This window comes from Nocardia sp. JMUB6875 (assembly GCF_041154655.1).
GTDB lineage: Bacteria > Actinomycetota > Actinomycetes > Mycobacteriales > Mycobacteriaceae > Nocardia.
The window spans coordinates 1-42,365 of sequence record NZ_BAAFGR010000059.1 but is presented as its reverse complement, the minus strand read 5'-3'; the positions used below and the strand labels follow the sequence as shown (position 1 = coordinate 42,365).

Here is a 42,365-nt window from a genome sequence, read left to right as displayed (position 1 = left end):
CCACCTCCACTACGTCGACGACCTGACCACCTGGAAACCCCTCCTCGACGCCAACGGCGTCGACCGCGTCTCCACCGCCAGAAAGGGCGCCCTCCTCCTCCGCGCCCGAGACCCCAACGCCGCCAAGGCCCTCTGGTCCGGCATCAACCGCATCATCAGCGGCTCCGCCGAAGGCCCGCCCGACCTCCCCGAAGTGGCCTGCGTCGAGAACCCCAGACCCAAGTCCACCCCGGCCTGGGACGCCTACGACGCCTGGAACGCCTCCGACAAATACCTCTGCACCCTGCACTACGACCGCTACGTAGCCCGGGTGGCGAGCAACCAGCTCATCGACGCCCAGCAGAAGGCGGCGGCACAGTACGCACTGCTGGCCAACAGCCAGTACCTCTGATCCGCGGCTCACGCGAACCGCCTCCCTTTCGTCATCAGCGCCGCCCGGCCACGCGGGCTGATCCGCCACCGACCGCGCGGTTGACTCGGCAGGATCAGTCCCCGAAATTCGAGCTGGGCGAGCGCATTTCGAGTCCGCCAACTCGTCAGACTCGACAACTGCCTGATCTGCGCAGCGGTCAGCCTGTTGTCAGGATGCAGCGCCGCCAGCACGGCGACCTCGGCAGGATTCATGACCCACTCACCTCCCGACTCGCGATCGGTGTCTCCCGGCCGCGTGCCCCGGCGGATGCGGGACCTCCAGAAACCCACCCCCAACGAGCGGAAGCCGAAGGGATCCAGCCCTTCCCGAGTGACTGTCCGCATAGAACCCCCACACGGCCCAACAGATGACTGCGGCGCAGAGGCCGAAAATAGACAGCAGCGCCCATGTATCCCAATGCATTACGACATCCCCTTCGAATGCGTATAGCTGATCTTGGTCTGTTTTCCGGCGGCTGCGCGCTTTCGCCAACACCAAGTAGACACCTAGAAGGGCTGAGAAATTGAGTACACGGTGAACTGTCCACGAACTAGACTGAGGTGTCCACGGTGAGCGGTATCGGCCATGGACACAGCGATTTTGGACAAAGTCATCGTGAACACTTATCCAGATAGCGAGACTAACAAAATGGCCGGATTGGCTGCTTCTCGCGTTGCATTCGGTACATACATTCGCGAACTGCGTACCCGGAGTGGCAAGAAGCCACTGGCGGCCGGGGTGGAAATCGACAAGTCGCGACAGACCGTCGTGCGGATGGAGAACGGGTACCCGACGAACGCGAGCACGAACGACATCGAGCGACTGCTCGGCTTCTACGGAGCATCAGCCGAGGACAGGCAGGAGGCGCTGCGGCTGTGGCAGGACATGCGAGCCGAGGAGAAAATCGCTCAGCAGCAAGGTGATTCACGGGGCTACTGGCAGCCCTATGCCGATCAGGTCGCCGCCCACCTGCCGCGCTATCTGCGGCTGGAGGCAGCCGCCAACCGGGTGACCACCTACCAGTCGGTCCTGGTGCACGGGCTCTTGCAAACCCCGGACTACCGCCGCGCCATCGCCCGCATCGAAGAGCCCGACCTGTCGATAGTCGACACCGAACGGCGGGTCGAACTCGCGGTTCGCCGCCAAGAAAGACTCAACGACCCCAACTTTCGCCTCGAGCTGCTCATATCCGAGTCGGTGCTCCGCCACCAACCGGGCGGTCCGGCGGTCATGGCCGGGCAGTTGAGACGGCTGGCCGAAGCCAGTGAGCACGACAACATCAGCATCAGACTCATCACCTTCGACGCGGGCTCTCATCGCGGCCTGACGGTCCAGCCGTTCACCCTCATACAGTTCCCGCCCCTGAGCCGCGACGTCACCGACGCCCCGGTGGTCTACCTCGAAAGCGGATCGGCCGGCGTCTATCACTCCAAGCCCGAACTGGTCGGTGAATATCAAGAGGTGATCTCCAGCGTCAGAGCGGTAGCGTTGAGCGAAAGCGACACGCTCGACGTCATTTTGAAGATCGCGAAGGAGTACGAGGCGTGAAAAGTCAGCCGCGTGCCTGGTTCAAGTCGACTCGATCCAAGGCCTCCGAAACTTGTGTCGAGGTCTGCTTCGACTCCGACCGGGTCGGCGTACGCGACTCGAAGAACGTGGGTGGCCCCGAGCTCTTCTTCGAAGGGTCTCAGTGGGATACCTTCCTGCACAGCCGCATCTGGCAGCACTGACATCACCCCCAGACCGCGTCGTCGATCTACTGTTCTGCGCTGGCGGCGACGCGGCACATCCTTGATCAGCCAAGACTTGTGAGAAGTCCCCCACTGGTCTGCCACGCTGCACCCACACCCCCGACCGCCCAGTACACTCTGCACACCAGAACCAAGGTCACTTGCAAATCCGGTACGGGGGGTTGTTCGACATGCGTCATGACTTAGGTCGACTACGGTCGGCCCGCATCGGAGTGCGCGCGGCAGCGGCGACAGCGCTGGCGATTTCGGTGCTGGTGAGCGCCGGGTGCGGGTCGGAATCGCATGCGGCTGAGAAGCAATCAGCCGACCTCGACAAGCTTGACACTGGTAATTACGCGACCAAGCCCCAGGACCAGAGCATCTCGGACCCGGCGAAACGCGGACGGGTCCTCGAGGGACTGCGACTCGGAAACGTTCTGCCCATCGCCTCGGAGATCGATCCGACGCTCACCCACAATGGGTCGGCCAAAAACCTCTTCACCGAAGCGAACTCGTTCGGCGACCTCATCAAGGTCGACCACTTCTCCGATGACGCGCGCGGGTTCATTGTGGGCTTCGCGACCAGCGGACGCCCTTCGGAAGATGTCAACCTCGGATACACGCTGACGGACGCCGTCATGATCTTCGACAGCGACGCCGATGCCACGGCCGCCGCGGATGCTTTGTCCCGTAGCGGACTCGCGCTGAAGGATGGCACAGCGGTCGATCCTCTGCAGTCGACCCAGCATCCCGCCGCCCGGGTTATCTGGGCTCCGACTGAACAACGGCTTGCTTCGTGGTATCCAACCGGGAAGTTCGTCATCTTCACCATGATCGATCAGGTCGAGAACAAGTCCGTCGAAGAGGCGTTCGGTGTTGCGCCCGAGCCGGCCCCGTTGGCGTTGGCAGACAAAGCCATCGATGTCACTACCGATCGTCTGAAGAACTTCCAGCCGACCGCACCCGACCAGCTCAGCAGCCTGCCCAACGACTCCAATGGCATGCTTCGGCTCACCTTGCCGCGTCCGGCGGGTGATCCGACCGCGAATGCGTTGACCGGGGTTCTCGACCAACACGGCGCACTCCACACCGTCGCGGACACGGCGAAGTACCAGGCGCTCTTCGAGAAGACAGGTGTCGAGGCCTTTAGCTACGGCGCGGGCATCCTGGTGAAGACGAGGGATGCGGCATCGGCGCAAACGTTTCTCGACACCGCTTTCGCCTCTCGGTTCAAGCATCGAATCGACCCACCTGCAGGCCTACCGGCCGCCCAGTGCCTGAAGTACCACGGCCCCAACGATTATGTAGCCCCCTTCACCTGCAATGTTGCTTATGGACAGTACGTCGCGACAGTGTGGTCACAGCAACAGCAGGATGCGTATCAACGGATATCCGCGCAATACGCAATTCTGGCCAACAACAAGTAGGGGGGAAAATGAAGAATCTGGGTACTCATCAGGCCACTGGCAGAACCTCTTTCGGTGCGCTCACCGTCCTTCTGGTTGCGACCCTGCTCGCCGGATGTGGCAGTGAGGTAGCTGGAACGCCTGCTGCGCAAGAGATCGATGTGCGGAAGCTCGCAGTCGGCAACTATCCAACCGATCCGCTGGATGTCCGTTTTACCTACCAGCACAATGCAAACGACGGCCGATCTATCGCAATGGCTCGGTTGGCAGACAATGTCGTAATCGGACCGGACGTCGACTCGAAGTTCAGCCACAGTGCCCTGGAACAGACGATCTACCCATTGACCCTGCCCCAGGGGGACCTGTCCCGCGTGTTGGCCGGAGCTGTCCGACCTGTGTTGGAAAGCAACGGCATGATGTTCGGTTTCTCGGCCGCCGCGAGCACCCGCGAACTACCGAAGTCACACGAGCGCGATCAGTCGAACAATTTCAACCCATTTGGCGGTGCTCTCGGCGATCCGGACGCCACTGCCTTCAACGTAACTGTGTTGCAATTTCCCGATCAGCAACGCGCACAGACGGCTGCCGATCAAATGGAGTCGGCCGATTTTTCAGTCGCGGCAGATCAGAACGTTCATGTCACACTGACCAAGCAGCCAGACGCGAAGGCTCATTGGCGGCCCGGGGTTCCGTCGATGGCAGCCACCTTGGCACACGGACAATACGTCGTGAATGTCTACGTCGCACAGCCTAAACCAGATATGGACGAGCTGCGCGCATTCGCTGAGCAGGTCTTCGCGGCGCAATTGCCGCTGCTCGACCAAGCCCCAGGGTTGTCGCCACACGAAATCTTCCGTCTGGACTACGATCCCGACGCCATGCTGCGCAGGACTCTGCACCCGACCGTTGCTTTTGAGGCCAACCCCGTCTACGAGGCGGTCCACACGGCACGAGGTCATCTCCACTACCTAAAGGATCAGAAGACCTGGAAACGAATGCTGGACGATAGCGGTGTCGATCGCATTTCCAACGCGAGTCGCGGTGGCCTATTGTTCCGAGCCCGCGATGCCGAGGCTGCCGCCAAGTTGTGGTCCGGAATCAAAGCCACCACAAACGGATCCGTTGAGGGTCCCGCTGACGTACCCGATGTTTCGTGCACCCTCAGCAAGGAGGACATCGGCGACGCATGGTGGGCATATCGAGGCTCAGGATCCCCCGCCTACATCTGCACCCTGCACTACGACCGTTACGTCGCTCGTGTGGCATCCATGCAACTGGGCGACGCTCAGCAGATGGCCGCTGCGCAATACACCCTGCTGGCCAATAGTCAGTACCTGTAAGGAATCAGGATGAATATCGGACCGGGCACCATTATCCGCGGCTACCGCATCGAGCGCATCCTCGGGGCTGGCGGCATGGGCACCGTGTATCTGGCCAAGCATCCGGAGTTGCCACGCTGGGACGCGCTGAAAGTGCTGAGCCCGCAGTTCAGCCGGGATGCCGAGTACCGGGCGCGATTCGAGAGAGAAGCGAATCTCGCTGCTGCTCTGGACCATCCGAACATCGTCTCGATCTACAACCGTGGCGAGGACAACGGTCAACTCTGGATTGCGATGCAGTATGTGAACGGCATCGATGCGGCTGCGGCTGCCGAACGGGAGCCGCAGTCGATCACTCCATGGCGTGCACTGCACATCGTCACCGAGGTGGGCAGGGGTCTCGACCACGCGCATCGCAGAGGACTGCTGCACAGAGACGTCAAGCCTGCGAACTTCCTACTGTCCATGGGAGACAACGGCGAAGAGCGAGTTCTCCTCACCGACTTCGGCGTCGCGAAGTCGACCGAGGACACCAACGAACTGACACAGGCCGGTGGGTTCGTCGCGACCATCGCCTACGCTTCACCCGAGCAACTGAGCGGACAGCGGCTCGACCATCGCGCCGACATCTACAGCCTCGCGTGCTCATTCGTCCGCCTGCTGACAGGCCAGAACCCCTATCCGGGAACACAACCGGCGGTGGTGATGATGGGTCACCTCAACGAGCCGCCGCCACGAGTCACCGCGATTGACCCCACACTTCCCGCGGCACTGGACGAAGTGATCGCCGTGGCAATGGCAAAGAACCCGACGGACCGGTTCGATACCTGCCACGAATTCACAACCGCCTTGAAATCCGCCTTGGAGTACGGCGTTTCAGGCCTATCGATGAACACCGTGCCGCACAACCGACCCCCTGCGGTCTCAGCGCCGTCGCCCGCAGCACCCGACACGACTGCGAAACCTAAGGCACGCAAGCGCACGTTGCTCGTCGGCGGTGTGGCGGCAACGGTGATCGCCCTGGCCGCCGGGGTCGGTGTCTGGGTGACACAGCACGGATCATCGGCCTCTGCAACCCAGGGCGCGCTTGCCGACGCTCGCGCGCAGAATCCCACCTTCAAAGGCAAAACCATTGCGGTGGTGGATATCTCCGGCAAGAGCGGCCACACCGCCGACATGGATATTCAGTTGAAGCCGGGACCTCAATCGAAGTTCCTCGAGGACCTCGGCTTCACCTACAACGCCAACTGCCTTCGCAAGGGCGACGAGCCGAATCCGCGTCCGATCGCACCGGGATACCAAACGCAATACGACGCGCTTTCACCCATCGCTGCAGGTTATCTACTCGCGGTCCGCAGCGACACTGATGCGGGCGGCGGCGGCCTGGTCAACCTTCCGTCATCCGTTTCGGGGTCCAAGGCTTCTGTAATCGTTCTCGACGACCCCGATGCCGTCGCAGCCATCCGTCAGTGGTCGGACAACTCAGAGCAGATCCTGCTCGACAAGCTGGTGCCGGTCCTTCGCAAGAGCGTCCGTTAGATCCAGGTCGATTACGGCCCACACGCCTTGTCGCAGCCCGGCGGCAAGGTATCCCAACTCATCTGGGCGTCCTCCGCGGACAAGGTAGGCCCGGCGACCAAGGTATTCAAGATCTGCGAGGGGGCCAGGCGGGGCTTGGACTCCAGCCCGAGAATCCCTGCGGTCTTGGCGTCCGGGATGCCGTACAGCACCCCGTTGTCAGCGAGATAGAAGAGGCTTCCGAGCTCGGGGCTACCCGGCTTGTTATCGGTGGCCTGGATGAACTCTCCGGTGGCGGGAGACACATAGACCCGGTCGACCCGATCACCGCGAGAACCGTCGGCCGTCGCCAACGTGACGGGTGCCTGAGAGTCGCTCAGCGGGTAACGCGTGCCCACCAGCAGCTGGACTTTGGCCCAGTCCGAGGGGGCTTCGGTCGCGTCCGCTTGGTCTCTGCCGAATCCGTTCTTCTTCGCCCACGTAATGCAGGCGACCGGGTTCTCCGAAGCGGAGATGACCTTCGGCGAGACGGTCGGGAAGTCGTCCACCGGCAGGCCGGGGGCGATCTTGTCGGTGCCGTGCTTCTGTGGGATGCCCGCGATCGCGTCCGGCGTCACCGGCACGAAAGCGTCGGCATTCTTCTGCGAGAAGGTGATGAACTGGGCGGTGAACATGGACACGCGCTGAATGGCGTTGTCCAACACCACATACAGATCTGACTTGCCCGAACCATCCAGTGCCGGCACCTGAATGATGCTGCCGATCTTCACATTGCTCAGCTTGCCCTGGGCGAATTCGCCCGCACGCGGGATCGTGGGAGCGACCAGCGGCGGGACGCTGACGGCCGCGCTGACCAGGTCGGACGAAATCGGTCGCGCGGTGGAGAGATCGAGCACCTGCGCGAGCGCGCCCTTGGTCACCTCGTCGTTCTGCGGGTTGATCTCGGCGCTCTTGCCGTCGTAGATCAGGTACGTGTGATCCTTGTTCTGGCTGTCCGTCTTCTTCGCCAGCACAGCGGTGCCGGATTCCGCCGCCTTGATGTGGTCATTGAGTTGCAAGCTTCCGGCGATGACGGTGGTCTCGGCCCCGGTCGAGGAGGCGGACCCACCGGATGCGGACAGCGGCACCTTGTCGCACAGGGTCCACTGAGATGAGCCGCCCTGTCCGCTGGCGGGCAAAGCGGCTGGTACACCGGGAATTCCACGGATCGGACCACGTGGGATCGTATTGAGCTTGCTGTCCTTCACCGATTTCGGCGACTCGGTGGTGTTGGAGAGCAGGCGCGCCGACGCGAGATTCAGCGTCGGGTACAGAGTCAGCTTGGTCTTGTCGTTCTTGTCCCGGACCACGGTATAGAGCGCGCCGCTGTCCTTGCCCATCACGATGTTGGCATCGCCGACGGAGCCCTGAGGACGAATGAAGGCCATAATCGCGGCGCCCGCTACCACCAGCACCGCGAGGACCGCTCCGACCATCAGGGAGCGGAACTGGGACCGCATCGGGTCGTGCAGCATGCGCACATCACGGCGCACCAGCGCGTGATCGAGTCGACGCAGCAGGAAGCGGTACCCATTGACCTGGGCACGGGTGGTCAATTGGGCTGGCACTAACCAAATCCTCCGTCGAACCGGAACCTACGGGCACAAAGATTACTGGGCTTCAGCCGACGACAGCGCACCCAACCTTCGTGGAAGGGTGCGCTGTCGCGAGTGGCGCGTCCTCGTCAGGCGAAGGACTGGCCGACCTTGGCGTCGGCCGCGAGAGCGTTCGAGAGGGCGTGCTCGACCGCGGCAGTCACAGCGTCCAGGGTCTGCAGGCACTTGTCGGCGTACGCGCTGTCCCAGTCGCGCTTCGCGGCGATGACAGCTTCCAGCGCGCCGTTCTCCGCGCCGCTGTTGGGATTAGACCAGGCGGTCTTCAGGCGCTCGACCGCTTGGCCGAGGTCGCTGGTGGTGTCGACGGCGGCAGTGCCGTCACCGGCAACAGCGACCAGGTCCCGGTGGTACTGGCGGAGGTGTTCCGCGAGGCGGGTCATTCCCTCTTTGTCGTAAAGCATGTCTTTATCCTTTGCAGATGTTGGAAAGTGAGAGTCCGGGCTAACCGCTGCTAGCCGAGGTTCGTGAGAGCGGCGTTGAACTTGTCCTGGTTCGTGATGTCCACGTTGGAGAACACGTCCGTACCCGAGCCGACCTTCTCCTGGAATTCATCCATGGCGTGGTTCAGCTTCTGAGCCTCGGCGTCCCAGGCCACCGCGGCGGAGTTGAACGCGCCGGCCGCCTCACCCTGGAAGCTACCCTTCGAGTTGTCGACTTCATCGGTGATCTTCTTCAGGATGTCCTTGATCGAAGCGACCACGTCCGCCATGTGGCTTTGCGCCGCCTTGGCAATTTCCGCATCATTTGCAACCATCGTCTGTACCTTGCCTTTTCTTCGGGATTGGATAGGCGATGCGTTGCGCACCACCGGTTTCGGGCAGATCAGCTGTATCGGGTCACGCGTGATCCACTACAGCCACCTCCCCCCGGGCAGCGAGTCGATCAGAGCCGAGATCGACTGCGCGATACGGTGATCACTGCCCGGTGTCAGCGTGGACCAGAGTTGCTGGTCCGGGGCGACCCCCGGTGCGGCCACGATGCGGCCCCGTGCGGTGTCGTAGACAGCGACGGCTCCGGGCGATCGGTCTGTGAGGCCGTCGGCGTAGGCGTAGGCCACGATTTCGGCGTAGGCGTGGGTGGAGGACAGGGCGAGACCGTAGGTGGTGGCGTCGGTGTCGGGGACGCCGAGGTGGTAGACGGTGCTCGCGTAGTCCTCGGAAGTCGTTGCGGTGTCGAGGCGTTCGGCCAGATCCGCGGATTCCGCGCTGAAGGCCGCGAGGTCGGCGGGCGGGCAGGGGCCGAGCGCGCCGAGCAGGGGGCGGGTCAGGGAGGCGGCGGAGCCGTCGGACCACAGGGGCTGGATGTCGAGGGTGTCGCCGCGGCGGATGGCCACCGCGTGGTCCTCGGCGCGGCGGGCCACGCAGACGCGGATGGGGCCGTCGGCGGTGTGGACCCGCATGGCCAGTTCGCGCTCGGGCTGGGCGAGGACGAAAAGCGCTGTGGCGGTGTCGGTGTCGACGTCACCGTGGGCGTCGACGATGCGGCGGGCGCGTAGGTCGGCGCGGGCCTGCTCCTGGGCCTGCTCCCATTCCTGGTACGACTCCTGCCGTGGGCCGATGGACAGCACCAGGGGTAGGGTCTGCACGCCGAGATGCCCGGCGAGCGCGATAACGCCGTCGTTCGTCAGGGTCGTCATGCACCAGCCCCTTGACGTTCGCCGGAATCGGCTGCTGCGGTGCCACTTTCGGAGCCGGTGCCGCCGGCGTTGAAGGCGATGTCGACCGGAGGCCGCTGCGCGGCCGGGTCCAGACCACCGAGCACCGCGGGCGCGACCTGCATGCCGGAGGTGAGGCCCAGTTCGTTGTCGCCTGCGGGCGCGCCCACCAGCCCGGCGCGCGGGGTGTGGTCTTCCTCGTCGGTCTGGCCTGTGGCACCCATGGCGGTGGGAGCCATACCGGTTCCGGTCGTCTGCACGGTGACCGGCTGGGTCGTAACACGTTGCGTCGTAGTCTCTTTGGCTTCGATCGCATTGGAGCGCAGCTGGGTCACAGGCATCGGCGGCAGGTTCAGCGAGCCGAGCGACAACGTCGGCAGCGAACCCGGTGTGAGCGCGGGCGTTTCGACCTCGACCGGTGTTGCCGGTTGCTCCGCGGGCTGCGCCGGAGTGGTGACCTGCGGCGGCGCCTCGTGCTCCCACGGCTTGGCCAGCGATTCGGTGGCCGCCTCGTAGGTCCGCATCACCCGTGCCGCAGCGGCTTTCGCGGCGTCGGCATCGGTGTCGACCTTGGTGAGCCCCGCCAGCAGCGGCGCTCCGAAGGCGAGGCCGAGCTGACCCATCAGCTGCTGCATATCGCGCAGCTTCTCGACCTCGTCCACATCGGGCATAGTCAGCTTGGCGAGTTCGTATGCGGCCGCGTGCGTTTCGGCCTGCGTGGCATTGCCCGCGGCGGCCGCGGCGGAGGCGCCGAGCCAGTCGCGCAACGCCTTGATGCGTTCGATGAAGGGACCGCTGTGCTTGGATTCCCAAGCACTGTCCAGGATTACGAGAATCCGCTCGTACTCCAGGGCGGCCGCCGCGAAACCCGTGCTCAATCGCGCCCACGCGAGACCCGCCTCGGCGGCGGGCACCGCACCGGCGCCCGTCACCAGGTCACGCGCCAGCTCTTCGGGCGGCTTGGATTCCCAAACCGTCTCGGTGAAGCCGGGTTTCGTCGGTTCCAGCATCGAGGATGCGCCTCCGCTCAGGCGAACCCGAGGACGGACTGGTCCTCGACCTGGCCGAAGGCGTCGAACTGGCTGCGCAGTGTGGCGGCCAGATTCCGCAGCTCGGTGACACCGTCGGTGCCCGACGCCACGAACGACGCCGCCACGGTGTTCAGCGTCTGCGCGGCGCGCAGCGACACCTCATCGGCGCCGGCGGGCGCGAAATCCAGCTTGGCCTGCTCGGCGCCGAGCCCGCCCGCCAGCCGGTCGGCCAGCGCCTCGAGCTGGGCCGCGGCGTCGCGTGCGGTCGAGGCGTCGAACTTCAAACCGTCGAATGCGTTGGTGCTCATGCCAATCCTCCTGTTACCCCTGGCTGTGCTTCTACAGTGTGAGCGCCTTGTCCGGCGGCTCTTCGATAGCTTCGATAGCGCCGACCACCGGCAACACCACACCCTCGATGAGCCCGACCACCTCGTCGCCATGCGCCGCGGTAACCAAACCCGAACGGTCCGAAGTGGATTCCTCATCCGCCGCCCCGGCCCGTCCCGCCGCGCCACCGGCACCCGCCATGGTTGGCGAGGTAGTGGCGGTGGTCCGGCCATTGGCCTCGGTGGTCGTCTTCGGCACACCGGACCCGGAAGTGACCTCCCCGGTTGGAATTCGGCTGGTACCCACCGTGGATGCCGGACTCGTGGTGGTAGGCGTCCCGCCACCACCGAACAGCGTGGCCAGCGGACTGCCGCCCCCACCGGTGTCGGTCTTGGTGGTGTCCGGGTTATCGGTCTTCTTGTCGTCGGTCTTGACCGTGGTGTCGGTCGGCGTGTTCTTGTTGGTGTTGGTCTTGTTGGTATCGGTATTGGTGTTCGTATTGCTGTTGCTCAGCGCCGAACTGATCTCCTGCGCCCCGGTGGAAACCACCGACGCACCCTTCTCGACCACCTTTTCGGCGACCGTCGGCGCGACGCTGGCGATGGGCTGCAGCGCGGTGCCGACCATGTTGAACAGCGACTCGATGTTGGACGCGACGGGCGCGCCCGCGATCATGATCTTCGTTCCGGCAGCGACGATGTCGGCCGTCGGGCCGGCCAGGGCGACCTGGGTATCGGCCACGATGGCCATACCCTCGGCAATCGTTTCGGTCGCGGTCTCGATCAACCATGGGAGACCGGCGGGAGTGGCCAGCAGCGCGATGCTTCCGGTCACCTGCAGGATGAATTTATTGATGAGAGCCACCATTTGGGCGTTGCCCGCGGCGACGACTCCCTGCGCGACGCCCAGGATTGCGCGCTGGTTCGCACCCTGCAGGGCCACCTCGCCGGTCTGCGATTCGACCGTCTCGCTCTTGAGCTTCGCGGCGGTCGCGGCATCGCCGGTGAAGCTGTTCATGACCGTGGCGGTGGCGGCCTTGCTTTGCGACGCAGAAGAAGTCAGCGCACTGACCATCGAGGTCAGGATGGTCAGCGGATTGAAGCCGCTGTTCAGAACTCCGCTTCCGAACGATTGCAGCATGCTGACGACCGGCTGAATCAACGTGGTCACATCGATCGTCGGCAGCGTCGGCAGCTGGATCCCCGACAGATCAGGCAAGGTGATGGACGGCAACTGCGGCAGCTGCGGCAGTCCCAGGTTGCTCACGACATCCGCGACCGGCGTATCGAGATAGGCACCAATGGGACTGCTGCGCAGCTCGTCGAGCACCGTCGGGTTGGACGGATTGGTCACAGCACCGTCGAGAGGAAGTTGGCCGCGGAGGTGACCTCATTGCTGCCGAACGCGCCGACCGCCGCGTACGCCGTGGTCGCCGTGTCCGCGTGCACCGCCGCGATCTCCGCCGAGGACATCAGGAAGTTCCCCTGCGCGACAGCGAAAGCCGCGAGGAACTGCTGCCCGATGAGCCCGAACGTCGGCACGGCCTGCGCGAGCGCGGTACCCACATCAGCCGCGGCCGCCCCCGCGACCTGAGCGGCGATGCCGGCCTTCTCGGTGCCGTACGCCAGGATGGGCGGAAAATCCGCCGCCACATGATCAGCCATCAGTGTCCCTCCCACTACCTTTGATCTTGCACAGCCTACAAGTGCGAATTTCCTTGTGCCAGACCGCAAGGTGCAAACTCTGGCTCAAACTTCTGTAAACAGACCGGACGCTACCCGGCCACTTCCTCATTGAACCGGTTCACGATCTCCGCGCGCCGCTCGAACGCCCGCCGCGCCGCCTGCGCCGCCGTGCTCACCACGGCCTGCTCGAACTCCCCCGGCGTCATCCGCGAAACAGCGCTGCTGAACTGCAGATCCGTGAGCGCCCCAATCCCGTCGACCTCGGCCATCACAGCCCCGTCCTCGGACGTCTCCCGCCCCCGGACCGCCTTCATCTGATCCGCGAGATCCTGAAACCGATACAGCTGCCGCCGAACCTGCTCCTGCAACTCATCCATCGACGAAACCACGAGCGCCCCTCTCACACCGACCTGAGCCAGCTCTGCGGCTCATGATCGTAGTCCTGCTCCTCGACGATTTCCTGCCGAGCGACGTCAGCCTCGGTAGGAAGCTTGGCCCGAGCAATAGCCTCCGCAGGAACCCCAGCCTCCTCCAACTGCTTCCGGAGAGCCAGGCCCGCACGGTTCGCAGCCTTCTGACAGAGTCGCAAGACTTCTCCGGCAAGCTGCTGCGGATCCCGATGCAACTCAGCCGATTCAACCTTCACCGCAAGCGGCAGCCCCTGATTGGTAGCCCGCACCCGAATCGACCCAGACGTATTGGCAACCACCAGCGAGGCCCACTCCTCCCCACCGGTGCCAGATCCAGCCGCCCCCGACTCAGTCACTGCGAACTCCCTCCCAGTTGCTTTGCGTATAAGTACCATACGGCACCAATCGATGCCAACGAGATTCCTGCGAATAAGCGCCCGGAGCAGCACATTCCGCGGTTAAGGGATCATTGCCCGCGTTCCTCCCGGATGGCGTGCACAACGGCCGCTACCCGACTGTTGATAGCCGTCACCACCCGCTTGGAATCCGCCGGTATCGCGATGACCGGTAGCTCGTCGCCACCGATGATGTATCGGCCGTCCTCTTCGATATCGCGCCAGTCGAGTTGCCGCGCCGTGATGCCGCGCGGACCGAACTTCGAGAAACCCTGGATCACCTCTATGGTCCCCATGCTCTCCATCGACGCGGCGAGAAAGCGCTTCGCCCGCAGGCTGATCGGGTCCTCGAAAATATCGTCGATCAGCGATCGGCTGTATTCGTCGTAGCCGCTGTCCGGCTCGCCCGGCACCTCCAGGGTGATATCGGACTGACTACCTGCTTGCGCTGACGGCATGGCGGCGACGACCATCTCGGCCAAAGCCACCGGATCACACTGGGTGACGTTGAATCCGCCACTGTGCAGATAGCTTTCACCCGGCGCTTGCTCGATCAGGTATCCGTAGGAACCGCGGCGCACCGCGATCATGCGTACTCGGCCATCCGCACGCGCCGGATTACGGCCGTCGAAACCGTTGACCGTGATACGGAGATCCGGTTCCGCGATCGCGTCCGAGAGCAGCTCCAGTTGCCTCGTCCATCGACCCTGCAGCTCTTCGTACACCTTTCGCTTTTCTCGCAGGTAGTCGTAGTACATCGGGGTACGACTGGTGTACAGAAACGGAGCGGGCATCGGCTCGCCGGTGGCCTGCTCCCACAGAACCACAAACTCCAGATCCTCGAAACGCAAGTCGACCACTACTTCTCCGCCACCGGGGTGACCGCTTCGGGCGCGGCCTGGAATACACCGTCGAGGTTCTCACCGGACTTGAGGTAGTCGGGCCGCCGGTGTTCCTTGCCGCCACTCTGCCCCGCGGCACCCGCCCCGCTCATGGGCGTGCCGGCCATACCCGAGCCGGAGGAGGTGCCGGTGCTCGTCGTGGTTCCGCTGGCCAGACCCGCGCGCGACGTGGTGGTCGTCTCGGAATTCTCGTCCGTGGCGGTCACGGTGGCGCGTGGAAAGAGCGTGCTCTTCGGAGTTTCGGTCTTCGGAGTACCACCTGGGCTGCCACCCGTCGGCGTACCGCCGGGAGACCCGCCCGGCGAACTCGGATCAGCCGGTGTCGTAGGCGTATTCAGCAGCGAGGCGAGCTGCTGCTCCAACTGCTGCGCGGTGGTCTCCGTGGTCTTCGCCGCCGTCTGCGTGGAAGAGGCCAACGACTGGATCAGGCTCGACCCTTGCGACGCAAGCGATTCCACCAATGACGCACCGGTCGAAGCCAGGGTGGTGAGAGCCGAGGTGAGCGTGGTGAGCGTCGTATCCGTGGTCGGCGTGGTCGACTTCGGATCCGTCGTCTTGGGATCGGTGGTCTTCGGATCCGTCGTCTTCGGGTCGGTTGTCTTGGGATCGGTGACTGTCGGCTGCGTCACCGTGGGTGTTCCAGACGGATTGCCGACGGGGTTGGTTTTCGGTGTCTGATCAGTCGGCGCGGGTGTAATAACCGGGGCCGGCACTTCAGCTTTCTCCGGCTGCGGAAGCGATATCAGCGAGCCGTTGTACTCCATGATTCCGGCGACGTAGTAGGCCTCGCAGTCCTGCCGGTATTTGCTGAGCATCGCCTCCACGCAGTCGTGGTCGGTAGCCCCGCCATATGTTGTATTGCCATCCGTGATGACATGTTGCGTCGTATTGTTCTTGCCACCCTTCAGGATGGTCGGCTTAGGTTCGTCGCCCTTCGGCATACGCTCGGCGGTCGCTTTCAACCAGCCTTCAATCTTGTAGAGGCTGGTCTCGACCTCCCCCATCTTGGCCGTCAGACCCGAGAGCGCGGTTCGAGCATTATCCAAGGCGGTCAACGCCGTCGGCCCGGATCCGTATTGCCACGAGTCTCGGAAATGCCCGTTACCGGTATCTGTCTTGAAGGTGGTCACCGCCTTGTTGATCTCATCCTTCATCCAACCCCAGTCGGCAGCGAGCCGCCCCGGCACACCATGGATGCTTTCCCCTAGACCACGCAGCGCCGTCCAGTTCTTGACGTAAGGGTTCTCCGGCCACACGACTCGGTCACCGTGCAGATCGAAACTGTTGTATGCGTCGTCGGTGTAATTGTGCGTCCGCACCTTGCTCTTGCCCTGCTGCTTATATGTCTCAACAGGTTTCGGTGTGGGCGTCTTACCGTTGATCTTGGAATAGTCGGGGCCCTGAGTGACCGTGGTCGGTGCCTTGTCAGGCATCTTCTGGTTCAGGAATGCGGTAATCGACTCGTCTTCAGCGTTCTTGAATTCCTTGATCGCGTTCTTGAACTTCTCCGACAGTGCGGTCACCACGGCGATGTGCCCGTTGAGCGCACCACCCAGGTCGGTATCGAGCTTCCGGAACGCCTCGGCCCAAGTCTCCCCGGACTTGAACTCCCCACTCGGACCCGCGAAGCTCTCGACGTTCCGCGATCCTAGGAACGACTGAACCTGGAGCAGACTCCCGATCAAGGTGCTGCAGGCGTTGATCGCCGCCTTTGCCACCGCGGGCTCGAAATCAACTTTGCTTGCGTCGCCGCTGCCCATCCGGGATCCTTCCCCCACCTTCGACCTGCACCGGAACCGCCTGCGGCCGATCTGCCGACGGCGACCCTATCTTGCCCAACGTCTTCTAGGTTCGCCACCGTCACGCATGTCACCAGCTCAGCGTGGCAGGCTGAGGTAGAGCTGGTTCGCCAATTCCTCCGCATCCCTGCAGAGCTGGTCGGAGTTCACACCGTTGGCGTTGTAGCCGTTCAGTTCCGAGCGAACGAAGCCAAAAGAAGTAGGCCACGCCACGTAGCACACCACGTCGTAGTTGTTCTTGGGGTTGACCCAGAGGTACTCCTGGCCATTCGCGTCCCCTACGCGGACGGGACGCGGCGGCAACTCTTCAGCCTTTGGGTCCGTTCTGACGAAGATCCTGGCACTGACGTAGGACCTGCTGCTGGCACGGTCGGTATCCACCTCGCAGCGACGTTGTCCCGGCGCGTCATTGACAACCTGGCGTGTGATTCCGAAACGTTGCATCTGGTCCGCGGTAAGGGCACACGGATTGGGCAGCGGGACAGACTGTGTCCTCGCGGTCGTCGCAGTCGACTCGGACGTCGCAGCGGTGGCATCAGAATCGGAACTCGAATGGCTCGCCACATATGCCCCGACAGCGGCGAGAGCTACCGCACCCACGATCGCGATCGCGATCAGCTTCCGGTCACCGTCGGGCGGTGTGGCCGCCTTCGCAGTAGGTTCCGCAGATTCCGGCGCCTGTGGCGCCACTGCCGGAGATTCCGATACCGACATCGGCACAGTCGATTCCGTCACTGGCAACGTCGATCGCGCCGCGGCCACGGCCACACCAGGCCTTCCCTCGATCAGTTCGAGGGCCGCCGGTGTAAAGAGTTCATGTGGTAGCGCAATCCCACGGGCGCCTTGCTCGCGCAGGAAGACGCCGTCGCCAATCACGAAGGTGTCTTTGATCTGGCTATAAGCGATGGCGGTGGTGCCTGTGGCCAGTACCAGTTCGAGCGAGTCCTGATGGAAGCGGGCCGATATCGCGGTGCCCGGGCCAGCGTAAGCCTCGATCGCAGGGTTGCGCTTGACCATCTGAACGGCCGTGAGCAACGCGCCGATAACGGCCGCGATCCCAAGCACCACGACGTAGTACCCGAGCAAACCGGCGAAACTGAAGCCTGGTTTGCTCGCCGAGACGAAGAACTCGATGAAGCGTCGCGACAATACGATCAGCGGAATCGCGAGCAGGAAGCCCCAGGTGGCGGGAGAGCGCCAGCGGGCCAAGGCCAAGGTCCGGCTCAGCTGCTTCGCAGTTTCCGAACCCGCTGTCACTGTTACCTCGAGCGCGGTCTGAGGTAGCGGACCCGGCACGCCATACGGCTGTTGTGGCTGGTTCATCGTCCCCCTATCGACCGAGCGGTACCGTTCCGCACCCTACCCATCGGTACCGGGGCAGGCGAACGGTGTGGTGCTGTGATCTGAGACGTCGGCTAGATTCGGGCGGGCTGGGAGCTCGATGGGTCTCGATGAGTGCGAATACCGAGGACAGTGTGAGTCAGGACAATTCGACTGCGGAATCGCCGGATGTGGGGTTCCGGATGGGCGGGGAGCCCGCAGCGGCCATGTCAACGGTCGACGAGGACGACCTGGTCGAGCGGGTTGCCGGGGAACTTCTCGCGCTGTTGCCGGAGGGGTGGGAGCGGCTGGACGCGGCCATCGCCATGACCGCCAGCGACGAGGCCGCACAGGTCATCGTGTCGAGCGCGGAGCATGTCGCGCAGGTGGCGCTGTCGGCGCGAGCAATCGAACTGCTGCGGGAGCTTCGCGCGTTAGCGGCGGAATCGGAGGAAGGCCCTTGGTGGCGGATCCTCGTCTCGGTCACCCCGACCGGCTCGGCGCGGATCGAATACGACTATGGCGCGGAACCGTTCCCGGACCACCATTTGTTCCCGCCGCAGGCCTACCTTGCCGATCTGCGCGAGTATCCGCGTAAGCGGCTACCGGTGTGGCTGGGCGCCTACATCGGACACGGTGATCGGCAGGTGCGGACACCGCAGACGGCGTTCACGCAAGCCCAGGCGGACAGCGTGAACGGGATGCACGCGTTCCCGGTCGGTGACGGGCTTCCGAGTCTCCCGGCGATATGGGCGCGATGGGCCGTCATCTCGGCGGTGTTCGTCGCCGCGAAAACTCCCTTGGGACCGCGGGTTACGAGTGCGCTGGGCTGGTTCGAAGGGGCTTCTCGCAGCGGTTCGACACTGCATCGGCTGCCGAACGGAAAGGCCGTGCTGTCGGGCGGCGTGTGGGACGCGCCGGAGTTGGATGCCGTGTACAACGGTGGCGCGCCGATGCCCGAGCACTATCGGGGCGCTCCCGACTGGGTGGCCGATCCGGTGCTGAGCCCACGAGCCTCGAACGGATTGATGTCGTTCTGCTACTGGTGGGATGGATACGCTTGGTATCAAGGCGAATCCCCCGCTCCGAACACGTTGCGGGACGCACTCCCCGGCATCTGGAGCAGTGATTCTGCCTTCGACGTGATCGCCCAGGTGATCGGCAACAACGCTTCTTCGTGGATCACGGCGCTGGTGGCAGCGGCCGAATCCGGCAGTGTCACACGGGCTCAATTGTCCCGGGCTCTGCCGGGTGGGGAATTCGATCTCGACAGCGCCTACTACCAACTGATTTTGGCGGGAATCGCCAGCTAGACGCTGTTCGCCGAGACTTCGCGTTGGCACACCCCGCCCGGCCACGTATATGATCAGCACCGATTTGCCTGAATGATCACAGCGGGGGTTGAGATGGGCGAAAAGGTACAGGTCGAAGTCGCCGGGATGCGGTCCGTAGCAGACGGACTCGACGTGCTGGCCAACAAGATCACCGGCATTCTCAATACCGTCTCCGCCGCAGCCGACGCGGCTGACGGCTGCTGGGGTCACGACGAGTACGGCGATAAATTCGCCGACGGCAAGAGCGGCTACATCGATCGCAGCGGCAACCTGAAGGTCACCCTCGCATCGAAATCGACCTTGCTGCAGAACTACTCGACGGGCCTGACCGACGCCGCGAAGAAATTCGAGCAGACGGACGACGGCAACGCCCAGGGCTTCAAGGCCTGACGACCGCGGATCCGAGCACGGGGTGAGGCAGCGTCCACCCCCATCCAGAGGCAGGACGCATGACGAACGAAGGTGCGAAGGCTCAGCTGGCCGAGCTGATCGAGCTCGTACAGGGCAGTTTCGAATCCGTCGCACGCGCACAACAGGAACGGGCCCGGCTGACCGCGACGGCCAAGGCGGGTGGCCGACGAGTCACGATCACCGTGAATGCCGACGGGGTCGTGATCAAGACCGAATTCTCCGACGACATCGACGATCTCACGTACTCGGAGATCGCTGCCGCGGTCACCGAGGCCACGCAGGAGGCAGCCGCCCAGGTGCAGCAGAAGTCCCAGGAAATCCTGTCGACTCTGCAGACCGAACAGGCCCGCATTCCCTCGCTGTCCGAGATGTTCTCGGAAATGCCCGATATCCAGGCCATGATGCCCACCCCACCAGAGGTGTCGATGGCTCCGCCCGGCGACCCCGAACGCGACGCCCCGGAGACCGACAACGCGCCGCAGTACGCCGATGTCGAACAGTTCGAACACGACCCGCACCTCCGCGGCAGATCCAACATCGCGGCCCCGGACTGGTAATCCACGGCGGGCCGACGATCAGCCGGTGAGCACCGATGGAATGATGTGTCCGAACCAGGCGGAATATCCCGAAAGGCAGGCGCAATGCTCTGGCTGAAAGAGTCGCCATCCTATTTTCGGTTCCGCAACGGCACGATTCGTCTCGAAGAACCGACGCACGGCTCGGTGATCGGGCAACGATTGAATGTGCGGACCGGGGCATTCGAACCCGCGACGACCGAGGATATCGATGCCGTGCTGAATCCCCGTGCGGACCTGGACTACTCGGCACTGTCCGAGGAGCAGTTCGTCAGGGCGACCGAGGAGGCGCGCCGGCTCTACCTCCGTGGTGACGGACCGGTATTCGACCTGTATCAACAAGTCCAGGAGATCTTCGACCTGGCCGAGAAGGAACGTCGTCGGATCACCCCGGAGGAGCGCAGCGCAATCGCCGAGCGCTACCGCACCACCTTCGGCATATGGGATGACGAATTCGCCCGCCGCGCCAACGGCGATGCCCCGACCTTCCGCTACTCCTGGGTCGGAGACACCCGGTAGCCTCCGCTTTGCCACGCCGAAAATTGGACCGCCAGAGGCGCTCTGGGTAGGGTGGCGTGAACATTTCTCGAATCCGGTTGGGAGTCCGGACCTTTGTGTCAGCTGCGGGAGGGGAGGCCGATGAGTCCGGTCGAGCAGTTCGATTGCCTGGTTCCGCAAACACCCGGCTTGGGTGATCACCGAATCCTCGGATAATCCATGTCCGGGTGGACGTGGGTCGGGGATCATCTGCCGGGCTGGCTGATGACTGCCCTCAATTTCGGCGCGGCTTATCCGAAGGGTGATCAGGACGCGCTGTTCGATCTGGGCGATGCGTGGAAGAAGGCCGCCGCCGACCTCGAGAAGCTCGAACCGGACCTGAAATCCGTCACCGGCAAGCTGCCGCAGTACTACGACAGCGCCGGTGCGGCCAAGGTCAGCGCGGAGCTCGCGACGCTGTTCGACGGCAAAGAGCATTCCATCCAGCAGCTCGTCGAAAGCCTTAACCAGCTCGGACACGATGCCCGCGCCACCGGGACCGAGATCGAGTACACCAAGATCCAGTCCGAGATCTTCGCGGTCCTAACGCTTTACACCGTTCTGCAGCTGAGCGTGACGCTGTTCGGCGAAGCGCTCGTCCCGGGCGTGCTCGCCACAGCACGAGCGTCCCTGTCCGTCTTCTGCAAGAAGGCCATGGAGCGGATCGGACTGATCCGGGCGCGCGCCGCCATGCAGACCATCGCGAAGCCGCTGATTCGCGAAATCACCGTGCCACTGGGCGAAAAGATCGCCGCGCCGCTCGCCGAGAAGGTGGTGGCGCCGCTCGCTGAGAAGATCGCACAAAAGCCGCTATTGAAGACCAGCCTGGAGTACGGCGCGAAGTCCGTCGTTTCCGGACTCGGCGCTGGAGCGATGGGCGCGGGCCTCGATGCCGGTACGCAGCTCATCCAAATCATGGAGGGACATCGCGACGATGGCTTCGATCTGAAGCAGACCTTCCAGACCAGCCTCCAGTGGGGTGTGGGCGGCGCGGTCGGTGCGCCGTTCCACACAAAGCTGGGCAATGTCCTGAAGGAGACCAGGCTTCCCTCGAAGTTGGGCGGGGCCATAGCGGGCGGTGTCGGTGGCTTGGCCGGCGCCGGCGGTATGTACGGGACCGGCCTGGCGACCCAGCTGTATGACAACGGCGGCGACTGGAGCAAGGTCGACAAGACCTTCCACACCCAGTTGCTGATCGGCGGCCTCGCGATGGGCGCCGGCGGCGGCGCGAACCATGGGTTGCAGGGCGGCCACGGCGCTCCCAGCGATATCGCGGCGGGTACCAAGAGCATCCCCGACGGCAGCGCCTCGCACTCCCCCGCGCCGGAAGTCAAGATCACGGGCGAGCAGCCCAATCATGTTGTGCAGCAAGAAGTTCACACTGCCGCGCAGACCGTGCAACCCGTCAATCACCCAGCGGCGGACGCCCCGGCCGGCAGGGCTGCGCCGATCACCGAGACGCCACGCGGCGACCTCAAAACCAGTGCTCCCACCACAGGGGACGGTGCCGGGCGGACCAGCGAGGTCGGGGCGAAACCCGGCGAAACCGCGCCGAAGCCCACCGAATCGGCCGCACCGCGCGGCAATACTCCGACACAGCCCGGGGGTGAATCCCCCGCCCGCCTGGCACCGGTCGCGACCGAGCATCGCGGCAATGTGGTTTCTGGCACCCAGGAGAGAGGCGCGCCGGTCGGCCGCGCGCCCGAGGGCCGCTCGGTGGAGGTCACCTCCGAGACTCAAACACGTTCCACCCCGGTCGAATCCACGTCGCGCCCGGAACAGACATCACCCGCGCACCCCGAGGAACGAACAGATCCCGCAGCGAAATCGCCTGCTCCGGAGGAATCGCGGGTCGATCCCGCGAACGAGAAACCCCGGCTGGACGATTCGGCACCGCAGACGCCTCGTACCGAGGAGCCGCCGAAAGAACCGGCGCATCCCCAGGAGCCCAAAGAACGGCTGCCGGAGGATCTTCGGAGCAGCGAGGAGCATCCTGAGGGGCAGCACCGCAACGAGAGCCCTGCCGCAGCCGACACACATTCCACGTCGGACTCCCCCACACAGAGCGAAACCCCGCCTGCGTTCGTGATGACACCGACGGCGGTCGAGCCCGGTAGCCATCCGTCCGCCGGCGAGCCGCGGGGAGGTACCCCGCGCCGCCCGGCAGAGGGAGCACCCCCTCGTACTCCCGAGGAGGCAAAACCCCACACTCCTGGCAAGCCTGATTCTCAGGACGGAGCGAAGCCCAGCGCAGACGAGCCTTCGAAGGCCCAAGCCGCGCACGATGCGCAGACGCCCGTGGCGGATGCGTCGAAACCCGCTCCGGCAGAGGGTGATTGGTCACCGCGCCCCGAGGACAAATGGTCGAAGCTGGATAGTCAGCAGGTCGCGGACGAACTTGCCGCGCGGCACGGCCTCGAAGTGGAGGGCTTCGACCATTCGAACCTCGACCCCGAGGTAGTGCGCGAATTCGCCCGTGGCATCGACGACATGCTGGAGCGCTACCCGGATGTGGATCTGCGTAAGGTCACCATCGAACCGCTCGAGCCCGGGGTCTACGCCGAAACCTTCGATGAGAAGGGTCCGTCGGGCCGCAGGTACACCGACAAGATAGCCCTGAACCGCGACTACGCACTCGACCCCGAGTGGCTGGCCCGCGATATTGCCGCAGATGAGGCTGCCGGTCACCTGGTGCCAGGGTCGGCCGACCGCCCGATTCACTCGACGCTGGTGCACGAGTTCGGGCATGTGCTGGCGATCGAGGGTCAAGAGCATGCCGAGGTGACCGCCTACAAGGCATTGCGCGACTACTTCGAGTCCACCCGCGGCGGTATGGACAAGAAAGCGTTCCAAGATTTCCTGGATCAGCTCAGCGGCTACAGCTTCGATGAACACGGCCGGCTCAATGGACCCGAGGCGGTGGCCGAGGCCTTCACCGAGGTGGAGTATCACGGCGAAGGCGCCTCCGAGCCGGCCAAGGTTCTTTACCACCACCTGCTCGAGAGCGCCCGCGACCACGGCAGCAAAGCCGACGGCTTCGAACATCTTCCCGATGACGTGATTCACGACCCACGTCCTCGAAAAGGTATGTCCCCCGATTCATTCGAGCCGGGCGGCGAACCACGCGAGAATCCCGCCGACGCGCCGGCGCCGGAACCCAGCACTCACGGCGAATCGCCTACATCCGGAGTCGAGCACTACCTGGACGAGCCGCATATCTCGGCCGCGCTGGACCGTGCCGACGAATTGGGCGTCACCACCAAGCACGACGGGGTCGAGACGCCGGTCAGCACCGTCATCCGAGATCTTCTGCCGCAGCATCCCGAGATCGCCGAGATGCTGCGGAACAACGAGTACCTCGAGCATTCGCTGCTGGAGCGGCCGAAAACGCTGGCATCCCTACTCACCCACCCTGACGGTCTGCCACTTCTGCACGATGCGGTCGAGGCGGTGCAGAATCGCGGACCGGAATCGGTTCTGACAGAACCGGTTCACGTCGAGCCGACGCCAATTACGCCGGAACAGCGGGCGATATCGCAGCAGATCCGGGAAGCGACCAGCGATGTTCCCGATACAGGGCGCAGGCAGCCAGAATTCGATTACAGCAGACTCGATGACCCGGACTATCGGCGCGAATTCCTACAGAAGCAATACGACATCTGGCGCCCCACGCAGGATGCGCTCAACGACATCGTCCGGGATATCGCGAAAGACACCGAAGGCAAGCCCGGCTGGCGCGAGCAGCCGAAGGATGAGACCCGAGCTTGGGACAAGATCAAGAAATACGATGGCGACGTATCCCAGTTGACCGATCTGGTCGGCGCGAAGATCGAATTCGATCACATCTCCGACGCGTATCGCGCGCTCGAGATGATCGAGAACGACCCGCGGATCCGGATCGTCGAATTCGAGGACCGCTTCGAGCAACCCAAGGCTTCGGGCTATCGCGACCTACAGATGAAGGTCCAGTTGGACAACGGCCATATCGCCGAGCTGCGTCTGCATCTCAGCCATATCGATGCCGTCGCGGAATACGAACACGGGCTGTTCGAAGTGCAGCGGGATCTCGACGCGCTGGCCAAGGACGAGCACCGCACGATGACCCCGAAAGAGGAGGCACTCAGTACCGAGCTCAAACGACTTGTGAACGAACGATTCTGGGAGGCAACCCAGAAGGGGCTCGAGGAGCCGTCACCTAAGAACGAGGAGCGTCCCGACGAAACCAGATCCAGGCCGCGCAGGGCTCAACCCGACGAACCACACCCCGAGAGAAACGACGGCCCTGGCCGGGACGAACACCAGCCATCCGAGGAGACGCCTTCAGACCATCATCCCGAGCCGTCCCAGCCCGACCCGGTTCCGTTGACGCCGCACGAGATCGAGTCGCAGTGGGGAATCCCGGAGGAGAACCAGCGCAAGATCCAGGCGTACGCCGACGAGCACAATCTGATCATCGAGGTCCGCCCGACAAACGTCGACGCCGTACCGCATCTGCAGCGCGGGGATATGCCCAAGCCGATGTCCATCAAGGACAAGACAATCGGCGAGGACGACGTCGCACTGGGCGCTCCGCCCGAGGCGAAGGGCCTGGTCGGCCGATTCCGGCCCGACCAGCTCACCTTGCCCGAAGAAGGGACTGTTTCGCCAGCGGACTACGCCAGATTGAAGGCCCGATACGAGCAGCGGGTCAAAGACTATGCGGCGTACCAGAAGCACATGCAAGACCTGATCGACCAGCAAACATTCCGGGTTACCGAGAACGGGGTGGTCGAGGGAAAGTTCAATGGCGAATGGAAACCTGTCACCGGAGACCACGACCTGTTCGACATCCGGCACGCGGACGGCAGCCGACTCACTCCAGAAGAGGAGAGAACCCATCGGCAAGAGCTCATCGAACTCGACGCCGGAATTCAACACGGGCCGCATGTCTACTGGGAACCGGCCAACGAGTACCAACGCGTCCGCAATTTCGAAGACATCGTTAACAAGCACCAGTACGACGCGGATCCGGCGGTCCGGGCCGCCAGAGAGCAGTTGGTGCGGTTCCAGCCCGAGGAGCAACCCGAACTCACCTGGGCCGCCAAGGATTTGGACGGCGTCGATCGCGAGTTGACCCCGTGGCACATCGAAGACGAACTGGCCTCGGTCCAGCAACAGCGGCTCTACTCTGCCGAAGAGCAATCTCGCACCCACTTTTCCGAGAACCCTGACGCCACACCGGCCGAGCGAGCTCACTTCGAAGACGAGTTGCGGAGGAGTATCGACGAGGACATCTCGGACGTCCGCGAACGTGTCATCGACCTGGCGAACCATTCCGAATTCGATCATGCGGACTATCGCGCGTGGCTGGACGACACGTTCCGCACGCCGATAGACGTGGAGATCGGCGGCGAGCGGCAGTCGATGATGTTCATCGACCGCGGCGAGGGCATCGAGCCCGTCCTCGCTCGGTTCGACACTCCCGCACACGAATTGGCGGAACTCCGGCAGGAGCTGCGTAATGAGGTTCGGCCCGACCTCGAGGTACGTGCGCCGGAACTCCACCCGGATGGCATACCGGTGGTCCATTCGCTGGAAGAAGCCAGGGAATTGGGCACCCGGCTGCGGGACGAGAACGCCGCGGCCCGGAATCAGGGTCCGGAGGAACGTCCTTCGGTCTTTCCGCATTCATCCGACTCGCCGTCGCACGAGCCGGCTGGGATGCATCCCTCCGAATCAGATGCCGCTGAATCTGTTCCGGTGCAAAGTCACTCCGCCGAGGTCGACTGGGCACCACGCCTCGACGACGAGTGGTCGCAGATGCATGCTCGGGAGATTTCCGACGAACTGCACCGCCGCTGGGGAATCGAGACGGAAGGCTTCGAGAATCCGGATGTGCACCCGGAGGTAGTGCGCGAATATGCCCGCGCGATAGACGACATGATGTCGCGGTTCCCCGACGCGAAGTTGCCGAAGGTCACAATCGAGCGACTTCCGGACGACTACAACGCCGCGCTGGCCTGGGACCGCGCTCCGGACGGGAGGGTGTACACCGAAGCGCTGATTCTGAACGAGACCGTAGCGCGCGCACCTGAAGAGATGGCCCGGGAGAGCGTGGAACTCGAGGCCGATCGCCACTTCACCCCCGGTTCGAGCGATCGCCCGATCTATTCGGCACTCGTCCACGAATTCGGCCATATCCTCGATGTCGAGGGACAACTCAACGCCGCCAAGACCGCAATGGATGCGCTGGACAATCACTACCAGTCCACCCGCGGCGGAATGGACAAAGCCGCGTACGAGCAATGGCTCGACCAGCTCAGCGGCTACAGCTTCGACGAGGGCAGACTGGACCCCCACGAGGCGCTGGCCGAAGCCTTCACGGAGGTAGAGACCAATGGCGAGGCGGCGAGCGAGCCTGCCAAGGTGCTGTACCGGCATCTCTTGGACAATGCCGACGCGCACAATCTGGCTCCCAACGGCTTCCGCATCCCGGACGACATCATCGACCGCCCTACCGGACCGCACGAACCCGAACAGCACACTCCGAAGCCGGAAGATCATCTCTCCGGACCGAAGCCTGACGAACCCGCGGCCACACCGCATGAGCCGAGCGAAGTGCAGCCGGCCAGCCACGATGAGCCCCACGTCAATCCTGATCGGCCGTCGACGCTGACCCAGCATCTCAAGGATCGTTTCGAGCAGCTCCGGCAGCGCATCAACGACATCTTCGCGGCACACCAGGATCCCGCGCGCGCAGCCGAACTGCCGAAGTTGCGTGCGGGATTCGGTGATCTCGTCGACAGGCTTGGGCTGCGAGATCAGAACGACTGGGTCACCCCGTGGAAGTTGTTCAGGGAGCACGATGGAGCGCTCGCGCAGTACGTCGAGCAAAACCATGAACACCTGCTGCCCAGCCTGAAAGATCTCTCTGAGGCTAATAACGAGCCCAAGGTAGAACCTGCGGCACACGAGCCAGTCGGGCAGCATGATCCCGAGCCGAAGGCCGAACATCCGAAAGACGAACAGCCCAAGGATGAACCGCATCCCGACGATCCGGATATTTTGTCGCACGACGAAATTCCGGACCGCGAACAGGCGCTCACACCCGATGAGCAGGAAGCGGTACACCGCTACACCGATCCGGACGCGGACGTCTTCAGCGATCTGAACCACCGGCTGCGCAATGGGCTCGAACTCGAGCCGGAGCAGCAGAAACTCGTCGCCGACATCACGTCGGGACTGGAGAAACTGCCTGCCTACGACGGAACCGTCTGGCGTGGCACGCATCTCACTCCGGAGCAGATCGCACGCTATGTGCCCGGAGAGAAGGTCACCGAAGCATCCTTCACCAGCACCTCGCGGGACCCGCGCCGAATCTTCACCAGCAAGGTCGAATTCATCATCCACTCGGAATCCGGCCGCGATATCAGCGCTCTCTCCGCCCGGCCGAGTGAGAAGGAGGTGCTGTTCAAGCCCGGCACCACCTTCGAGGTGCGCGGCGTGGTCGAGGACCCGAACGCGGGCCTGTTCGGTGTAACCCGTATCTACCTCTACGAGTCCGCGGAACACACGCCCGTCCACGAGGCACCGGTCGACCGCACCGGCCACGAGGTACAGCCCAACGAGCACACCGCCACGCCGGATGGCGACGTCCACGCACCCCAGGAGTTGCCGGTCCGTCACGGCCCGGACCGCACCGCCCTCGGCGACTCTCCCGAAGTCCAGCGCGTCTACGACAACGTCCGCAACGAGGGCGAACACGACGTCGTCGTCCACGGCGACCGCTTCGGAAAGCCCACCGCCGAAGGCGGTTTCGAGATCGATCCGCAGCAGGTCGTCGAAGCCATCCGCAACAATCCCAACTACGTCGAAGGCACCCCGATCCGCCTGCTGTCGTGCCACAGCGGCAACGAACTCGGCTGGGCCCAGCACATAGCCAATGAACTCGGCGTCCCCGTCCGCGCCCCATCGGACCTCGTCGGCGTCCGCGCCGTCCCCGACTCCCCAGCCGTCCTCCACGACACCGCCGAATGGCGAACCTTCCACCCCACCGAACCCGACGGCACCACCCCAAAACCCACCGCACACAAGCCAACCGACCACCCAGAGGGACGGCCACCGAAGTACGAAGAGGACCCCCGAGAGAACTGGGACATCCTCGGCCAAAAGAAACCCGGCGACGAATCGGTTCGTCCGGCAGATCACCCCGCCGAATACGCTCCTGCAGCCATCGATTCGGCCGAAGCCGGCTCACCCCAGGAACGATCGCCTGACCACAGCAGCTGGCAGCGACCTACCGACGACTGGCAACCGCTACAGCGGGGCGGGGAGTTGGAGCAGCAAGTCAGGGATGGACTGAAGGGCACCCAGGTGAAGCCTGGCGATGTGGATTCTGTCCTGGCGAATCTGGCCAACCATCCTGCAGGCCGCGAGATCGCGGAGGCTATCGCCTCCCGACGATTCGAGGACGTCCCCAACTACTCGGTGGTGGCGTCGAGCCTCGTCCGACCGAACTTGTTTCCGGGCGCCCTGGAGCAATTACGACTTGCCAGCCGGCTGCTCGATAGCGGATTCACCGATATAGCATTCGAGATAAAGCAGGACGGTCATGAGATCAGGCCGGGTGTCTTCACAGATAAAGATACAGATCTAGACGTCATGGCTCGGGACAGCAACGGCGATGTTCACGGCTGGCAATTCAAGAACGTCGCTTCAGCCAATCCAAGTAAGGTTATCGGGAAGGTCTTCTCCGAAATGCCTCAGCTGATCGACTCTCACGCCGACTATCAAACATTTGTGTTGGACACGGTAGTCTCGATGTCAGACTTGACACCGCATCTCAGTAGGCTCGAAAATAACTACAGCGACAAAGGTGTACAAGTCATCATTCGAACCCCAGACGGAATAGTGTTCATCCCACCAGGCGGTACATTCATGCCGGAAGGAGCTCCGTGATTACTACTACGCCCGTCGCTCGCTGGACCTGGGGACGCGATCACGACGGAAGAGTCGATAAAGTAGACCTGTGCCTGCAAGATCTTGTGACCGCCTACTCGATACTGGTGTCCCACCACCTTGCGGTGGACATGACCACGATTCGCGTGAAGATTCCCGAAGCAGGGAAACCGAAGCACATGCTCTTCGACGGCGAATTCGTGATAAATGAACCCGAACCCCCTGAGGTAATAGCATCGAAACTTGCCAATCAAGTTCGAACAAGCCTTCAGGTTGGCCAAGTGGGTTCCGTAGACGGAACCATCGACTGCACGGGAATCATTCGGCAGGAAGACCGTGATTTCATCCAACCCGAACTGTTTCGACTGGGTACCCATGCATACAGGGATTACATCACGACCAGTTTGGTCACGTTCTCCGATGCCTGGATGCCATATGATCTCAAAGGTCGCGCTCAGCCCGACATCTACGCCGCGAATCAACCGGGGTTAGCGGGCGCATTGACAGATATTTCGCGATCTTTGCATTCGGAAATCGACCCAGACGACGCGACGTATTTCGGCACGCCCACCGAGACTGGAATCGACAACTACTTCGAACCCGATGGCAGCCCGTCCGATGTTTGGTCGAGATTCGAAGGCTGATCGAAGCCGGGTCGCCGACCACGCGGGCAGCATGACGGGTCGGTAGGCTGAGCGGCGTCCGAGATACGTCAGACCGGGGGTTGTGGAGTGAGCGGAGCGACGACTGCGGGTGGGTTGAAGCCTGTTGGGATCTATCGTGAGATGTATCGGAAGGAGCGGGGGGAACTGCCGCTGCTGCGGGACTCCTACTCCAGTCAGCCGGTGGGGGATCGAATCCTGGTGGCGGAGTACATGAGGGCGGCTACGCCGGTGTTCGATGTGCCGGGGGACGTCACCGATCTGATCGATACCGCCAAGACGATTCGAAGTGGGCCGTCGCTGGTTTCGGACGGGGAGTGGATCTGGCGGGTCGACTCGATCCACTATCTGGAGAACTACGCGCTGGAGATTCCGGCCGAGTTCCTCGACCACGTGCGGGGGCGGAATTACCAGCCCAGCGGCAGTGTCGATGTGTCCGATGCGAAGTTCGACGCCGCGATCGCGGCCTACTTCTGAGCAGGAGCCGTTCATGCAAACACCACCCTTGCCGCCGTGGATGAAACCGGCCGATCCGGACAAGCAACGGGAGATCGACGAGCAGACCGCGGCGCGAATGGGAATCACCGTCGAGCGGTTGCACGAGATCGATCGGCAGATCGCGGCGGATATGCGCGCCCGTGAGGCGTTGAGCAACTCCGAACGCCTCATCGACGACAATCCGAAGTTCAACAAGGGATTCGGACCGTTAACGCCGGAGAACACCATCGCACCGGGTGAAGTGCGTGCTCATTACGAATCGTCGGAGCAATCCGACGAACAGTGAGCAGGTTCAGTCGGTCCGGCCCCACAGCCTGACCGTGCCTTCGCTGATCATCTGCATGCGGCGATGACCGGGTAGATCCAAGTAGGGGCAGTCCGCGGCACCGGACCGGAGGGCGGCAGCAGGGTCACCGGGCGCAACCCAGAGGAGTTTGCCCGCCTCCAGCCACGGTCGGAGATCGAAAGAGTACTCGGCGAGATCTTGCGGGTGCTCACTCCAGGCACGCCAATGACCCGAATCGTCGTAGATATCGTATTCCTGGCTCCCCCAAAGATTTTCGAGTGGGAAGCGATGCGGCCGACGAGTAGTGAAGTAGGTGATCGTCCACCCCGTGTGGTGGCCGATGACGACCTGAGAGAGCACTGCCCGGGTTTCGGGCAGATTCAGCAGACGCGGAACGACATACGGGACATCGGGCCCGGGCATACAGAAATCGAACGGCAGCGGGGTCAGCGGCTCGACTAGGCGCATGGCACCACCCATGGCCAACCAGTCCGCGGGAACCACGGACTTGCGACGGCGAATCGGGTTGGCCCAGTTCCAGAACCAGCCGTCCAGATCGACGGTATCGATCGGCCAGGTGGTGAGCTCGTCGGTGAACGGGCTACGAGCAACGGGCACTTCTGGGAGCCATTCCATGTATCGCTTGCGCAGCTCGCCGGCTTTGGAGAATGCCTCGCTACCTTCCGGCGTCGCGCCGAATCGCCGATACAGCTCGTTCAGACGATTCCCCTCGGCCAGTAGCTCGTTCCGATAGCGGCGGCGGTTCTCGTCATCTCGAGCCGGAATCAGACCCTTGTCGGGCTTGTCGTCGCTGTTGGTCAATCGTGAACGCTTCGACTGCTCTTCACGCCCGGTCAGGACACGGTCCCGTTCCGCCCGCCAGCGTGCGGCATTGCTGCCGTCCAACTGCCCGGCGAAGGCACGGCGAGCAGCCTCGACAAGATTGTCAGGGACATCTGGGCGCGCCATGGCGACTGCTTCCAAGGCGTTCATCGTCTCTTCGTCCAGACCGGACCCGGTGAGGAAACTTCCGCCCGCCAAGATCCGCGACAGCATGAAATCGAAACTGTCCTGCAACTGCTCCTTGGTGCGACGACCTCGCACGGGACCCCCTTCTCGGTCGAACGGACCCTCAGCATTACATACGCGACCGACCTCCGCGGCGGTCAGCATCACCGACGAAGTCCCGGACCAAACCACGCGATCAGCCGAATGGCGCCTGACCGATAGGATGGTGGAAGCCGTTGGCTGGCGGGCCGCAGCGATGAGCAACGCGGATAGGTCCGGCCGATCGGATTCCGACGCGGAGAAGGAGACGGACGTGCGGCATGGCCGTCCCAGCAAGGAACAGCTGAAGCTGAATTTCGACAGCCTGCTGGCTCGGGTACTGGAAGGGCATGGGCTCCGGACTGCGAGCGGGCTCGACCAGGAGACCAAGGCCGCGCTCAGAGCGATTTCCGATGCGCATCCGAACGTCACCGAGGAGCTCGTAGAGGCCGCGCGCCAAGCCTTTGCCGGGCAATTGGATGGCAGCAACGCCGCCCGATGGCTTGCGGAAAACGACAAGGAGTTGAGCGAGATGGAAGCTCGCTCGAAACGCTCGCAATAGCTCTCGCCAACATGCGGGAGGCCGCACTATGCCCTGGCTCCGAGAATCGCCGTCGTACTTCCGATTTCGAAACGCGACCATCCGCCTAGAGGAGCCGGCGATCGACGAGGTGATCGGCGAGAAGCTGAACATCCGGACGGGCGCCTTCGAGCCCGCGACGGAAGACGACATCGATGCCGTCTTCCGTCCTGGCGGGGGCATGGACTATTCGTCCCTCTCCGAAGAAGAGTTCGTGAAGGTTACCGAGGAGGTTCGGAGTCACTACCTGCGTGGTGAGGGACCCATCTTCAACATCTACCGGCAAATAGACCGAACGTACGAACAACTCAGGCAGGCGCGTCGACAGATGACCGATGAGGAGTACGAGACGATCGTGGCCTTGCGCCGGAAGACCTTCGGCATGTGGGAAGAGGAGTTTGCTCGCCGTGCAGCGGGCCGGTCTCCCTCGTTCGAATATTTCGGCGTCGGTGTGCGCAGGCCTTGAGGGGTTGGGCTTACTGCAGGAGGCGGATATGCGGCATGGGCGGCCGAGCGAGGAACAGCTGAGGCTGACCTTCGAGCGGGTGCTCGCGAGTGCGCGGGAAGGGCGACTCGTGCGGACCGAAACCGGGCTCGACCGGCGAACCCGGGACGCGCTCAACGCGATTGCCCGTGCACATCCGGATGCGAGCGAGGAGCTCGTCGAGGCGGCGCGCGGCGCCTTTGCGGGGCAGCTGGACGGCAGCAATGCGGTGCGGAGGCGGGAGGAGTTCGATCGGAAGATCAGGGAGCGCGCCGCCCGGATGAAGCGCTCGCAGTAGTTATTGTTCGATCGATGCATGGTGAAGAGCGCTTCTGTTCGCGCGGAGCGGTCGGTCCTGCAGCCGAAATCGGTTCAGCGATCCGGCTGCAGGGCGACTCGGCAGGCGGAAAGGCCAGGCCCGCGTTCTACAGGAGTGGAATATTCTGGCGCAGAACCTTTTCCAGGATGTTCAGCCGCTGCTGCTGGTCTTCGACGGATGCGCCAGGTCGATCGACCTCGATGCTCAGCCGCCCGTCGAAACTGCTGATGATGTAGTTCGGCGGCGTGGGAAGCTGGTCAGGTGCGGTCGGCGCCGTGGCGGGGGTGCTGGCGAGAGTCGAATGGAAGTCCAGGATTTCGAGCCCCGCGGGCACGCGCAGCTGTGGCAGCCGTCCCCAGTTCGTCGCCGTCACGAGGCCGGGAATCTGGGGCATCACGCCCTCGGATCCCTCCGGGATCAGCAACGGGCTCAATTGGATCAGACCGTCGGCCAACCCGGCCCGCACCTGCGCGCTGATCGCGCGACCGAGATCGACGATGGTCGTGACCTCGCCGGACGCGACATAACCGGTGAAGCCCAGAACCACGGTGCCCTCGTGGACACTGACCTTCGGGTCCAAGTGCGCACGCAGGCTGACCGGGAACATGTACACCAGGTCCGAAACCGCCGACCCGCGCAGTTCCGCCTCCGCGAGGAGCAGCGCCCCGGAGACCAGGCCGTTGATACTGACCTGCTCTCGGTGGCTCAGCTCGGTCAACGCAGCGGTGTGCTCGGCGCCGAGCCGCAACCGCGCGGCCTCGCGAACGTATCGCGCTTTCCCGTCGAACCTGTCGGTCGTCGCCGCCTGCGCGGGCGGTGCGGCCTGTTCGGGAAACGGCGGTTTATGTATGCCGTGGGCGGCCAGGATCTCTTCGACCGGACACGGAAATGGCAGTGACTCGACCGTTCCGATCTCCCCCTCTACCGCGGCGGTGTAGTAGGACCACAGCAGCTCGACCCGGTCCTGACCGGTGGCACTGTCGGTAATGCTGTGGTGGGTGAACAGCGTCACCACGGATTCATCGCCGTCCTGGCGCACCGACAGCAGACCCAGCGCGGCGCACTGATCCAAATCGATGTCCTCGAGGCCTGATTCGGCCGATCTTGCCGACACCACCATGCCCTGCAGCACATCCCGGGCTTCGACGAACTCAAACCCCTTGTCGGTCTTCTCTATTCGCGCAGTCAGCGCCGGATAGCGTTGCCGCAACGCGTCGTAGGCCACCGCCATCGCGGCCAGATCCAGCACGCCACGGGTGCGCACCGAGTACCCGATATATACGCGGTCGAGTGCGAACCCCTTCTCACTCGCTGCCAGCGGACGAATCGTCGTCGCGGTCATAGATAGCTCTCCTCAAGATCAGGAGCTCTCACTTTGCCAGATTTGTCCCCGGCCTCGCTCGCCAAAGTGATTGCGACGCAGGCCCTTCAAGGATGTGGAGAGACAAATCAGGCCCGGCGGAGTGCCGGGCCTGACCTCATCGAACTATCGCGCTGAGACGAATCAGGGGACGAGGCCTGCGCTGGCCACGCCCGCACCGATTCCGGCACCCGCGAGCGCACCGACACCCGCGGCCGGGAGGCCTGTGACGGCTGCGCCGATCGCGCCGCCGATTCCGGCGCCGATCAGGCCACCGGCGAGCATGGCGCCGCCCGCAATCGGAATCGCCGCAGCGAATTCCGCGGCGAGGCCCGGAATCGAGATGATGCAGGTGGCGACCGGGAGGCAGGCGCCCAGCAGGGTCACCGAGGCGGCGAGGGCGGTGCCGCCGCCGGCCACCAGGAGGCCCGCGACGGTGCCGACTCCGGCACCGACCACTCCACCCACGACTCCACCGGCGACGGCGGCGGGAACACCGGCCACGGCGGCACCGATTCCGGCGCCCGCCAGCGCGGCCTGGCCAATCGTGTTGGGATCGGCCGCAATCGGCTGCGGGGCAGCGATGTCGGCGGCGGGCACGGCGGCATCCGGCGTGGAGACATCTGGCGTGGCGACGGCGTCGGCCACCAGTCGCACCTGAGTCTTCTCCGCCGGCTGCCCGGGATCCGCAGAGGCCACTCCCGCACAGGTCAGCGAAACCGCGAGCGATGCACCCAGAACCGAGATTCGTCCCGCACTCCGCGTGTTTCGGCGATGACGCGCCATAACTCCCCCTTGTTTTGCCATTGGATTGCTAATCGGAACAAGCCGATTCAAATGTGAGACTGGCGCGTCCCGCAAACTTTGTGTCGATCATCACGAGTGCTGAATCCGGCCTATCAGAAGGCTCAGAGGAGGACGCGCAGTGTCGCTGTTGTCGTTGCGGCAACCACAACGACCACAAGGAAAGGAGCGCGGAGCAGGAGGGCGAGGAGGGCGGCGGTGAGGCCTGCCAGTCGTTCGTCGAGTACGAGGCGGTGTTCGGTGGTGGCGGATTGGATGGCCAGCAGAGCTGTTAGCAGGCCGATCGGTAGGAGGGTGGCGATTCGCTGTATGCGAGGGTTGTGGAGGATTCGGTTGGGGACGGAGAGTCCGGACAGTTTCAGCAGGTAGCAACCGGCTGCGCCGGTGATTATGGCCCACCAGAGCATTACTGCGATTCGCTTTCTTGTGCATGCTGGGGAACGGGGGCGAGCGGATCGTGGCGGGTGGGCGTCATGGCGAGCAGTGCGGTGACTACGGCGACGAGTAGCACCGGGAGTCCGGCGGGCATGATCGGGACGGCCGATAGTGTGACCACTGCGGCCGAGCAGGCCACGATCCAGGACTGGCGGGTGGTCATTCGTGGTGCCAGCAAGGCCAGGAATGCCGCTGGGGCAACGACATCGAGACCGAGGGTGCGTGGGTCGGACAGGAGGCGGGCGCCCAGTGCGCCTGCGAGTGTGGCGAGGTTCCAGCAGAGGAATACGGCTAGCCCGGCGGTCCAGAATCCGAGCTTGGCCGCTCGGGGCTCGCGGCCTATCGTCATCGCGGCGCTCTCGTCGATCACTATGTGCGCCGCTGGAATTCGACGCCAGCCGGGCAGCCCGAGCAGTGGGGACAGGTGCATGCCGTAGAGGGCGTTGCGGGTGCCCAGCAGGGTGGCGGTGGCCGCGCCCGCGAGTGGATTTCCGCCGGCTGCGATCACACCTACCATCGCGAATTGCGATGCGCCGGTGAACATCAGGCTCGACAGGGCGCACGCCTGGGGCACTGATAAGCCCGCGGCCACCGCTAGTGCACCGAAGGACAGTCCGTAGGTTCCGGTCGCCACACCGATTCCTATGCCGTCACGAATTACCTTGGGGCGCAGATTATTCCAATCAGTACTTCGCGGTTGACCGTTGACCACCGGAACCAGCCCCCTTTCGGAACGACTCCACCCAGCGTGTCATCGGCAGCTCCGAGCACGCCATGACTAGCCCTCGTTCGGTGGCATACTTAGCATTTTCTGCTATGGATTCGATCGATCGCGCAATCCTCTGCCACCTCCAACGTGATGCTCGGATATCCAATGCGGAACTCGCCCAGCGGGTTGGGCTCAGCCCTTCGCCGTGCCTGCGGCGGGTGCGCAATCTGGAGGAGGCGGGCGCCATCACCGGCTATCACGCGCGTGTGGACCCACGCGCCATCGGCCGGAGTTTCGAGGTGCTCGTGCACGCCAATATGGGGATCAAGAATCGTCGAATGGTCGAGTCCTTCGAGGCGAAGGTGGCCGAGTTCGATGAGATCGTCGAATGTCGGCGGATGTTCGGCGATCCCGACTACCTGCTCTGGATCGCCGTCGCCGATGCCGATGCCTACGAGCAGTTCTTCATGGAGAAGCTGGCGGATCTGCCCGGCGTCGCCCGGCTGCACTCGCAGTTCACGATGAAGGTCGTCAAGACGACCGGATTCCCGCACCTGACCTGATTCGGAGCGACGCTACGGGGTCAAAGAGATCCAGCCATGGGTCTCGCCGATCTTGGCCCAGAGCACGAGAAGTACACCGACATAACCCAATACGCTCAACCCGCCGATCCACACGAGGCCCCTGCCGATCAGGTTTCTGTCGCTGATTTCGGGGTCGCCCTTCACCAGGGTCAGGAGCGGAATGTGGTAGCCGCTGTTGTCGCCGCCGTCGGGGACGGTGAAGGCTGCGATCAGCAGGAGCAGGTCGGCGAGTTGGATGAGGGGATGCTGGTCGGGGGTGGAGAGGGAGGGCGAAGAACAATGGCCATTGCCAGGAAACGATTGTCATCCGGACCCCCGATTGATTGCACCCCGCTTCTTCCATACGGTTGGCGGTCAAGGGAGATCGACAACAGGGGGAGTCGTGGGGGCATGCTGGAGCAGGGCTCGGACGGTATTGGTTGCGGGGCTTGCGCTTACCGTCATCGCCTCCGCTGGTTGTGGTTCCGATTCAGCGTCGGCCACCGCCCCTACGGTTGATCTCACAAGGCTCGACACCGGCAGTTACGCCACGAAACCGCAGCAGTTGGAGCCCAAGGATGCCAACCGCATGGGGCGGATCATGGAGGCGTTGCGGCTCGGTGATGCGGTGCCGCTGCCGAAGGATGTCGATCCGGCGTTGACGCACAATTTGGGTGGTGTGCATCCGTTCATCGATGCGAAGGCGTTCGGGACCAAGTCGGTTTTCGCGTCGTTCAGCGCCGAAGACTTCACGGCGAGCGCATCCGGGCTGGTGGCGGGGTTCGGGACGGCGGCGGGTTCGAACGAGGACACTCGCGGGCTGGGATATCAGCTTCGACATGCGGTCATGATCTTCGAATCCGATGCGGCGGCGAGCGCGGCCGCGGTGGCACTCGCGGGGATGGAATTCGACAAGGAGAAGGCGGATCCCACCGCCTCGTTTGTTCATCCGGGTGCTCACGTCGTATGGATTCCCAAGTATCAGGCGCTCGCATCCTGGTATGCGACAGGGCGATTCGTCATCTCCGACGTGGTGCACCACAACGAGAACATGGCGCTGGACAACTCGGATCTCCCTGCGCTGCTGGCTGTTTCGGACAAGGCGATCAGCATCACCGTCGACCGTCTGAAGTCGTTCCAGCCGACACCGGTGGACAAGCTCACCGAGTTGCCGTTCGATCCGCAGGGGCTGCTGCGGTTGGCACTGTTGCGACCCGACGGTGATCAGACCGCGTTCGGCATGCTCGGAACATTGAACCGTCAGACCGCCCTGCACCTGGCCGACGACCCCGACAAGGAGCGGGAGCTGTTCGACAAGACGGGGGTGGATTACATCGGATACGGTGCGGGCAAACTGGTTCGGACCCGCGACGCCGAGGCGGCCCAGAAGTACGTCGGCGAGGTGGCATTCGGGCGGTTCGTGCACCGGATCGACTCTCCGCCCGGATTACCCACCGCGCGATGCGTCAAATATCAAGGGCCGGAAACGTTTCAGTTCCCCTACCTCTGCTACGTCACCCATGGCCGGTACGCCGTCGAAATGTGGTCGCAGCAACAGCAGGATGTGTATCAGCGGATCTCGGCGCAGTACGCCATCCTGGCCAACGACAAGTAGGGGGCAGTCGTGAAGCACTTCGATGCGCGCCGATCCTTCCGCGACGCGGTGATCCTCATGGGCGGACTGGCGCTGACGGCCCTGCTGGCGGGCTGCGCGGGAACCGTCTCCGGCACTTCCGCCGCAGCCGAAATCGATGTCCGCACACTGGCTGTCGGCAACTATCCGACCCTACCGCTCGACGTCCGCGCCACCTATCACCACGAGGTCGGCGCTGGCAAGCAGCTTGCCGTCGCACGCCTGGGCGATGCCGTGATCAGCGGCCAGGACATCGATCCGAAGTTCGCGTACTCGATACTGTCCGCCGCGGACTACAGCTATGCGATCGCCAACGCCGCCAAGCCGGCCCTCGATCGCAACCATCTGATGTTCGGCTACGCGACCTCGGTCAGCGACCGTCCCCGGCTCGAGACGCTGCACATCGACGTCTCCGGGAATTCGAGCCCGCTCGGCGGGTGGGAGAACGACCCGGAGGCAACGTCTTTCAATGTCGCGGTGCTGCAGTTCCCGGACGAGCAGCAGGCTCGGACCGCAGCTGACGAGATCGAAGCCGCGGACTTCGCCGTCGCCCCCGACCAGAACGCCCACATCACCCTCGACAAGTACGCGACCGCGAAAGCCCATTGGCGGCCTGGCATTCCATCGATGGCGGCGACCATCGCCCACGGTCAGTACGTGATCAACGTCTTCGCCCGCACAACCAAACCCGAACTCGACGGCCTGAAGTCCCTCGCCACAAGGATTCTCGACGCCCAGCTACCGCTGCTGGACAAGACTCCCCCGCTGTCCCGGCGCGAGAGTCTGGCGCTCGACTACGACCCGTCGAACATGATCCGCCGCACCCTCCACCCCGGGCCGTTCCCGAGCCCGAACGCGAACGAAGTCACCCGAACTCCGCGCGGCTACCTGCACACGGTCGAGAACCAGGGCACTTGGAAGCAGCTCCTCGACGCCAACAACGTCGACCTGACCGCCACCACCCAGCAGGGCGCACTCCTGTTCCGCACACCCGACGCCGAATCCGCCACCGCCCTCTGGAACGGAATCAACGCCCTCATCCCGGGATCGGTCGAGGCGCCGCCGGGGGTTCCCGACGCGATCTGCGTCGAGAACCCCAAGCGGAATACCGCCGACTTCTCCCTGTCCTGGAACAACAGTGACCGCTACCTGTGCACCCTGCACTACGACCGCTACGTCGCCCGGGTCGCCAGCGCCCAGCTCGTCGACGCCCAGCAACGCGCCGCCGCTCAGTACGCCCTGCTCGCCAACGCCCAATACCTCTGAGCCATAGGGTTATTGGCCGTTGCACTCCGGCCCGAACACCTCCGCCGGATCGGTCGCGTCCGCACTGATCGACGACGGCCACGGCGGGCCGACCGCATCCAGCGCGCTGCGCGACGCCTCATCGCGACTCGCTCCGATGCCACCCGCGTATCGATCACCGCGGAACGCGATCGCGCCGCAACCGTCCATGAACCGCAGCACGATCGCGCACGTACTGTCCTGACATTCCGCCAGCGCACGCTCATCGGCACCGGCCTGATCCGGGTAATTCCATGAGGATCCGATCAGCCACGACTGCCCCGGCGCCGGATTCGAAACCGCGTACGCGCCATACATATGACCGTCCGGCCCGGGCTCGGCCGCCGCCGACCCGAAACCGACCCCCACACACGCCGCGGTGCAGACCACAGCGGTCAAACCTCGAAGGATTCTGTCCGTACCAGCCATCACCGTGCTCCCCTTCGATTCGGGGTACCACTTCGATTGGATGCTGTGCCACGCGACATTGAAACGCCACCCACGCGGGTGACCGGGCCTCCGTCCGCACGGTACACCGCACCACCCCCGCCGGTCCCGACAATCGCGACAATCATGCTCTGAACAGCAGGTATAGCGACGGTGCCGACAGTCGAGGCCCGGGTCAGAACATGGTGAAGACCTGCCTTGGCGAGGCCTGACGAGACCTTGCGGGTCAGAGCTCCCACTGAAGTGGTGCGTCGCTCTTGTTAGGGTCGGCAACGGCATTGCATGGGGTTGGGAAGGCGTGAGAATCGATGGCGTACACACGAAATGAGGGCGTTGTGCACGCGCCGGCCGGGAAGACAGGGCGGGTCACCGGGTTTCTGCTGATCGCGGCGGCGGTGTTGACAGTTGTCGCGTGCAGTGTGCCGGTGGCTACCTTTCGATACCAGAGCCGTTCGGAGGACGAGTATGTCTGGCGCATTGATTCCGAATGGCATTTGAGAGTTCTGGATGTCTTTCCGCTCTCGCCGTACGTGATCATCGTTCTCGTCGCCGGCGTCGCCGGGACGATTCTCGCGCTCGGTAAGGGAGCCCGGGGGCGAGTGTTGTTCTGGGCGGCTGCATTCGGGAGCGGTATGGCGCTGCAGATGGCGACGGGCGTCCTCGTCGGCTACGCGAGTGGATTCGGTGAATACACCTCTCCCGCGAGCGGCTACTGGGTTTTCGCGCTTCTGCTGCTGATTGCCATCGCGGCCCTGGTGACCGCGCTGCGGGATGCGGTGGTGGCGAAACGCGGTGTGGCGTCGGAGACAAGCGGCGGGGTCGCGACGCGGGTGGCGGGTGTGTTCCTGATTCTCGCGGCGGCGGTCGAGTTCGGGCGATCGTTCGTGCCCTTGGACGGCCACGACTTCCAGACCATTTGGAAGACCGGCGCCGATGGGTCTTTTTCCTGGATCGCAGTCCGATTCGTGGCGGCCTTGATCCTCGTGGTGGTCGTGGCCATCGCGTTGCTGGCGGGCGCCGGCGTGCGCAATCCCGCGGTTCGGGCGGCCAGCGGGGCAGCCGCCGCCTTCGTCGTCGCTTACGCGGTCAGCGCACTGGGTTTCCTGTTCGGTATCCGAGGACTCGCGTTCTGGGAGTACGCGGGCGTCGGCTTCCTACTGGTCGTGCTCACGCTGGTGCTGTCGTTCGCCGCGACCATCGCGGGGCTGGTGGCGCAGTTGACACGACCGCAACCGGCCCAGCCCAGGGCGGGATACGCACCCAATCCGTTCGCGCCCAATCCCTTCGCACCCGCTGCTCCCGCACCGAACCCGTTCGCACCCGGTACTCCCGCACCGAATCCGTTCGCACCGCCTCCCCCCGCCCCGCAGGTCGAGGCGACGGTCAAGATCCCGCCGGAACCGGCCGCGGTGCAACCGCCTCGGATGGCGAAGGTGTATGACGGGAAGGGCGCCGACGGAACGCCGGTGGTGAATCGGCCTGCGCTGGAGGGGAATACGCGGACGGCGGTGTTGGCATACCTCGAGTCCGCGCCGATCGTGTTGGCGGCTAGGAGTTTCGAACAGGATGAGTTCGCGCCGCAGGATCGGGACGTGCCGTTGAATTTCAGGACGGATGGGACCTGGGTGTGGGCGGGGGCCGTGGCGCATTATCTGCACAAGCACGGGTTGCCGCCGGAGGAGGAGTTGGTGCGGCACATCAGCGCTCGCGGATTCCGGGTGGGGGACGTCGGTGAGGCTGCGAAGGATGCGGCGATCAGGGTGATTACCGGTAGCTGAGGCGGTCAGCGGGCGGCCAGGGCGGCCGCGTAGGTGTCGCGCAGGGCTTCGAGGCGGGGGCGGGTGAAGCGGCCGGGTTCGGTGTTGTAGGTGGCGCGGCCCCTCGGGGAGACGAAGGC

40 protein-coding genes and 1 pseudogene are annotated in these 42,365 nt (G+C 63.9%); 21 read left to right on the top strand and 20 right to left on the bottom strand.

Going from position 1 to position 42,365, the window contains the following annotated elements; genetic code table 11:
- Positions 1–391 (top strand): annotated as a pseudogene (locus ACAM49_RS17370) (hypothetical protein); the annotation flags it as partial.
- An 8-nt stretch (positions 392–399) separates the two neighbouring features.
- Here the strand turns inward: ACAM49_RS17370 and ACAM49_RS17365 are convergent.
- Positions 400–624, bottom strand: a complete 225-nt coding sequence (locus tag ACAM49_RS17365) for a hypothetical protein (RefSeq protein ID WP_369636555.1) — start codon at positions 622–624, stop codon at positions 400–402.
- Positions 625–997: 373 nt separating this feature from the next.
- Here ACAM49_RS17365 and ACAM49_RS17360 point away from each other — a divergent pair, with 373 nt between their 5' ends.
- From ACAM49_RS17360 to ACAM49_RS17340, 5 genes are all read left to right on the top strand, one after another.
- Complete coding sequence (locus ACAM49_RS17360) at positions 998–1,960, top strand: helix-turn-helix domain-containing protein (RefSeq protein ID WP_369636554.1); 963 nt, start codon at positions 998–1,000, stop codon at positions 1,958–1,960.
- Positions 1,957–2,142, top strand: a complete 186-nt coding sequence (locus ACAM49_RS17355; RefSeq protein WP_369636553.1) for a DUF397 domain-containing protein — start codon at positions 1,957–1,959, stop codon at positions 2,140–2,142. Before ACAM49_RS17360 ends, ACAM49_RS17355 begins: the two co-directional genes overlap by 4 nt.
- A 182-nt stretch (positions 2,143–2,324) precedes the next feature.
- Entirely contained in the window at positions 2,325–3,569 is a 1,245-nt protein-coding gene (locus ACAM49_RS17350) for a hypothetical protein (RefSeq protein ID WP_369636552.1), read from the top strand.
- A gap of 8 nt (positions 3,570–3,577) precedes the next feature.
- On the top strand, positions 3,578–4,888 hold the full coding sequence (locus ACAM49_RS17345) for a hypothetical protein (protein WP_369636551.1): 1,311 nt from the start codon (positions 3,578–3,580) through the stop codon (positions 4,886–4,888).
- A 9-nt stretch (positions 4,889–4,897) separates the two neighbouring features.
- Positions 4,898–6,406 (top strand): serine/threonine protein kinase, encoded by a 1,509-nt coding sequence (locus ACAM49_RS17340; RefSeq protein WP_369636550.1) that lies wholly within the window; start codon positions 4,898–4,900, stop codon positions 6,404–6,406.
- Between the two features lie 11 nt (positions 6,407–6,417).
- On the opposite strand, the gene eccB is transcribed toward ACAM49_RS17340, so the two are convergent.
- From eccB to ACAM49_RS17275, 13 genes are all read right to left on the bottom strand, one after another.
- Entirely contained in the window at positions 6,418–7,980 is a 1,563-nt protein-coding gene (eccB, locus tag ACAM49_RS17335) for a type VII secretion protein EccB (RefSeq protein ID WP_369636549.1), read from the bottom strand.
- A 128-nt stretch (positions 7,981–8,108) separates the two neighbouring features.
- The gene (locus ACAM49_RS17330; protein ID WP_369636548.1) at positions 8,109–8,441 is read right to left on the bottom strand and encodes a hypothetical protein; all 333 of its coding nucleotides are present in this window, start codon (positions 8,439–8,441) and stop codon (positions 8,109–8,111) included.
- Positions 8,442–8,491: 50 nt separating this feature from the next.
- Positions 8,492–8,794, bottom strand: coding sequence for a WXG100 family type VII secretion target (locus tag ACAM49_RS17325; protein ID WP_369636547.1), 303 nt, complete (start codon positions 8,792–8,794; stop codon positions 8,492–8,494).
- 96 nt (positions 8,795–8,890) lie between these two features.
- Complete coding sequence (locus ACAM49_RS17320; protein ID WP_369636546.1) at positions 8,891–9,676, bottom strand: ESX secretion-associated protein EspG; 786 nt, start codon at positions 9,674–9,676, stop codon at positions 8,891–8,893.
- A complete protein-coding gene (locus tag ACAM49_RS17315; RefSeq protein WP_369636545.1) occupies positions 9,673–10,704 on the bottom strand; it encodes a PPE domain-containing protein in 1,032 nt (343 codons plus the stop codon). The genes ACAM49_RS17320 and ACAM49_RS17315 overlap by 4 nt, the downstream gene beginning before the upstream one ends.
- A 17-nt stretch (positions 10,705–10,721) precedes the next feature.
- Positions 10,722–11,033 carry a PE family protein gene (locus tag ACAM49_RS17310; protein WP_369636544.1) on the bottom strand — a complete coding sequence of 104 codons (312 nt, stop codon included), beginning with the start codon at positions 11,031–11,033 and terminating at the stop codon, positions 10,722–10,724.
- Positions 11,034–11,064: 31 nt separating this feature from the next.
- Complete coding sequence (locus tag ACAM49_RS17305; protein ID WP_369636543.1) at positions 11,065–12,381, bottom strand: hypothetical protein; 1,317 nt, start codon at positions 12,379–12,381, stop codon at positions 11,065–11,067.
- A 20-nt stretch (positions 12,382–12,401) separates the two neighbouring features.
- Entirely contained in the window at positions 12,402–12,716 is a 315-nt protein-coding gene (locus ACAM49_RS17300) for a hypothetical protein (RefSeq protein ID WP_369636542.1), read from the bottom strand.
- 110 nt (positions 12,717–12,826) lie between these two features.
- Positions 12,827–13,114 (bottom strand): YbaB/EbfC family nucleoid-associated protein, encoded by a 288-nt coding sequence (locus tag ACAM49_RS17295; RefSeq protein ID WP_369636541.1) that lies wholly within the window; start codon positions 13,112–13,114, stop codon positions 12,827–12,829.
- A gap of 23 nt (positions 13,115–13,137) precedes the next feature.
- Positions 13,138–13,503: a hypothetical protein gene (locus ACAM49_RS17290; protein ID WP_369636540.1), complete on the bottom strand. Its 366-nt coding sequence runs from the start codon at positions 13,501–13,503 to the stop codon at positions 13,138–13,140.
- 110 nt (positions 13,504–13,613) lie between these two features.
- The gene (locus tag ACAM49_RS17285; RefSeq protein WP_369636539.1) at positions 13,614–14,393 is read right to left on the bottom strand and encodes an ESX secretion-associated protein EspG; all 780 of its coding nucleotides are present in this window, start codon (positions 14,391–14,393) and stop codon (positions 13,614–13,616) included.
- An 8-nt stretch (positions 14,394–14,401) separates the two neighbouring features.
- Positions 14,402–16,204: a hypothetical protein gene (locus ACAM49_RS17280; protein WP_369636538.1), complete on the bottom strand. Its 1,803-nt coding sequence runs from the start codon at positions 16,202–16,204 to the stop codon at positions 14,402–14,404.
- Between the two features lie 117 nt (positions 16,205–16,321).
- The gene (locus ACAM49_RS17275) at positions 16,322–17,566 is read right to left on the bottom strand and encodes a hypothetical protein (RefSeq protein ID WP_369636537.1); all 1,245 of its coding nucleotides are present in this window, start codon (positions 17,564–17,566) and stop codon (positions 16,322–16,324) included.
- 128 nt (positions 17,567–17,694) lie between these two features.
- On the opposite strand from ACAM49_RS17275, the gene ACAM49_RS17270 reads away from it, so the two are divergent.
- The 8 genes from ACAM49_RS17270 (at position 17,695) to ACAM49_RS17235 (ending at position 30,803) form a co-directional block, all read left to right on the top strand.
- Entirely contained in the window at positions 17,695–18,876 is a 1,182-nt protein-coding gene (locus ACAM49_RS17270) for a hypothetical protein (protein WP_369636536.1), read from the top strand.
- Positions 18,877–18,948: 72 nt separating this feature from the next.
- A complete protein-coding gene (locus tag ACAM49_RS17265) occupies positions 18,949–19,287 on the top strand; it encodes a hypothetical protein (protein WP_369636535.1) in 339 nt (112 codons plus the stop codon).
- Positions 19,288–19,346: 59 nt separating this feature from the next.
- A complete protein-coding gene (locus tag ACAM49_RS17260) occupies positions 19,347–19,865 on the top strand; it encodes a YbaB/EbfC family nucleoid-associated protein (RefSeq protein WP_369636534.1) in 519 nt (172 codons plus the stop codon).
- Positions 19,866–19,910: 45 nt separating this feature from the next.
- Positions 19,911–20,402 carry a hypothetical protein gene (locus ACAM49_RS17255; RefSeq protein ID WP_369636533.1) on the top strand — a complete coding sequence of 164 codons (492 nt, stop codon included), beginning with the start codon at positions 19,911–19,913 and terminating at the stop codon, positions 20,400–20,402.
- A gap of 198 nt (positions 20,403–20,600) precedes the next feature.
- Positions 20,601–29,357, top strand: coding sequence for an ADP-ribosyltransferase domain-containing protein (locus ACAM49_RS17250; RefSeq protein ID WP_369636532.1), 8,757 nt, complete (start codon positions 20,601–20,603; stop codon positions 29,355–29,357).
- Entirely contained in the window at positions 29,354–30,001 is a 648-nt protein-coding gene (locus ACAM49_RS17245; RefSeq protein WP_369636531.1) for a hypothetical protein, read from the top strand. Before ACAM49_RS17250 ends, ACAM49_RS17245 begins: the two co-directional genes overlap by 4 nt.
- A gap of 141 nt (positions 30,002–30,142) precedes the next feature.
- Positions 30,143–30,496: a hypothetical protein gene (locus tag ACAM49_RS17240; protein WP_369636530.1), complete on the top strand. Its 354-nt coding sequence runs from the start codon at positions 30,143–30,145 to the stop codon at positions 30,494–30,496.
- A 13-nt stretch (positions 30,497–30,509) separates the two neighbouring features.
- Complete coding sequence (locus ACAM49_RS17235) at positions 30,510–30,803, top strand: hypothetical protein (protein ID WP_369636529.1); 294 nt, start codon at positions 30,510–30,512, stop codon at positions 30,801–30,803.
- Between the two features lie 6 nt (positions 30,804–30,809).
- On the opposite strand, the gene ACAM49_RS17230 is transcribed toward ACAM49_RS17235, so the two are convergent.
- Positions 30,810–31,907: a hypothetical protein gene (locus ACAM49_RS17230; protein WP_369636528.1), complete on the bottom strand. Its 1,098-nt coding sequence runs from the start codon at positions 31,905–31,907 to the stop codon at positions 30,810–30,812.
- 130 nt (positions 31,908–32,037) lie between these two features.
- Here ACAM49_RS17230 and ACAM49_RS17225 point away from each other — a divergent pair, with 130 nt between their 5' ends.
- Genes ACAM49_RS17225 through ACAM49_RS17215 form a run of 3 tightly spaced genes read left to right on the top strand, consistent with a single transcriptional unit; the run spans position 32,038 to position 33,212 of the window.
- The gene (locus ACAM49_RS17225) at positions 32,038–32,412 is read left to right on the top strand and encodes a hypothetical protein (RefSeq protein WP_369636527.1); all 375 of its coding nucleotides are present in this window, start codon (positions 32,038–32,040) and stop codon (positions 32,410–32,412) included.
- A 28-nt stretch (positions 32,413–32,440) separates the two neighbouring features.
- Positions 32,441–32,896 (top strand): hypothetical protein, encoded by a 456-nt coding sequence (locus tag ACAM49_RS17220; protein WP_369636526.1) that lies wholly within the window; start codon positions 32,441–32,443, stop codon positions 32,894–32,896.
- Positions 32,897–32,924: 28 nt separating this feature from the next.
- On the top strand, positions 32,925–33,212 hold the full coding sequence (locus tag ACAM49_RS17215; RefSeq protein WP_369636525.1) for a hypothetical protein: 288 nt from the start codon (positions 32,925–32,927) through the stop codon (positions 33,210–33,212).
- 127 nt (positions 33,213–33,339) lie between these two features.
- On the opposite strand, the gene ACAM49_RS17210 is transcribed toward ACAM49_RS17215, so the two are convergent.
- The 4 genes from ACAM49_RS17210 to ACAM49_RS17195 all read right to left on the bottom strand — a co-directional run bounded on the left by ACAM49_RS17210 (position 33,340) and on the right by ACAM49_RS17195 (position 36,466).
- Positions 33,340–34,575, bottom strand: coding sequence for a hypothetical protein (locus ACAM49_RS17210; RefSeq protein ID WP_369636524.1), 1,236 nt, complete (start codon positions 34,573–34,575; stop codon positions 33,340–33,342).
- 162 nt (positions 34,576–34,737) lie between these two features.
- Positions 34,738–35,241: a hypothetical protein gene (locus tag ACAM49_RS17205; RefSeq protein WP_369636523.1), complete on the bottom strand. Its 504-nt coding sequence runs from the start codon at positions 35,239–35,241 to the stop codon at positions 34,738–34,740.
- A gap of 260 nt (positions 35,242–35,501) precedes the next feature.
- Entirely contained in the window at positions 35,502–35,804 is a 303-nt protein-coding gene (locus ACAM49_RS17200) for an AzlD domain-containing protein (protein ID WP_369636522.1), read from the bottom strand.
- Positions 35,804–36,466 carry an AzlC family ABC transporter permease gene (locus tag ACAM49_RS17195; protein ID WP_369636521.1) on the bottom strand — a complete coding sequence of 221 codons (663 nt, stop codon included), beginning with the start codon at positions 36,464–36,466 and terminating at the stop codon, positions 35,804–35,806. Before ACAM49_RS17195 ends, ACAM49_RS17200 begins: the two co-directional genes overlap by 1 nt.
- A gap of 182 nt (positions 36,467–36,648) precedes the next feature.
- Here ACAM49_RS17195 and ACAM49_RS17190 point away from each other — a divergent pair, with 182 nt between their 5' ends.
- The 3 genes from ACAM49_RS17190 (at position 36,649) to ACAM49_RS17180 (ending at position 40,003) form a co-directional block, all read left to right on the top strand.
- Entirely contained in the window at positions 36,649–37,104 is a 456-nt protein-coding gene (locus ACAM49_RS17190; RefSeq protein ID WP_369636520.1) for an Lrp/AsnC family transcriptional regulator, read from the top strand.
- Positions 37,105–37,381: 277 nt separating this feature from the next.
- Positions 37,382–38,719, top strand: coding sequence for a hypothetical protein (locus ACAM49_RS17185; protein WP_369636519.1), 1,338 nt, complete (start codon positions 37,382–37,384; stop codon positions 38,717–38,719).
- 9 nt (positions 38,720–38,728) lie between these two features.
- The gene (locus ACAM49_RS17180) at positions 38,729–40,003 is read left to right on the top strand and encodes a hypothetical protein (protein ID WP_369636518.1); all 1,275 of its coding nucleotides are present in this window, start codon (positions 38,729–38,731) and stop codon (positions 40,001–40,003) included.
- Between the two features lie 9 nt (positions 40,004–40,012).
- Here ACAM49_RS17180 and ACAM49_RS17175 read toward each other — a convergent pair whose 3' ends face one another.
- On the bottom strand, positions 40,013–40,411 hold the full coding sequence (locus ACAM49_RS17175; protein ID WP_369636556.1) for a DUF4189 domain-containing protein: 399 nt from the start codon (positions 40,409–40,411) through the stop codon (positions 40,013–40,015).
- A gap of 482 nt (positions 40,412–40,893) precedes the next feature.
- On the opposite strand from ACAM49_RS17175, the gene ACAM49_RS17170 reads away from it, so the two are divergent.
- On the top strand, positions 40,894–42,246 hold the full coding sequence (locus ACAM49_RS17170) for a hypothetical protein (protein ID WP_369636517.1): 1,353 nt from the start codon (positions 40,894–40,896) through the stop codon (positions 42,244–42,246).
- Positions 42,247–42,365 lie beyond the last annotated feature (119 nt).

Excerpts from the sequence above, each read along its gene's own strand:
- ACAM49_RS17365 (WP_369636555.1), bottom strand. The coding sequence starts at position 624 with ATGAATCCTGCCGAGGTCGCCGTGCTGGCGGCGCTGCATCCTGACAAC.
- ACAM49_RS17360 (WP_369636554.1), top strand. The coding sequence starts at position 998 with ATGGACACAGCGATTTTGGACAAAGTCATCGTGAACACTTATCCAGAT.
- ACAM49_RS17345 (WP_369636551.1), top strand. The coding sequence starts at position 3,578 with ATGAAGAATCTGGGTACTCATCAGGCCACTGGCAGAACCTCTTTCGGT.
- ACAM49_RS17340 (WP_369636550.1), top strand. The coding sequence starts at position 4,898 with ATGAATATCGGACCGGGCACCATTATCCGCGGCTACCGCATCGAGCGC.
- ACAM49_RS17330 (WP_369636548.1), bottom strand. The coding sequence starts at position 8,441 with ATGCTTTACGACAAAGAGGGAATGACCCGCCTCGCGGAACACCTCCGC.
- ACAM49_RS17325 (WP_369636547.1), bottom strand. The coding sequence starts at position 8,794 with ATGGTTGCAAATGATGCGGAAATTGCCAAGGCGGCGCAAAGCCACATG.
- ACAM49_RS17320 (WP_369636546.1), bottom strand. The coding sequence starts at position 9,676 with ATGACGACCCTGACGAACGACGGCGTTATCGCGCTCGCCGGGCATCTC.
- ACAM49_RS17315 (WP_369636545.1), bottom strand. The coding sequence starts at position 10,704 with ATGCTGGAACCGACGAAACCCGGCTTCACCGAGACGGTTTGGGAATCC.
- ACAM49_RS17310 (WP_369636544.1), bottom strand. The coding sequence starts at position 11,033 with ATGAGCACCAACGCATTCGACGGTTTGAAGTTCGACGCCTCGACCGCA.
- ACAM49_RS17300 (WP_369636542.1), bottom strand. The coding sequence starts at position 12,716 with ATGGCTGATCATGTGGCGGCGGATTTTCCGCCCATCCTGGCGTACGGC.
- ACAM49_RS17295 (WP_369636541.1), bottom strand. The coding sequence starts at position 13,114 with ATGGATGAGTTGCAGGAGCAGGTTCGGCGGCAGCTGTATCGGTTTCAG.
- ACAM49_RS17280 (WP_369636538.1), bottom strand. The coding sequence starts at position 16,204 with ATGGGCAGCGGCGACGCAAGCAAAGTTGATTTCGAGCCCGCGGTGGCA.
- ACAM49_RS17275 (WP_369636537.1), bottom strand. The coding sequence starts at position 17,566 with ATGAACCAGCCACAACAGCCGTATGGCGTGCCGGGTCCGCTACCTCAG.
- ACAM49_RS17270 (WP_369636536.1), top strand. The coding sequence starts at position 17,695 with ATGAGTGCGAATACCGAGGACAGTGTGAGTCAGGACAATTCGACTGCG.
- ACAM49_RS17265 (WP_369636535.1), top strand. The coding sequence starts at position 18,949 with ATGATCACAGCGGGGGTTGAGATGGGCGAAAAGGTACAGGTCGAAGTC.
- ACAM49_RS17260 (WP_369636534.1), top strand. The coding sequence starts at position 19,347 with ATGACGAACGAAGGTGCGAAGGCTCAGCTGGCCGAGCTGATCGAGCTC.
- ACAM49_RS17250 (WP_369636532.1), top strand. The coding sequence starts at position 20,601 with ATGTCCGGGTGGACGTGGGTCGGGGATCATCTGCCGGGCTGGCTGATG.
- ACAM49_RS17240 (WP_369636530.1), top strand. The coding sequence starts at position 30,143 with ATGTATCGGAAGGAGCGGGGGGAACTGCCGCTGCTGCGGGACTCCTAC.
- ACAM49_RS17235 (WP_369636529.1), top strand. The coding sequence starts at position 30,510 with ATGCAAACACCACCCTTGCCGCCGTGGATGAAACCGGCCGATCCGGAC.
- ACAM49_RS17220 (WP_369636526.1), top strand. The coding sequence starts at position 32,441 with ATGCCCTGGCTCCGAGAATCGCCGTCGTACTTCCGATTTCGAAACGCG.
- ACAM49_RS17215 (WP_369636525.1), top strand. The coding sequence starts at position 32,925 with ATGCGGCATGGGCGGCCGAGCGAGGAACAGCTGAGGCTGACCTTCGAG.
- ACAM49_RS17210 (WP_369636524.1), bottom strand. The coding sequence starts at position 34,575 with ATGACCGCGACGACGATTCGTCCGCTGGCAGCGAGTGAGAAGGGGTTC.
- ACAM49_RS17200 (WP_369636522.1), bottom strand. The coding sequence starts at position 35,804 with ATGCTCTGGTGGGCCATAATCACCGGCGCAGCCGGTTGCTACCTGCTG.
- ACAM49_RS17190 (WP_369636520.1), top strand. The coding sequence starts at position 36,649 with ATGGATTCGATCGATCGCGCAATCCTCTGCCACCTCCAACGTGATGCT.